This window comes from Thioalkalicoccus limnaeus, from assembly GCF_041197575.1.
Lineage (GTDB): Bacteria > Pseudomonadota > Gammaproteobacteria > Chromatiales > Chromatiaceae > Thioalkalicoccus > Thioalkalicoccus limnaeus.
On sequence record NZ_JBDKXB010000019.1, the window covers coordinates 1 to 57,671 of the forward strand.

The 57,671-nt window shown below is 64.2% G+C and carries 50 protein-coding genes, 2 tRNA genes and 1 pseudogene (1 of these 53 running past the window's edge); 20 read left to right on the top strand and 33 right to left on the bottom strand.

The features are described 5' to 3' along the window. From ABC977_RS12965 to ABC977_RS12975, 3 genes and pseudogenes are all read right to left on the bottom strand, one after another. A pseudogene (locus tag ABC977_RS12965) lies at positions 1-266 on the bottom strand (hypothetical protein); the annotation flags it as partial. Continuing rightward, positions 263-2,440, bottom strand: coding sequence for a type I restriction-modification system subunit M (locus ABC977_RS12970; protein WP_369667690.1), 2,178 nt, complete (start codon positions 2,438-2,440; stop codon positions 263-265). The gene ABC977_RS12970 and the pseudogene ABC977_RS12965, both read right to left, overlap by 4 nt. A gap of 67 nt (positions 2,441-2,507) precedes the next feature. Next, entirely contained in the window at positions 2,508-2,699 is a 192-nt protein-coding gene (locus tag ABC977_RS12975) for a type II toxin-antitoxin system antitoxin (protein WP_369667691.1), read from the bottom strand. Between the two features lie 382 nt (positions 2,700-3,081). On the opposite strand from ABC977_RS12975, the gene ABC977_RS12980 reads away from it, so the two are divergent. After that, a complete protein-coding gene (locus ABC977_RS12980; RefSeq protein WP_369667692.1) occupies positions 3,082-3,318 on the top strand; it encodes a hypothetical protein in 237 nt (78 codons plus the stop codon). Positions 3,319-3,561: 243 nt separating this feature from the next. On the opposite strand, the gene ABC977_RS12985 is transcribed toward ABC977_RS12980, so the two are convergent. The 6 genes from ABC977_RS12985 to ABC977_RS13010 form a co-directional block, all read right to left on the bottom strand. After that, entirely contained in the window at positions 3,562-4,521 is a 960-nt protein-coding gene (locus ABC977_RS12985) for a hydrolase (RefSeq protein WP_369667693.1), read from the bottom strand. A 135-nt stretch (positions 4,522-4,656) separates the two neighbouring features. Continuing rightward, the gene (locus ABC977_RS12990; RefSeq protein ID WP_369667694.1) at positions 4,657-6,387 is read right to left on the bottom strand and encodes a nickel-dependent hydrogenase large subunit; all 1,731 of its coding nucleotides are present in this window, start codon (positions 6,385-6,387) and stop codon (positions 4,657-4,659) included. A 97-nt stretch (positions 6,388-6,484) separates the two neighbouring features. Continuing rightward, positions 6,485-7,747: a (Fe-S)-binding protein gene (locus tag ABC977_RS12995; RefSeq protein WP_369667695.1), complete on the bottom strand. Its 1,263-nt coding sequence runs from the start codon at positions 7,745-7,747 to the stop codon at positions 6,485-6,487. Continuing rightward, positions 7,744-8,406 carry a hypothetical protein gene (locus tag ABC977_RS13000; RefSeq protein ID WP_369667696.1) on the bottom strand — a complete coding sequence of 221 codons (663 nt, stop codon included), beginning with the start codon at positions 8,404-8,406 and terminating at the stop codon, positions 7,744-7,746. The genes ABC977_RS12995 and ABC977_RS13000 overlap by 4 nt, the downstream gene beginning before the upstream one ends. Beyond that, the gene (locus ABC977_RS13005) at positions 8,403-9,500 is read right to left on the bottom strand and encodes a hydrogenase small subunit (protein WP_369667697.1); all 1,098 of its coding nucleotides are present in this window, start codon (positions 9,498-9,500) and stop codon (positions 8,403-8,405) included. The genes ABC977_RS13000 and ABC977_RS13005 overlap by 4 nt, the downstream gene beginning before the upstream one ends. Positions 9,501-9,524: 24 nt before the next feature. Further along, positions 9,525-9,950: a hydrogenase expression/formation C-terminal domain-containing protein gene (locus ABC977_RS13010; protein WP_369667698.1), complete on the bottom strand. Its 426-nt coding sequence runs from the start codon at positions 9,948-9,950 to the stop codon at positions 9,525-9,527. A 335-nt stretch (positions 9,951-10,285) separates the two neighbouring features. Between ABC977_RS13010 and ABC977_RS13015 the strand changes: the two genes are divergently transcribed. Next, entirely contained in the window at positions 10,286-12,016 is a 1,731-nt protein-coding gene (locus ABC977_RS13015) for a choice-of-anchor I family protein (RefSeq protein ID WP_369667699.1), read from the top strand. Positions 12,017-12,180: 164 nt separating this feature from the next. On the opposite strand, the gene ABC977_RS13020 is transcribed toward ABC977_RS13015, so the two are convergent. The 15 genes from ABC977_RS13020 to htpG all read right to left on the bottom strand — a co-directional run bounded on the left by ABC977_RS13020 (position 12,181) and on the right by htpG (position 29,099). Next, entirely contained in the window at positions 12,181-14,097 is a 1,917-nt protein-coding gene (locus tag ABC977_RS13020; protein WP_369667700.1) for a SurA N-terminal domain-containing protein, read from the bottom strand. An 86-nt stretch (positions 14,098-14,183) separates the two neighbouring features. Then, positions 14,184-14,260, bottom strand: a tRNA-Asp gene (locus ABC977_RS13025). Positions 14,261-14,328: 68 nt separating this feature from the next. Continuing rightward, positions 14,329-14,404 (bottom strand) — tRNA-Val (locus ABC977_RS13030). Between the two features lie 15 nt (positions 14,405-14,419). Continuing rightward, positions 14,420-14,695 (bottom strand): HU family DNA-binding protein, encoded by a 276-nt coding sequence (locus ABC977_RS13035; RefSeq protein ID WP_369667738.1) that lies wholly within the window; start codon positions 14,693-14,695, stop codon positions 14,420-14,422. Between the two features lie 408 nt (positions 14,696-15,103). Beyond that, entirely contained in the window at positions 15,104-17,560 is a 2,457-nt protein-coding gene (gene lon, locus ABC977_RS13040) for an endopeptidase La (RefSeq protein WP_369667701.1), read from the bottom strand. Positions 17,561-17,805: 245 nt separating this feature from the next. Next, positions 17,806-19,077 (bottom strand): ATP-dependent Clp protease ATP-binding subunit ClpX, encoded by a 1,272-nt coding sequence (clpX, locus tag ABC977_RS13045; protein WP_369667702.1) that lies wholly within the window; start codon positions 19,075-19,077, stop codon positions 17,806-17,808. A 184-nt stretch (positions 19,078-19,261) separates the two neighbouring features. Beyond that, positions 19,262-19,906 (bottom strand): ATP-dependent Clp endopeptidase proteolytic subunit ClpP, encoded by a 645-nt coding sequence (gene clpP / locus ABC977_RS13050; RefSeq protein WP_369667703.1) that lies wholly within the window; start codon positions 19,904-19,906, stop codon positions 19,262-19,264. 40 nt (positions 19,907-19,946) lie between these two features. Continuing rightward, complete coding sequence (gene tig, locus ABC977_RS13055) at positions 19,947-21,239, bottom strand: trigger factor (protein WP_369667704.1); 1,293 nt, start codon at positions 21,237-21,239, stop codon at positions 19,947-19,949. Between the two features lie 198 nt (positions 21,240-21,437). Next, positions 21,438-22,823 (bottom strand): oxygen-independent coproporphyrinogen III oxidase, encoded by a 1,386-nt coding sequence (gene hemN, locus ABC977_RS13060; protein ID WP_369667705.1) that lies wholly within the window; start codon positions 22,821-22,823, stop codon positions 21,438-21,440. A 220-nt stretch (positions 22,824-23,043) separates the two neighbouring features. Beyond that, positions 23,044-23,970: a 50S ribosomal protein L3 N(5)-glutamine methyltransferase gene (gene prmB, locus ABC977_RS13065; RefSeq protein WP_369667739.1), complete on the bottom strand. Its 927-nt coding sequence runs from the start codon at positions 23,968-23,970 to the stop codon at positions 23,044-23,046. Between the two features lie 287 nt (positions 23,971-24,257). Next, positions 24,258-24,722, bottom strand: coding sequence for an Rrf2 family transcriptional regulator (locus ABC977_RS13070; RefSeq protein WP_369667706.1), 465 nt, complete (start codon positions 24,720-24,722; stop codon positions 24,258-24,260). A gap of 310 nt (positions 24,723-25,032) precedes the next feature. Then, positions 25,033-25,491, bottom strand: coding sequence for a DUF1249 domain-containing protein (locus ABC977_RS13075; RefSeq protein ID WP_369667707.1), 459 nt, complete (start codon positions 25,489-25,491; stop codon positions 25,033-25,035). A 177-nt stretch (positions 25,492-25,668) separates the two neighbouring features. After that, entirely contained in the window at positions 25,669-26,040 is a 372-nt protein-coding gene (trxA, locus tag ABC977_RS13080) for a thioredoxin (RefSeq protein ID WP_369667708.1), read from the bottom strand. Positions 26,041-26,180: 140 nt separating this feature from the next. Beyond that, complete coding sequence (gene adk / locus ABC977_RS13085) at positions 26,181-26,846, bottom strand: adenylate kinase (protein ID WP_369667709.1); 666 nt, start codon at positions 26,844-26,846, stop codon at positions 26,181-26,183. Positions 26,847-27,182: 336 nt separating this feature from the next. Further along, positions 27,183-29,099 carry a molecular chaperone HtpG gene (htpG, locus tag ABC977_RS13090; protein ID WP_369667710.1) on the bottom strand — a complete coding sequence of 639 codons (1,917 nt, stop codon included), beginning with the start codon at positions 29,097-29,099 and terminating at the stop codon, positions 27,183-27,185. 341 nt (positions 29,100-29,440) lie between these two features. On the opposite strand from htpG, the gene ABC977_RS13095 reads away from it, so the two are divergent. The 3 genes from ABC977_RS13095 (at position 29,441) to ABC977_RS13105 (ending at position 34,012) form a co-directional block, all read left to right on the top strand. After that, a complete protein-coding gene (locus ABC977_RS13095) occupies positions 29,441-31,075 on the top strand; it encodes an alpha-D-glucose phosphate-specific phosphoglucomutase (protein WP_369667711.1) in 1,635 nt (544 codons plus the stop codon). Between the two features lie 113 nt (positions 31,076-31,188). Then, complete coding sequence (ftsH, locus tag ABC977_RS13100) at positions 31,189-33,114, top strand: ATP-dependent zinc metalloprotease FtsH (protein WP_369667712.1); 1,926 nt, start codon at positions 31,189-31,191, stop codon at positions 33,112-33,114. A 364-nt stretch (positions 33,115-33,478) separates the two neighbouring features. Further along, positions 33,479-34,012 carry a hypothetical protein gene (locus ABC977_RS13105; protein ID WP_369667713.1) on the top strand — a complete coding sequence of 178 codons (534 nt, stop codon included), beginning with the start codon at positions 33,479-33,481 and terminating at the stop codon, positions 34,010-34,012. Positions 34,013-34,130: 118 nt separating this feature from the next. Here the strand turns inward: ABC977_RS13105 and ABC977_RS13110 are convergent, their stop codons facing one another. Genes ABC977_RS13110 through ABC977_RS13120 form a run of 3 tightly spaced genes read right to left on the bottom strand, consistent with a single transcriptional unit; the run spans position 34,131 to position 39,099 of the window. Then, positions 34,131-35,270 carry a DUF4340 domain-containing protein gene (locus ABC977_RS13110; protein WP_369667714.1) on the bottom strand — a complete coding sequence of 380 codons (1,140 nt, stop codon included), beginning with the start codon at positions 35,268-35,270 and terminating at the stop codon, positions 34,131-34,133. Between the two features lie 3 nt (positions 35,271-35,273). Beyond that, positions 35,274-38,156 carry a Gldg family protein gene (locus tag ABC977_RS13115; protein ID WP_369667715.1) on the bottom strand — a complete coding sequence of 961 codons (2,883 nt, stop codon included), beginning with the start codon at positions 38,154-38,156 and terminating at the stop codon, positions 35,274-35,276. Further along, complete coding sequence (locus ABC977_RS13120) at positions 38,149-39,099, bottom strand: ABC transporter ATP-binding protein (RefSeq protein WP_369667716.1); 951 nt, start codon at positions 39,097-39,099, stop codon at positions 38,149-38,151. Before ABC977_RS13120 ends, ABC977_RS13115 begins: the two co-directional genes overlap by 8 nt. A gap of 346 nt (positions 39,100-39,445) precedes the next feature. On the opposite strand from ABC977_RS13120, the gene ABC977_RS13125 reads away from it, so the two are divergent. From ABC977_RS13125 to ABC977_RS13150, 6 genes are all read left to right on the top strand, one after another. After that, positions 39,446-41,170 (top strand): DUF2868 domain-containing protein, encoded by a 1,725-nt coding sequence (locus ABC977_RS13125; protein ID WP_369667717.1) that lies wholly within the window; start codon positions 39,446-39,448, stop codon positions 41,168-41,170. After that, entirely contained in the window at positions 41,170-42,606 is a 1,437-nt protein-coding gene (locus ABC977_RS13130) for a GTPase/DUF3482 domain-containing protein (protein ID WP_369667718.1), read from the top strand. Before ABC977_RS13125 ends, ABC977_RS13130 begins: the two co-directional genes overlap by 1 nt. A gap of 108 nt (positions 42,607-42,714) precedes the next feature. Next, positions 42,715-42,936: a hypothetical protein gene (locus tag ABC977_RS13135; RefSeq protein ID WP_369667719.1), complete on the top strand. Its 222-nt coding sequence runs from the start codon at positions 42,715-42,717 to the stop codon at positions 42,934-42,936. Between the two features lie 31 nt (positions 42,937-42,967). Beyond that, positions 42,968-43,432 carry a DUF2269 family protein gene (locus ABC977_RS13140; protein ID WP_369667720.1) on the top strand — a complete coding sequence of 155 codons (465 nt, stop codon included), beginning with the start codon at positions 42,968-42,970 and terminating at the stop codon, positions 43,430-43,432. Between the two features lie 19 nt (positions 43,433-43,451). Beyond that, a complete protein-coding gene (locus ABC977_RS13145; RefSeq protein WP_369667721.1) occupies positions 43,452-44,042 on the top strand; it encodes a carboxymuconolactone decarboxylase family protein in 591 nt (196 codons plus the stop codon). A 383-nt stretch (positions 44,043-44,425) separates the two neighbouring features. Further along, the gene (locus ABC977_RS13150) at positions 44,426-44,836 is read left to right on the top strand and encodes a DUF2177 family protein (RefSeq protein ID WP_369667722.1); all 411 of its coding nucleotides are present in this window, start codon (positions 44,426-44,428) and stop codon (positions 44,834-44,836) included. Between the two features lie 109 nt (positions 44,837-44,945). Here ABC977_RS13150 and ABC977_RS13155 read toward each other — a convergent pair whose 3' ends face one another. Beyond that, positions 44,946-45,914: a calcium/sodium antiporter gene (locus ABC977_RS13155; protein ID WP_369667723.1), complete on the bottom strand. Its 969-nt coding sequence runs from the start codon at positions 45,912-45,914 to the stop codon at positions 44,946-44,948. Between the two features lie 327 nt (positions 45,915-46,241). Here ABC977_RS13155 and nifE point away from each other — a divergent pair, with 327 nt between their 5' ends. From nifE to fdxB, 5 genes are all read left to right on the top strand, one after another. After that, positions 46,242-47,642: a nitrogenase iron-molybdenum cofactor biosynthesis protein NifE gene (gene nifE, locus ABC977_RS13160; protein ID WP_369667724.1), complete on the top strand. Its 1,401-nt coding sequence runs from the start codon at positions 46,242-46,244 to the stop codon at positions 47,640-47,642. After that, complete coding sequence (gene nifN / locus ABC977_RS13165) at positions 47,639-49,039, top strand: nitrogenase iron-molybdenum cofactor biosynthesis protein NifN (protein ID WP_369667725.1); 1,401 nt, start codon at positions 47,639-47,641, stop codon at positions 49,037-49,039. Before nifE ends, nifN begins: the two co-directional genes overlap by 4 nt. Positions 49,040-49,319: 280 nt before the next feature. Continuing rightward, positions 49,320-49,805 (top strand): NifB/NifX family molybdenum-iron cluster-binding protein, encoded by a 486-nt coding sequence (locus tag ABC977_RS13170; RefSeq protein WP_369667726.1) that lies wholly within the window; start codon positions 49,320-49,322, stop codon positions 49,803-49,805. Positions 49,806-49,897: 92 nt separating this feature from the next. Continuing rightward, positions 49,898-50,371, top strand: coding sequence for a NifX-associated nitrogen fixation protein (locus tag ABC977_RS13175; protein WP_369667727.1), 474 nt, complete (start codon positions 49,898-49,900; stop codon positions 50,369-50,371). 87 nt (positions 50,372-50,458) lie between these two features. Continuing rightward, the gene (gene fdxB, locus ABC977_RS13180; RefSeq protein WP_369667728.1) at positions 50,459-50,764 is read left to right on the top strand and encodes a ferredoxin III, nif-specific; all 306 of its coding nucleotides are present in this window, start codon (positions 50,459-50,461) and stop codon (positions 50,762-50,764) included. A gap of 27 nt (positions 50,765-50,791) precedes the next feature. Here the strand turns inward: fdxB and ABC977_RS13185 are convergent, their stop codons facing one another. Both ABC977_RS13185 and ABC977_RS13190 read right to left on the bottom strand, forming a co-directional pair. After that, entirely contained in the window at positions 50,792-52,831 is a 2,040-nt protein-coding gene (locus ABC977_RS13185) for an amylo-alpha-1,6-glucosidase (RefSeq protein ID WP_369667729.1), read from the bottom strand. 5 nt (positions 52,832-52,836) lie between these two features. After that, positions 52,837-53,022, bottom strand: coding sequence for a hypothetical protein (locus ABC977_RS13190; RefSeq protein WP_369667730.1), 186 nt, complete (start codon positions 53,020-53,022; stop codon positions 52,837-52,839). On the opposite strand from ABC977_RS13190, the gene ABC977_RS13195 reads away from it, so the two are divergent. Next, entirely contained in the window at positions 53,021-53,557 is a 537-nt protein-coding gene (locus ABC977_RS13195) for an Lcl C-terminal domain-containing protein (protein WP_369667731.1), read from the top strand. The two genes, ABC977_RS13190 and ABC977_RS13195, sit on opposite strands and share 2 nt — an antisense overlap. 95 nt (positions 53,558-53,652) lie before the next feature. Here the strand turns inward: ABC977_RS13195 and ABC977_RS13200 are convergent, their stop codons facing one another. From ABC977_RS13200 to crcB, 3 genes are all read right to left on the bottom strand, one after another. Next, complete coding sequence (locus tag ABC977_RS13200; RefSeq protein WP_369667732.1) at positions 53,653-55,068, bottom strand: OmpP1/FadL family transporter; 1,416 nt, start codon at positions 55,066-55,068, stop codon at positions 53,653-53,655. A 98-nt stretch (positions 55,069-55,166) separates the two neighbouring features. Beyond that, positions 55,167-55,520, bottom strand: coding sequence for a DUF190 domain-containing protein (locus tag ABC977_RS13205; protein WP_369667733.1), 354 nt, complete (start codon positions 55,518-55,520; stop codon positions 55,167-55,169). A gap of 17 nt (positions 55,521-55,537) precedes the next feature. Further along, the gene (crcB, locus tag ABC977_RS13210; protein ID WP_369667734.1) at positions 55,538-55,927 is read right to left on the bottom strand and encodes a fluoride efflux transporter CrcB; all 390 of its coding nucleotides are present in this window, start codon (positions 55,925-55,927) and stop codon (positions 55,538-55,540) included. A gap of 202 nt (positions 55,928-56,129) precedes the next feature. On the opposite strand from crcB, the gene ABC977_RS13215 reads away from it, so the two are divergent. The 3 genes from ABC977_RS13215 to aprA form a co-directional block, all read left to right on the top strand. After that, positions 56,130-56,903: an adenylyl-sulfate reductase gene (locus ABC977_RS13215; protein WP_369667735.1), complete on the top strand. Its 774-nt coding sequence runs from the start codon at positions 56,130-56,132 to the stop codon at positions 56,901-56,903. An 82-nt stretch (positions 56,904-56,985) separates the two neighbouring features. After that, positions 56,986-57,456, top strand: coding sequence for an adenylyl-sulfate reductase subunit beta (gene aprB / locus ABC977_RS13220; protein ID WP_369667736.1), 471 nt, complete (start codon positions 56,986-56,988; stop codon positions 57,454-57,456). Beyond that, on the top strand, positions 57,456-57,671 hold part of the coding region annotated (gene aprA, locus ABC977_RS13225) for an adenylyl-sulfate reductase subunit alpha (protein WP_369667737.1) (this coding region is incomplete at its 3' end). 1,618 nt of the annotated region lie beyond the right edge of the window; 216 of 1,834 annotated nt are visible. The genes aprB and aprA, both read left to right, overlap by 1 nt.

Consider the following 57,671-nt stretch of genomic DNA (forward strand, 5'->3'; position numbering starts at 1 on the left):
GTGAGGAGTACCTGGCCGCGTTTGAGTTGGAAACGCTCGATCTCCGCTTGGGTCGCCGATCCTTCCTTGAAAGGTAGATCCGGGGTGATCCGGTCGTTGTAATACACGTCCGTGTAGTTACAGAGCCGAACCGGCTTTTCATCCTCGGCAATGGTCTTGTCGACGTTGCTGTTGCGAACGTCAGCAAAGAACTTGAGCTTCTCCAACCTCCAACCGAACGGAAGATTTCGGTAGGCATCCTGGACCTTCTCCGGGGCGTCAGTCATGCCACCAACCCCTTCAGCAGCCCAGCGATCTCCCGTTCCAACTGGGTGATGTCTGCCTCGATCTCATCCAGCGGCCGCGGTGGCTTGTAGACGTAGAAATGCCGGTTGATGGGGATCTCGTAGCCGATCTTAGTCTTATCGTAATCGACCCAGGCATCGGGCACATGGGGCAGCACCTCGAGCGCGATATAGGCGTCGATCTCGTCGCGAAAGGCCGCGACCAGCCGGTCGTTGGGCTTGTCGGGGCCGAACTCCATGGGCAGGGGCAGGGCTGCGCCGGGCGGCAAGGGGATGCTCTCGGTGTCTCTCAGTTCGCTGTCGGGCTCCGGCCGACCCTTGCTGTCGTGGCAGATCGCGGCATCGGGGTCACGCTCGCCAAGGGCGGCGAAGATTGCCTTCTTGATCGGAGCGGGGAGCTTCAGGCCGGCGCCCCTGGCGGCGGCCATCAGGTCGGCGTCGAATACGGCGCGGTCCATGTAGCGGCCGTGGCCTTCGAGCGTCGCCAGCACGGTGCGGATGGCCGCTTGCTGTTTGCGACCCTCCTCGATCTCGCGTTCGACCGCCGCCGCGTCCTTGCGCTTTTTGGACGTCGCCAGGTTGGCGAAGGCGGTCTGCTCGTCAAGCTTGGCGATGCGCTCCGGGGTCGCCTCGAAATGCATCCGCAGCGGACGTTCGACCGTCACCTTCAGGAAGCCGAATTCGCGATTCTCGAAGATGCGACAGATGACTCGGGTCTCGGTGTCGCCGTTGATCGACACCTTCGCCGTCTCGCCGTCCTGGTTGTTGCCGTAGACCTGGGTGAGAAAGCGGATCTGCTCCTCGCTGATCTCGTTGCGCTTGTTGTTGAGGCTCTTCTTCATCTTCTGGAAGAAGCGGGTGCCGTCGATGAGCTGCACCTTGCCGCGCCGCTCGGTCGGCTTGCGGTTGGTCACGAGCCAGACATAGGTGAAGATACCGGTGTTGTAGAAGAGCTGGTCGGGCAGCGCGACGATGGCATCGAGCCAGTCGTTCTCGATGATCCAGCGGCGGATGTTGGACGGCCCCGATCCGGCGTCGCCGGAGAACAGCGGCGAGCCGTTGAAGACGATCGCGATCTTGGAGCCGGGCTGGTCCTCGTCCCCCTCGGCGTAGGGGTGCATTTTCGAGATCATATGCTGAAGGAACAGCAGCGAGCCGTCGTTGATGGCCGGCAGTCCGGCGCCAAAGCGACCCGCGAAGCCCAGGGTTTTGTGCTCGCGCTCGACGGTGTCCTTCTGGTCCTTCCACTCGACGCCGAAGGGCGGGTTGGCTAGAAGGTAGTGGAAGCGCCGGCCCTCGAAGCCGTCGCGAGTCTTGCCGTCGCCGAGGGTGTCGGCGAGGACGATGTTGGCGGTGTCCTCGTCCTTGATGAGCATGTCGGAGCAGCAGATCGCCCAAGACTCGTCGTTGTATTCCTGGCCGTGGAGCGCAAGCCGGGCGCGCTCGTTCTGGGAGAGGATCAGCTTCTCCGATTCGGAGAGCATGCCGCCGGTCCCGCAGGCCGGATCGTAGATGGTGCGGTAGATGCCGGGTTTGTAGACGTCCTGCTCGCCGGTGTAGATGAGGTTCGCCATCAGGCGGATCACCTCGCGCGGCGTGAAATGATCCCCGGCCTCCTCGTTGGCCTGTTCGTTGAACCGCATCACCAGATGCTCGAACAGGTAGCCCATCTGGAGGTTGTCGATCCGGTTCGGGTGCAGATCGATTTCGGCCATCGCCTTGACGATGGTGAACAGGCGGTTGCTGGCGTCCAGCTTCTCGATCTGGTCGGCGAACTTGAAGCGCTCGAAGATGCGCCGCGCGGTCGGCGAGAAGCCGTTGATGTAGGAGACGAGATTCGGCGCGATGTTCTCGGCGTCGCCGAGCAACCGGGCGAAGGTGTAGGGGCTTACGTTGTAGAGCGGGTGCTTGCGGCTCGGATCGGCAGCCTTGCCGAGCAGCCTGTCCATGGCCGCCTCGGGCATCTGTTGGGCCTCCAGCTTCTCCCGCTGCTCGAGCACGGCATCCTTCGTCGGCTCCAGGACGCAATCGAGCCGGCGTAAAACGACCATCGGGAGCATGACCAGGCGATATTGCGGCGGCCGGTACGGCCCTCGGAGCCGGTTCGCGATCTCCCAGATCTTTCCTTTCAGCTCTTCGTGCGTCTGCGTGTTCAACGGTGGTTGTCCTTCTTTCTGACTGCAGCGACGGTCGGCGCCATGCTGTTGTTGTGCCGACTTTTGCTCACTTGGTTTCCGCCCCGTCCTTCGACGTTGGCTGTTCGATGGGGATGCTATTGCGCCCGCAGTGGTCCCGGATCAGCACCTCGACCATGTTGGCGATGGAGCGGTGCTCCTGCTGCGCGGCGGTGCGCAGCGCCTCCTTCAGGGCCGGATCGATGCGGAAGGTCAGCGTGGCGGTCTTGGTGCTGGGCATGACGGCCCTCGGCGGCACTCTGCAAATGCACTGTAAGGTACTGCATATTCCCATATAATTCAACGAGTTGTTTTGCCGCAACGAGGACGAGGGGTATCGCACGCGACTTCTCGCCCATCAGCTTTTTTCAACCCACGCCGAACGCGCTGCTGGGGCGCTATTTTCAGGACAAGCACGACGTCTTGAAGGAGATCGCCTTCGCGGAACTAGGCGAGAGCGGGAGCTGCCAATCGACACCAGGAATTGACCCCTGGGGACACCAAGAATTGACCCCCCGTGGTTACATGGGTCTGTGTTTCCCCTCAGTTCGCCGGGGCGGCGCTTCTCGCGTAATCGGTAGCTCTCCCCACGGATGGTGACGACGTGGCTGGTGCGAGTGGCCATGGTCGAGGTACCCGGTGGTTTTCACTGGTCCAGCTATCGCGCCAACGCCCTGGGTGCGCGCGACCCCGTGGTCACGCCGCATCCCTTGTACCGCGACCTCGGCGGTTCTGACGAGACGCGCCTGGCGACCTATCGCCGGTTGTTCGCCGACGAACTCGACATCGAGCTGCTCCAGCGCCTGCGCGACGGCACCAATGGCGGTTTTGTCATCGGTCGCCCTCCGTTTGAGCGGTAAATCGCCGCCATGGTTGGCCGGCGCACTTGGAAGGGGATTTCGAGTAGGGCGTGGCACACTGATAATGCGCGCCGATGGCTGGATTTACGACGGCAACCGCGCTCAGCGTAGCATTTCGGTCAACTGCCTTCGGCTATCCGATCGAGCGCCTGTCGCCATGCCTCGTCCCCAAGCACGCCGGGCCGAAACCGAACCCTTCGAGGTCGTACCCTTCCCGCTCGATGCCCTCTGGGCCGACTGATGTCAGACCTCTGGCGTTGCGAGATGGCGCAGGATCCGTTCCTCGAGCCAGTACTGAGGACGCCAAGGCAGCGGACCGGACAGAAAGCCCACATGACCGCCACCGCGGGTGACTTCCAGCATGACGCCGGGGCCGAGCTCGTGCGCCTTCGGCACCGTATCCGGGAACACGAAGGGGTCGTCGAGGGCGTGAATGATCAGGGTCGGGGTGTGAATGCGGGGCAGAAACTGGCGGCAACTGCACCGCTGGTAATAATCGAACGCACTGGCAAAGCCGTTCAACGGGGCCGTGATCCAGTCATCGAAGCTCTCCAGGTCGTTGATTTGGTCGATGTCCACCGGCACCGGCGCGGGCCGATTCGCGAACTTGGCGCGATAGGCGAGCTTCAGTCGCCGCAGTAGATAGTCGCGATAGATGCGCGACACGCCCCGGTTCAGCCGCAGCATCGCATCGCGCAGCACGAAGGGAACCGAGACCGCGATGGCCGTCTTGACCAGCGGCGTCGGGGTTTCGCCGAGGTATTTCAGCAGGATGTTGCCGCCTAGCGAGACGCCGATGACCGCGAGCACGGGGCCCTCCGGATCGGCTGCGAGCTGGTTCAGGACCTCGGCCAGGTCGTCGCTGGCGCCCGAATGGTAGGCCCGGGCCAAGCGATTCGGCTCGCCGCTACAGCCGCGCAGGTGCATGAAGATCGGTGAGAACCCAGCGTCGATCAGACGGTAGATCAGCGACCCCGCATAGTGGGAGCGCAGATTCCCTTCGAGCCCATGGACGAGCAGGACACGGGGTCCCGGGACCCGGGCACAGGTCAGATCGATGAAATCGCCATCGGCGAGCTCGATCCGCCGTTTCGGGAAGGCGACCGAGATCCGCCGCCGGACCAGCGTCGGCCAGAGGGTTTGCAGGTGCGCCCCCGGCAGCCACCAGGCTGGTTTGAAGTCGCTGACCAACCGTTGACTCATGATGCAAAGGCGAGGCCGGCGACGATCCGCTGGTACACCTTCGGTCGCTGCCCGATCTTTCGCGCCCGGCGATGCCTGACCACCAGGCGCCGACGGCGAATCACCGGATGGCCGTACTCCGCCCTGCCCTGCACCTCAGGTCACCTTGACCTGGATCCGCTCGCCGGTCGCAGGGTCGTTCAGATGCACGGCGCAGGCGATGCAGGGGTCGAACGAATGGATCGTGCGCAGGATCTCGATCGGCCGCTGGACGTCGACGACCTGGGTATTGTGCTGCAAGGCCGCTTCGTAGGCCCCGGGGATCCCCTGCGGATCGCGTGGCCCGGCGTTCCAGGTCGAGGGCACCACGGCCTGGTAATTCGCGATCCGGCCGTTCTTGATCCGGATCCAGTGCCCCAGCGCGCCGCGCGGTGCCTCCATGTAGCCGGCCCCGCGCGCCTCGCGCGGCCAGGTCGACGGCTCCCAGAGCCGGTCATTGAAGGTGCGCGTATCGCCGGCGCGGATGTTTGCGATCAGCTCGTCGTACCAACCCTGCAAGGACTCGGCGATGACCTTGGTTTCGAGCGTCCGCGCGGCGGTACGCCCGAGCGTCGAGAAGAGCGCCGAGACCGGCAAATCGAGGTGCGACAGCGTCATCCCGACCAGTTCCCGGGTCAGCTCGTGACCCGTTGCATAGAGCATCAACACGCGCGCCAAGGGCCCGACCTCGACCGAGTGACCCTTCCAGCGCGGCGACTTCATCCACGAATAGGCCTGTTCGACATCGAGATGTCGATAGGGCGGCTTAACGCCGCCGCGGCCGTCGTAGTTCAACGCGGTCTCGCCGTCATAGGGGTGCAGCCCTCGATCGTTGCCGACGCTGTAGTCGTACCAGGAATGGCTGATGAACTCCTGGATCTCGTCCTCGGCGTGCAGATCGACGTCGTGAATGCTGCTGAGATCCCGGTTCAGGATCACGCCGCGCGGGAACAGGAAGCTCGCCGGATCCGAGCGGCCGATCGCCGGCAGATCGCCGAAACACAGGAAATTGCCGAGCCCTTCCCCGCGCTCGGCCCAGTCTTTGTAGAAGCTCGCGATCGCGAGCGTATCCGGGACATAGACCTGGTCGACGAAGACCCGCAGGTTGGTCAGGATCGTCTGGACCTCGGCCAGGCGCTTGGCATTGAGTGCCGAATCCGAGTTCAGGTCGATCGGCGAGGTGACACCCCCGACGACGAAATTCGGGTGCGGGTTCTTGCCGCCGAAGATTGCGTGCAGCCGCGCCACATCGCGCTGCCAGGCCAGCGCCTCCAGGTAATGGGCAACCGCCATCAGATTCGCTTCGGCCGGGAGTTTGTAGGCCGGATGGCCCCAATAACCATTGGCGAAGATCCCGAGCTGCCCGCCTTCGACGAAGCCCTTGAGCCGCCGCTGAACATCGGCGAAATAACCGGGCGAGGACTTGGGCCAGGAGCTGATCGATTGTGCGAGCGCTGCGGTGGCCGCCGGGTCGGCCTCCAGCGCCGAGACGACATCGACCCAATCCAGGGCATGCAGGTGATAGAAATGCATCACATGATCGTGGATGTATTGGGCGCCGATCATCAGGTTGCGGATCAGTTGCGCGTTCGCCGGGATCTCATAGTTCAGAGCATCCTCGACGGCGCGCACCGACGCGATCCCATGCACCAGCGTGCAGACGCCGCAAATGCGCTGCGCGAAGGCCCAGGCATCGCGCGGATCGCGGCCCTGCAGGATGGTCTCGATGCCGCGCACCATGGTCCCGGACGAGTAAGCCTGGGCGATGGTGTCGCCCGCCATCTCGGCCTCGATGCGCAGGTGGCCCTCGATGCGGGTGATGGGATCGACGACGACGCGTTCAGTCATGGGGATGCCTCTTCATCGCGGGCCCGACCCCGCGCCGGGATCGAACCCTAACCGAATTCAGGTGGGCCGGGGCCGCGCCCACGCGGCCCGCGGGCCGCTATTTGTCGACCAAGTGCTCGGCGAGCATTTCGGTCAGGCCGACCACCGGGATGTCCATGTTGAACTCCTCGAGTCCTTCCTCGAGCTGCGTCCGGCAGGTCGCGCACATGGTCACCATGCGCTCCGGCTCGACCTCTTCGATCTGGGCCTTCTTGCGCTTGAAGGCCGAGCGCTTGAGGTCCTCGGCACGTTCGTTCGAGCTGACCCCGCCGCCGGCACCGCAGCACCACTGGTAGCGGCCATGCTCCTTGAGCTCGACGAAATTCGACGCGACCAGATCCATCAGGTTGCGCTGCTGCTGGATCACGCCGCTCTTGCGCGCCAGGTTGCAGGGATCGTGCAGTGACAGACGGTCGTCTTCCTTGCCCTCGGTGCGGATGCGCCCGGCGGCGCGCAGATCGTCGAGGACCTCGATGATATGGAAGACACGGAACGGATAGGACTGGCCGATCAGATTCGGCCCTTCCCAGCGCACCGCGGTGTAGGCATGGCCGCATTCGGGGCTGATGACGTTCTTCACGCGCAAGGTCTCGGCGGCCTTGACGACGCGCTCGACGAGCAGCGCCGCGATATCCTTCGAGCCGATCTGAATGCCGGCATTGGTCGCCTCGAAGCACTCGGTGCTGAGCGTCCAGCTGACCTCCGCGTGATCGAAGATCTTCGTGATCGCTTCCAGGTACTCCGGGAAGTTGATGATCTCCATCGACGACAGCAGCACCAAGTAATCGACGTCCGGGACATCGATCGGCACGGTCAGGCCGGTGCTGGTCTCGACATGCTTGATCTGAACCTCGAGCGTCTTCCACTGAAGGCCCATCGGGCTGCCGGTCCGCACGGCCCGGATCGAGGCCCCCATCAGCCCTTCGGGGGCGTGGCCCGAGGCGACCATCCCTTCGCGCGCCTTGCGCACCATGTACTGGATGTCGTTGCCGACCGGGCAGACCAGCGAGCAGCGACCACACATGGAGCAGGAGTCGTAGAGCAGTTCCTCCCACTCGGCGAGCATCTCATCGGTGACCCGGCGACTCAGACCGAGCAACCCCTTGAGGCGCCCCCACAGCGTGAACTCGCGCTCCCAGACCAGCCGCAAGGGTTCGAGCTTCAGGATCGGCGTGTACTTGGGATCGCCGGTCTCCAGATAGAAGGGGCAGGCCTGAGCGCAGACACCACAGTGGACGCAGCTCGAGAAGAAGGCCGCGACCGGCGCGTCGATCTCGTCGCGAAAGGCTTGCAGACCTCGTTCGAGGGATAGCTCGGTCATGACGACACCCCCTTGCGACCGAATATGGCGCCGTTGTACCAGCGCGCGATGAAGGCCGTGAACATGTGCGTCAGCTTCGTGAAGGGCAGCACGATCAGGAAGATCTGCGCCGACAGGATGTGCAGCCCGAGCGCGAGCGGGTAGGGATCGATCAGCCGGTGATAGGCCAGGTAGCCGGTAATCAGCGGCAGAAAGGTCACGGTCCAGATCAGATAGTCCTCGAAGGTGCTCAAGTGCCGCTTGACCGGGTGCCGCAGCCGATGGATCAAGGTCGCGACGAGCGCCACCAGCGTGACCGCGGTCACCGCGTCGACGACCGGATTCGGCAGGCCCGGCCAACCGACACCGAGCAGCGATTTGATCAGTTCGATGTGCGGGATGAACAGCAACAGCGCGATCAAGAAGCCGACATGCCAGATCCAGCCGACCAGCACATCGAACGGCGCGCGTTGGAAGGTGCCTGGATCGGCGACCGAGCGTGTGACCATGGTCCGCAGCCCCGGGCCCCACTCCCCGCCGCGGGCCTCGGCATAGTTCGGCTTGCGCCCGAGCACGAAGATCTCGACCAGACGGATCGTGACCCCCAGCGCGAAGATGGCCAGCGCGATGTTGAACATGGGTCCCTTGACCCAGAGCAGGAAATCCACCGAATCGATCATTGCTTCTGCTCCAACTCGTCAACGGTGACCGGCGCGCGGTGAGTCGCCTCGTTCCGCGCGCGCCGCTTGCTCAAGGCCACGGCCGCGCCGCCGATAACGGCCCCGGCCGCACCAGCGGCGAGCACGGCGCCGGCGTCGAAATCGGTCGGCACCGACAAGGCCTTGTAGAAATCGCCGGCATCCCAGAAACGCGACTCGGAGCAGCCGAGACAGGGCGCGCCGGCCTCGACCGGCCAACTGGTGCCGCCGTTCCAGCGCATCGTCGCACAGGCGTTGTAGGTGCTCGGCCCCTTGCATCCGAGGCGATACAGGCACCAGCCGGCCCGCGCCCCCTCGTCGTCGAAGGTCGCGGCGAATAGGCCCTTGTCGTAGAAGGGGCGGCGATAGCAGCGGTCGTGGATCGACTGGCCGAAAAAGGCGCGCGGCCGCAGGTAGGCATCGAGTTCCGGGATCTGCCCGAAGGTCAGATACTGCGCGAGCACGCCAGTCATGACCATCGGCAATGGCGGACAGCCCGGCACATTGATCACGGGTTTGTCGTGAACCAGGTCCATGACGGCCACGGCGCCGGTCGGATTCGGCCGGGCGTGCGGCAGCCCGCCGAAGGCGGCACAGCTTCCGATCGCGATCACGGCGGCGGCCCCCTCGACCGTCTCCTCGAGCATCGTCCAGTTGCTGATGCCGGCGATCGTTGAATAACCGGGGTTCGCATCCGGCCCTGGCAGAGACCCATCGACGATCACCAGGTACTGCCCCCAGTTCGCGCGCATCGCCTCCTCGCGCGCGTGCTCGGCGGCATCGCCGGACGCCGCCTGCAAGGTATGGTGGTAATCGAGCGAGATGAAATCGAAGATCAGGTCCTCGATCGTCGGCGAATAGCTGCGGGTCAGGGCCTCGGTACAGCCGGTGCACTCCTGGAACGACAGCCAGATCACCGACGGGCGTCGCGCCTGTTCGAGCGCAGCGGCGATCGCCGGCACCATCGTCGGCGGCAACGCCATCAGCGACGCGGTGGCCGTGCAGAATTTCAGAAAGCCGCGGCGCGAAACGCCCTGCTCGCGCAGGTGCTCGCCCAGGGTCTTCGCTTCAGCCATGATCCCCCCTACCAGGACAGGAGTTCAGAGTTGCCCGGCACTCGAGGCACCGAGACGTTCGTCCAGCAGCGCGAGCGCTCGTTCGAGATCCTCCGGTTGCGAGCGCAGGATCGCCGGCACCTCGGCGACCTCGATCTGCAAGGCCAGCGGGCGTTCCTCACCATCACGGTGTTCGACGACCCAGACGCCGGGGATCGCGCTCTCCCACACCCGCGTCGGCCCAAGCGCCGTGACCGTGGCGGCGACCTCGCCACGCCCGAGCCACCCGAGCAGACGCTCGAGGTCGCCCGGCGCAAAAGGCTGGCCGCGCAGATCGATCTGCCTCGGCTCGCGTCGTTCGACCAGGCACCTAAGGGCCTCGCGGATCTGGCGCATGACCGCCCAGCCGCCGTCCCAATCGGGAACAGTCCGCCCATCGGCCACGGACGGCTTCGATTCGCTGTCGATCATCGGTGTCGAGGGTTGGCGCGGACGCATATATGAATTCTAGGCGAATTACTAATATAGCCCTTTGACGCAGCGCACCTAAGATGCGCCGAACTCACCAGCGGATGAATCCATCGGCGACGGCCTCGCCCAGCCGTGTCCGGCTTCGGGCAAGGTCTGGAGGACCGACGCGTCGATCTGGGGCAGTGCCCGGCGACAACCACGGACGATGGGCGGATGAGATGGCTCGGCATGGGCTCGCCGATGTCGACCACGTGAGCTCGCGGAGTCATGTCACGGTTCTGTAACGGCTTTGCGTGATGATGATGACCCCGTCATGACCAAAGAAGGAGTCCTGCATGAAGTTCACCCCCATGGCCACCGCCCTGCTCGCCTGCAGCATCGGTGCCAGCGTATCCGCCGCACCTTCGGCCTCACCGTTCGCGATCAGCATCACGCCGCTCGGAACCTACGCTACCGACATTTTCGACAGGTCCGCCGCCGAGATCGTGGCCCACGATCCGAAAACGCAGCGGCTATTCGTGGTCAATGCCGAGAGCGGACAGATCGATGTGCTGAGCATCGTGGCACCACAGGTCCCAACGAAGCTGTTCAGCCTGAACCTCGGAACCGTCTTCGCTAACGGCCAAGGGATCGTCAACAGCGTCGCCGTGCATGCCGGGCTCGTCGCCGCGGCGGTCGAGGCCGTGCCGAGGACGGATCCCGGCCGAGTCGTGTTCTTCGACGCAGCCGGCGAGGAAGGGCTCAGCTTCCTCGCCGACGTCGAGGTCGGGGCACTGCCCGATGCGCTGACCTTCACCCCTGACGGTAAACGCGTGCTGGTCGCGAACGAAGGCGAGCCGAACGACGACTACACCATCGATCCAGAGGGGTCGGTCAGCATCATCGACCTGCCGAAAGACATCGCCAGACTGACCCAGGATCAGGTGCGCACAGCGACCTTCACCAAGTTCAATGATGTGGAACTGGATCCCGCGATCCGGATCTTCGGCCCAGCGGCCCCCGTCGCGGAAGGTGCGGAAGCCACGCGCACGGTAGCGCAGAATCTCGAGCCCGAGTGGATCACCGTGTCCAAGGATGGCAGGACGGCATGGGTGGCGCTACAGGAGAATAACGCGATCGCCGTGTTGGACATCGCGGCGGGCGAGTTCACCGCAATTCACGCGCTGGGTTTCAAGGACCATCTGCTACCCGGCAACGAGTTGGATGTCAGCGACCGTGATAACCAAATCAATATCACGAACTGGCCGGTCTTTGGGATGTATCAGCCCGACACCATCGCCAACTATCAATATCGCGGCCGCAACTATATCGTGACGGCGAACGAGGGTGATGCCCGTGATTGGGATGGCTATAGCGAAGTGTCGCGGTTCCGGGCCTTATCGGGTAGTGTTCCCATCTGCGCGGACTCCGAGCGTTTCAATGCCTTCTTCGCGAACAACGACATGGGCATCACGAACCTCGATCAGCTGCGCGACAACAGCAACATGGGCCGCCTGAATGTCACCATCGAAGACGGCCTCCGGCGCGACGCCGACGGCAAGCCTCTGTGCTACGAAGACATCTACGCGTTCGGCGCACGCTCGTTCTCGATCTGGAACGACGAACTCGAGCTTGTCTGGGACAGCGGCTCGGAGTTCGAGCGCATCACCGCCGAGGTCTACCCGGAATTCTTCAACTCGAACCATCGCGAAAACAGCTTCGAGACCCGCAGCGACGACAAGGGTCCGGAGCCGGAAGGCGTTGTGCTCGCGAAGCTCTGGGGGCGTGACTATGCCTTCATCGGGCTCGAGCGCGTCGGCGGCGTGATGATCTACGACATCACGAACCCCTACGCCCCGCAGTTCGTGCAATATTTCAACAATCGCGACTTCGGTTTCGACCCGACCGACGACAATGAGCGGCCCTTTGCCGGCGATCTCGGCGCCGAAGGCCTGATCGTCATCGAGGCATCCAAGAGCCCAGTCCCCGGTGTTCCGCTGCTCGTGGTCGCGAACGAGGTCAGCGGCACCACGACGCTCTTCCGCATCGACCGCGAACGCCTGGTCGGTGCTTCTCGCCCGAGATAACGGGCGAGGGAGGGGCACGAAAGGGACGCAAGGACAGCGTCCCTCAGGGGGACGCTGATCTATCGAGGGCTGGCGCGAGCAACGCAAGCTCTGCGACCGCCAGTGCGACGCCGAAGGCCGGCATCACGACGACTCAGATGGTATGAGGGTTGGCGGATATCGCCTCAATCCTCGCCGGACGCGAGGGTGAGATTTCGCTCGATCTTCGCACGGACCGCGATGTCGTCGAGCATCTCCTCGAAATAGCTCTGCGCGATCAGGTTCGTGAGGGTCTCGGCCTCGCGATTACGGATCGGATCCGGCAAGTCGTCGAGCGCCTTCTCGACGACGTCGTACACGGCGACCACCGCGACATCGCCGCCGGCTAACGACGCCATGCCAAAGGTTGGCCGGTCTGGCTGCGGCCTTGGCAGATCGAAGGCCAGCGTCCGAACGGCATCGGGTAACGCCGAATCCCGCCGAGTCACGAGCCGCGGTGCCTCGACAGACCAGCCGCCGGCCACGTCATCGAGCCCAACGTCTCCGGCGCGCAGTTGCGCGATCATCGCGGAGGCCGATTCGCGCGCCAGCCGTTCGGCACGCTCGAGGCGCAACGCCTCGACGATCTCTGCACGGACCTCGGGCAATGGACGAACGGACGCATCACGATGGTCGATGACCCGGAGGACGATCGCCTGGAGCACACCGCGCTGAGGCTCGATCAGGTCACTATTGAGACCCCGCCGCAACACCTCGTCGCTGAAGGCAGCGGCCAATACCCTCGGGCTACCCAAAACGCCCTCGGCACCGGTACGCGGAATCCAATCGCTCGTCTGTATCTCGAGACCGAGATCCTGCGCTGCTGGCGCGAGCGTATCGCCGGCCTCGAAGGTCAGGGTCCCCAAGCGCTCACCCCAGTCGTAGAACAAGGATTCGAAGTGCCTCCTGGCCGCCGATTCCGCCAGCTCATCTCGCAGCTCTTCGAACGACGGTGTCTGCGCTGGAGTGATCCGGTCGACCTGGATCAGGTGATAGCCAAAGGATGTCCGTACCGGATCACTGAGGACCCCTTCGTCCAACGAGAAGGCCACAGCCTCGAAATCCGGATCCAGCAAACCCGGCGCCATCTCGCCGAGGTTTCCTCCTTCCACGCGGCTTCCCGGATCGTCGGACAATTCCTGAGCCACGACACCAAAATCCTCGCCGGCGAGGATGCGATCCCGCGCTGCATTGATCGTCTCGAGCGCCTCGACGTCACCCGCTGCATCCGGAACCGAGACCAGGATATGCCGAATCTGGCGTCGTTCTGGCTCGCTCAGACGATGTATCTCCGCCTCGTAAAGTTGGCGCAGGTCTTCTTCCTGAGGAGGCGCTACCGCGGCAACCGTGTCCTCATCGAGCAAAAGATACTCGACCTTGACCATCTCCGGCGTCGCGAACAGGAACTCATTCGCTTGGTAATAGGCCTGAATCTCGGCGTCATCGACCTGCGCATCGTCAAGCAGATCGGCAACGGGGACGCGCACGAACGCCACCTCTCGTTCCTGACCGAGCAACCTCAGGGCTTCCGTCACCTCACGGTCCGTCACGAACTCGCTGGCGAAGACGGCTCGTTCGAGCTGAGTCCCGACCAAACGTTGCCGCAATTGCTCTTCGTATTGCACGGGTATCAACCCGCGGGTGGCCAGGGCACGCTCATAGGTGTCGCGGTCGAAACGCCCGTCCAGATGAAAGGCCGGATTCGTGACGATCGCGAGACGGATCTCCTGATCTGACGCGCGCAACCCGAGCGACTTGGACGTCGTCAACAAAAGGGCCTCGCGAATCATCGACTCGAGCACCTCGGCCCGTAACTGACTATCCGGGAACAGGTCTGGACTGTAAGCCGCACCGAGTTGTTCGCGCAGCATCAGACGCGTCCCATGGTACTGGCGATCGAATTCGCGTCGCGTTATCTCCACGCCATTGACACTGGCGACGACCGGATCGGCCCCTCCACCATAGTAGGAATGAATGCCCCACAGAGCGAAAGGAATGCTGATCAGGATGACGATCGCCCAGGCGATCCAACCGCGCGAGTGCTCTCGAATACTCTGCAGCATAGCGTCAACAGGCTTAATTCAGCGAAAATCGTGGCGACTTAAACAGAAACGGGGCACCTTTTTGAGGATACCCCGTTATCTCGATATGGCGGAGTGGACGGGACTCGAACCCGCGACCCCCGGCGTGACAGGCCGGTATTCTAACCAACTGAACTACCACTCCGAAAACATGTCACGATGCCGTTACATAATAACACGAAAGAGCTGTCTCGACAACGGCAAAAAGGCGCTTGGTGGGTGCTGCAGGGATCGAACCTGCGACCCTCGCCTTGTAAGGGCGATGCTCTCCCAGCTGAGCTAAGCACCCCTTCCAGCGAAACCGCTATTTTACGGCATCCTTGAGGGCTTTTCCAGCCTTGAATGTCGGCGTCTTCGACGCGGCGATTTTGATGGCCTCTCCAGTTTGCGGGTTGCGCCCTGTGCGCGCAGCACGCTCGCGAACCGTGAAGGTCCCGAAACCGATCAGCGATACCGTCTCCCCATTCTTCAAACCTTCGGCGATGGCCTCGGTCAAGCCATCCAAGGCCCGTGCCGCAGCCGATTTGGAGATATCAGCTGCCCCCGCCATCTTCTCGATGAGTTCCGATTTATTCATTATTCCCCCAGTTTGATTCGCTTCGACGACCCGAATCCTATCGCCCGACACAAGCAGACGTATCCGCCAACGTCATCTCCAGACCCTGCCAAGCGACCTGCAAACGCCTCGCGCGGGAGGATGGTCGCCATCCTATACGGCGGAGGCAATCTCGACAATACCTACGCGCGTCACCGACCGCCTCGCGTCAATGCCGGTGATCAGACCGGCACGAATGAAACCATGGTTCGGTCGGCCTGAAACAAAAGGTCCAAAACGACACCGACCGCCTTTCGTACCACTGGCTTGTCGCGACGTCCATTTTCGGCATCACGCTGGCAGTCGCAAGGCTTGCATCGGGGCCGCCAGCCTTGATCAAGAAGGCGAACGTCAATCCCGGCATCGTCCGGCATGGAAATGCCCAGCCATCGCCTAATGATGCCGCCGCACACCGGTGTCCTTCTTCCGCTCTCGCTTCGCAGCGACTGGAGGCGAAACTTTCGGATCCGAGCTTGGCTCGTCACCCGCGGGCGTTACGCTCGCATCGGGCATCGCGGCGAACGCCACATCGAGCACCTCGTCGATCCAGCGAACAACGCGGATATCGAGATTCTGCTTGATATTCCTGGGGATCTCGACAAGATCCCGCTCGTTCTCCCGAGGGATGATCACGACCTCGATCCCACCACGGTGCGCGGCCAGCAGCTTCTCCTTGAGCCCACCGATCGGCAACACTTCACCGCGCAACGTGATCTCGCCCGTCATCGCGACGTTCGACCGGACCGGGACCTTCGTGAGCGCCGAAACCAAGGCCGTACACATCGCGACACCAGCACTGGGTCCATCCTTCGGCGTCGCCCCCTCTGGTACGTGTACGTGAACATCATACTTCTGGTGAAAGTCGGCGTCTATCCCCAACGATTCCGCGCGGCTCCGAACGACCGTCATTGCCGCCTGGATCGATTCCTGCATCACCTCGCCGAGATGCCCGGTAAAAATGAACTTGCCCTTGCCTGGCACCAAGGTAGCCTCGATCCTCAGCAACTCGCCTCCGACCTCGGTCCAGGCGAGCCCAGTCACCTGACCGATCTGATCGTGTTCGTCAGCCCGCCCGAAACGGAAGCGTTGCACACCAAGATACCGCTCCAGCGATTTCGGGGTCACGGTGACGGTCGACGCCCTTTTCTTCAACAAAATTTCTTTGACGACCTTGCGGCAGATCTTGGAAACCTCGCGTTCCAGGTTCCTGACACCGGCCTCGCGGGTGTAATGCCGGATGATATCCCGCAGCGTTGCCTCGCGCAGAATCACCTCGCCTTTCTTCAGCCCATTGTTCTTCATCTGCTTCGGAATCAGGTAGCGCTCCGCGATGGCCACCTTTTCATCCTCGGTGTAACCGGACAACCGGATGACCTCCATCCGATCGAGCAGGGCCGGCGGAATATTCAGCGTATTCGCTGTCGCTACGAACATCGTCTCCGATAGATCGAAATCGACCTCGAGGTAATGGTCATTGAAGGTATGATTCTGCTCTGGGTCGAGCACTTCGAGCAGCGCCGAAGCCGGATCACCCCGAAAATCCATTGCCATCTTATCGATTTCATCCAAAAGGAACAGAGGGTTACGCGTTCCAACCTTGGACAGGTTCTGGATGATCTTACCCGGCAAAGCTCCGATATAGGTGCGGCGGTGACCACGTATCTCCGCCTCGTCCCGCACCCCTCCGAGCGACATGCGCGCGAACTTGCGATTCGTCGCCCGCGCAATCGATTGACCCAACGATGTCTTCCCGACCCCAGGCGGGCCGACGAGACAGAGTATCGGACCTTTGAGCTTACGGACACGCTGCTGAACCGCCAGGTACTCGAGAATCCGCTCCTTCACCTTCTCGAGGCCATAGTGATCGGTCTCGAGGACCCGTTCCGCGACGGCGATGTCGTTACGGATCCGACTCCGAGCCTTCCAGGGTACGTTTACCAGCGTATCCAGGTAATTGCGCACCACCGTCGCCTCAGCGGACATCGGTGACATCAGCTTGAGCTTGTTCAGTTCTGTGACGGCCTTGGCCTTGACCTCCTTCGGCATCCCGGCCGCTTCGATCCGTCGCCCAAGATCCTCGAGCTCATTCGGGGCCTCCTCGAGCTCGCCCAACTCCTTCTGGATGGCCTTCATCTGTTCATTGAGGTAATACTCCCTCTGATTCTTCTCCATCTGGCGTTTGACTCGACCACGAATCCGCTTCTCCATTTGCAGGAGATCGTTCTCGGACTCCATCAAGCCCATCAGGTGTTCGAGTCGAGCCTGCACATCGACGATCTCGAGGACGCGCTGTTTCTCCTCGATCTTCAGAGACATATGCGCGGCCATCGTATCGGCCAGCCGCCCCGGTTCATCGATGCTCGACAAGGACGTCAACACCTCTGGCGGCACCTTCTTGTTGAGTTTGACGTACTGATCGAACAAGGCCACCGCCGAACGCATCAGCACCTCTTGCTCACGCTCTTCGGCATCGATGCGATCATGTAGTGGCTCTACGAGCGCCGAGAACACGTCATCCGTCGACAAGAAATCCGTGATCCGGGCGCGTTGATTCCCCTCGACCAGAACCTTGACGGTGCCATCCGGCAGTTTCAGTAGCTGCAAAATGTTCGCCAAAGTCCCGACTTCATTGAGATCCTTGACCCCCGGATCGTCGACCTCGGCACTCTTTTGCGCGATCAGCAGGATTTGCTTGTCCCCCGCCATCGCGGCATCGAGCGCCTTGATCGATTTTTCGCGGCCGACAAACAGTGGAATGACCATGTGCGGATACACGACGACATCGCGCAATGGCAGTAATGGCACGTCCTGGTTCGTATCGACGCTTGAAATGGGGTTCTTCTTGGCCATGGATTACCTTGCTCGGTCAGTGACGGATTGCCGTCGCGACAGGAGACCGTGTCAATTCAGCACGAGCCGGACAGGTCACCCGAGGCACGGGTGACTCGGAAAACGCGTAGTTTAACGTGAGAGTCGGAGCAAGCCGGGACGACTTCAAGTCGACCGCGAGCTCAGCCCCGACAGCGACAGGGCCGCCCTAGCCAACCGCCAGAGCGCCCTGGGGAGGCGCGTCCGAATTCCGAACGGAAGCCGTATCAGTCTGATGCAGCGCGCTTTTCCACGCCGTCGAAGATGATGAACGGTGGATTCTCTCCGGCGATGACGGATTCATCGACAACGACCTTGCTCACGCTGTCCATCGACGGCAGATCATACATGATGTCGAGCAATACCTGCTCCATGATGGTCCGCAATCCTCGCGCGCCCGTCTTGCGCTCCATCGCCTTCGAAGCGATCGCGCGCATCGCGTTATCCCGCAAATCCAGCTCGCAACCCTCCATCTCGAAGAGCCGAGCATATTGCTTGACCAAGGCATTCTTCGGCTCGGTCAGAATCCGCATCAAGGCCGATTCGTCAAGCTCCTCCAGCGTCGCCATGACGGGCAAACGCCCGACGAACTCCGGGATCAAGCCGTAACGAATCAGGTCTTCGGGTTCGACCTGACTGAGTGTCTCTCCGACCCGCCGCTCATCGCCAGGACCCTGCACCTCGGCCGAAAAGCCGATACCTCCCTTCCGCGAGCGGTTACGAATGATCTTTTCCAGGCCGGCGAAGGCACCCCCGACGATGAACAAGATATTCGAGGTGTCGACCTGCAGAAATTCTTGCTGCGGGTGCTTTCGACCACCCTGGGGTGGTACCGACGCCACCGTGCCCTCGACCAGCTTCAGCAGCGCCTGCTGAACACCCTCACCGGACACATCTCGCGTAATAGACGGGTTATCCGATTTCCGCGAAATCTTGTCGATTTCGTCGATGTACACGATACCGGTCTGTGCCTTCTCGACATCGTAATCGCACTTTTGCAGCAACTTCTGAATGATGTTCTCGACGTCTTCGCCGACATAACCCGCTTCGGTAAGGGTCGTCGCGTCGGCGATCGTGAAGGGCACGTTGAGCAGCCGGGCAAGCGTCTCCGCGAGCAGGGTCTTGCCCGACCCGGTCGGCCCGATCAGCAGGATATTGCTCTTCGAGATCTCGATCTCTTCGCGGGCCTCGGCAACTTCGAGCCGCTTGTAATGATTGTAGACGGCAACGGACAAGACCTTCTTGGCCTGCTCCTGGCCGATCACGTACTGATCGAGGCTGGCCTTGATCTCTTGAGGTTTCGGAAGGCGACTCGCCGCCGCGCCAACGCTCTCTTGCATCTCTTCACGGATGATGTCGTTACAGAGCTCGACACATTCGTCACAGATGAAGACCGATGGACCCGCAATCAGCTTGCGGACCTCGTGTTGACTCTTGCCGCAGAAGGAACAGTACAAAAGTTTACCGTCGTCGCTCTTGCCGTGGTGGCTACCGCTCATCGGGGCTGCATCTCCGGGAAGTCGGGGGTTGGAAAGGGCCCGCTGCCCCCATCGCCGTGAACCTAATCATAACGCTTTGCAACCGGATCGCAAAAGAACCAGGTCACGCCTCTGCAACGCCGCCGCCGATACGACAGCCGATCCGCAGCGCCCAGCGGCGACCTCTGCGCGATCGCCGCAGCGCTCAAGAAGCTGGCACCGGAAGACTGCGCTCCGTCAGCACCTTGTCGATCAGACCGTACTCGACCGCGACGTCACCGCCCATGAAACGGTCGCGTTCGGTATCCTCGGCGATCTTCTCGATCGGCTGTCCCGTATGGTGGGACAAGATCTGGTTCAGACGGTCCCGAATGAACAGGATCTCCCGTGCGTGGATGTCGATATCCGTCGCTTGCCCCTGGAAACCACCCAGCGGCTGATGGATCATCATTCGGGAATGCGGCAAACAGAACCTCTTCCCCTTGGCGCCGCCAGCCAGCAACAGGGCGCCCATGCTCGCCGCCTGCCCAATACACATGGTGCTGACTTCGGGCCGGACAAAGCGCATCGTGTCGTAAATCGCCAGCCCGGCCGTCACGGACCCACCCGGCGAGTTGATATAGAGGTGTATGTCCTTGTCCGGGTTTTCGGACTCCAAGAACAACAGCTGGGCAACGATGAGGTTGGCCATGTGGTCCTCGACGGGCCCGACCACGAAGATCACGCGCTCCTTCAGTAGACGCGAGTAGATGTCATAGGACCGCTCGCCGCGCGCCGTCTGTTCGACGACGATCGGGATCAAACCCAAGCCACGCGGGTTCCAGTCGCTCATGCCAACCTCGTTGCTCATCACTCACACCTCTAGCAAATGCCCTCGATGGACACCTTTCTCAAGTCGCCGCCACCAGCTCCTGAAAGCTCATCGCCTTATCCTCGACACGCGCAGAGGTCAGCAGCCAGTCGACGATCTGCTCTTCCATGACCAGCGACTCGACCGGGGCGAGATGCTTGGGATCGGCGTAGTAATACCGGACCACCTCGTCCGGGCTCTCGTAGCTCGCGGCGATCTCCTCGACCGCCGTGCGGACCCGCGCCGAATCGACTTGAAGATTGTTTTTCTTGACGATCTCGCGCATCAGCAAGCCGAGCGTTACGCGGCGCCGCGCGGATGCCTCGAACAAGTCATCTGGCAACTCGAGGGACTTGCCGAGCTTCATGTCGCGCGTCGTCTGTTCTTTGAGCGCCTTGATCTCGTCACGGACCAGCGCACCGGGTACCGGAATCGGGTTGGCCTCGAGCAACAGATTCCAGACCTGCTCCTTGATGCGGCTGGTCGTTCGCTGCCGCAACTCCCGCTCCATGTTGACCCGGATATCGCGCTCGAACCGCTCGAGATCACCGTCCTCGATACCGAAAACGCGCACGAAGTCCGCATCCACCTCCGGCAGAACCGGTTCACCCACCTCTTTGACATCGACAGCGAACCGCACGGTTCGACCTTGAATCGCCGTGTTCTGATGATCGTCGGGGATCGTCAAATCGACCGTCTTCTGCTCGCCGGCTACCGCTCCGATCAGCGCGTCCTCCAGACCAGGCAACGAGCGTCGGCTGCCCAAGTCGATCAAGACATCCGCGCCCTCGCCGCCGTCGAACGACCCACCGTCGACCTCGCCGCGATAATCGACCGTCAAGCGATCCCCGGACTGCGCCGCGCGCTCGACCGGGCGCCAGGTTCGACGTTGTTCACGCAACCGCTCGACGACCCGGGCGCGGTCGTCATCGGTCAGGTCGACATTGGGGCGCTCGACCGTCTTGCCCGAAAGATCCACCAACTCGAATTGCGGCATGATCTCGAACGTCGCCGTGTAGCCGTACTCGCCAGCGTCGACATCGATCAGTGGCTCGATGGCCGGGAAACCTGCGGGATTGAGGGCCTGCTGCGCGATCGCCTCGGAAAAACTGCCCGGGACCATCTCGGCGATGATCTCGCGACGCACCGGCTCTTGATAGCGCTGCCGAATCAGCTTCAACGGAACCTTGCCAGGCCGAAACCCTGCCAAACGCGTCGTTCGAGCCATATCCTTCAGCCGCTTGTCCAATTCCACCTCGATCTGGTCCGCCGGCAAGGCGACCCTGATGCGCCGTTCTAGCCCGTCACCCGCTTCCACTGACACCTGCATCATCGACTCCGTAGTATGCCGCCTCGCGCTCGAGGGCGGCCCGAAATTGCTTCACGGCAGCGCACGCCGAGCAAATAAAAGATCGCCGAGAGACCCGGTCCGACGGCCTATGGCGACCCACTGACACGCGCTGGCCGGCACTTGAAATAGCATTGAAGTATAGCGAATCCGCCGCTCACATGCACCGCAGCCCGGGCCGCATCAGATCACCTTGGAGAAGCCGACCGGCCCCTCCTTTCCGACCCGGTAGGCATCGAATGCCATGCAGATATTGCGGATCAGCAAACGCCCCCGCGGCAGTACGCGGATCCCACCGCCGTCGACCTCGAGCAGTCCATCCGCAGCCATCGGGCTCAACCGGTCCAAGTCATCGGCGAAATAGTCGGCGAACCGAATCCCCCACCGCTGTTCGACCGCATCGAACGACAACTCGAAGTGGCAGATCAAGCGGGTGATGACATCGCGTCGTATCTCGTCATCGCGCGTCAACGCGACGCCGCGAAACACCGGCAGACCATTCGAATCGAGCGCCGAGTAATAGTCATCGATGGTCCGGGCGTTCTGTGCATAAGTATTGCCGACCATCCCGATTGACGTCATCCCCAGCCCGATCACATCGCAATTGGCGTGAGTCGAGTAGCCCTGGAAGTTGCGATAGAGGGTGCCATCGCGCTGAGCCAGCGCCAACTCGTCATTGGGCCGAGCGAAATGATCCATGCCGATATAGACATAGCCGGACGATGTGAGGCGATCGATGGTGGCTTGCAGGATATCCAGCTTCACCTCGGGCGGCGGCAGATCCTCGGCGTTGATGCGCCGCTGCGGCTTGAAACGCTCCGGAAGATGGGCATAGTTGAAGACCGACAGCCGATCGGGCTCATAGTCGATGATTCGCGCGAGCGTTTGATCGAAGCTCGTAACGCTCTGAAACGGGAGGCCGTAGATCAGGTCGATGCTGATCGAACGGAAGCCTTGTTGACGAGCAGCATCGAGAATGCTCATCGTCTCGGCTTCGGTCTGTACGCGGTTGACCGCCTCTTGGACGCGAGGATCGAAGTCCTGCACGCCGAGACTCATTCGATTGAAACCAATCCCACGAAGCAGCGCGACCGATTCCGGTGTCGCCTCGCGAGGATCGATCTCGATCGAGAACTCACCGACGTCATCGCCCGCCAAGTCGAAATAGCGACGGGTCTGCTCCATCAACTCGACCATCTCCGGCGAACTGAGAAAGGTCGGCGTGCCGCCGCCCCAATGAAGCTGCTCGACGACCCGCGAACGGTCAAACAGGTCGGACTGCAGCGCCAGCTCCCGATACAGCCGATCGAGATACGGACGCACCAGCGACCGATCCTTCGTCGCGATCTTATTGCACGCGCAATAGAAACAAACCGTATCGCAGAACGGAATATGGAAGTAAAGCGACAAGTTTCGACCAGTACCATTGCTTCGCCGACAGGCCTCCCGATAAGCGGCCTCGTCGTAACCCTCATGGAACTCGACGGCGGTGGGATAAGAAGTGTAGCGCGGACCGCTTTGATCGTAGCGACGGATGAGTTCAAGGTCGAACGTGATACTTTGATCCATAACCAGCCCGTTATGAGTGGGTTGTGCCTACCAGCCCGGGGAAATCCGAGACCAGCTAACGGAAAGACGTCTCGAGCGCACCGACCATGATATCCACCGCAGGCAGCCCGATCTGCCACCGGTCGTCGCGGGCCGGCCCGCGACCAAGGGCATGCGCCCCGAGTATATACCCGTCACACATGGATTTTCCGCCGCGATACATGGCTCGCGCGCGCGGAGCTCACGGGCATCCACTCCCAGCGACGAAATCCCGGTTATGACGAATCAACTGGTCCCTCGACAGCACCAATACCCCGTCTCCACCGCGCTCGAAGTCGACCCAGGTGAAGGGTACATCCGGGCAGCGGCGCAGCAATTCTTCACCGCTGTCACCGACCTCGAGGACCAAGGCGCCGTGTTCGGCCAGGTAATCGCCGGCCTGGCCGAGAATCGCGAGCACCAGATCCAGGCCACTGTCACCGCCATCGAGAGCCAAGGCCGGCTCGGCCTGGAACTCATCCGGCAACGCTGCCAAGACCTCGGCCGCGACATAGGGTGGATTCGCGACGATCAGGTCATACTCCGCGTCGGCCAACGCGGCGAACAGGTCCGAATGGACTGCCCGCACCCGGCTCTCGAGGCCGTGGCCGCGAACGTTTGCCGAGGCCACCGCAAGCGCCTTCGGGCAGATGTCGACGAGGTCGACCTGAGCCCAGGGCATGGCGACCGCGATCGCGATACCGATACACCCGCTCCCAGTGCACAAATCCAAGACGCGATGGGTCGCCTCCGGATCCACCCAAGGGGAGAATGCCGACTCGATCAACTCCGCGATCGGCGAACGCGGCACCAATACATCGTCGGTGATCAGGAAATCGAGCCCCGCGAACCGAGCTCGCCCCGTCAGATAGGCACTGGGTCGACGCTCGCGGATACGCCGCTCGATCAGGTCAGCGACACGCGACCGTTCGATCGGCGTCAAGCGAGCCTCGCGATATGCCCCTGGCAAATCCACCGGAAGGTGCAGCGCTGCCAGCACCAACTCGACAGCCTCGTCGATGGCATTGTCGGTACCATGACCGAAGAACAAACCCGACTGAGCAAAGCGGCTGGCCCCCCAGCGGATGAAGTCTTGGATCGTGGAGAGGCCAATCGGCCGGTCTTGCATCGTCGGGATCCCGATAGTGTGCGACAGTGCGACAGGCCCCCTGATCGTCGAGGCTCGCACCTGGACATCGAGCATGGTTCGGCCGAGACGAACCGACATTCCGATCACCAGCGGCCATGAGTCGGGGGCAATCGTTAAGGATATCATGTTTAAGAAGCGCCTGGCCTAGATTGGCATCGGGCGCAGACCATGACGGAAGCGTACACCAGTTACAGGATACAGGGCCGGCCTGCCCCGCGTCACTCGCATGCAATCTGGTTGCCGGGGCAGGAGGAGGCGGCATCACTTCAGGCGGCTCGTTGCTTGCGGTCTTCAATGAGCTCCGACACGCCCAGCTGGGCACGTTCCGGACGCCCACGCTCGACCAGATCAGACAGCGTGATGCCGCTCAAGAAGCGGAAGATCTCATCGCTGAGCTGGTCCCAGAGCGTATGAGTCAGACAGCGTTTGCCATCCCGACAGTTCTCTCGCCCGCCGCAGCGCGTGAACTCGACCCACTCGTCGACCGCGCAGATGATGTCGGCGATGGAGATTTCCTCGGCCGGCTTGGCCAGATAATAGCCGCCCCCTGGACCACGGACCCCACGTACCAGTTGCTTGCCGCGCAGCGCCGCGAACAACTGTTCGAGATACGACAACGAGATGCCCTGATTGACCGAGATGTCGGCCAGGGTGACCGGGCCTTTGCCGGTATTCAGGGCCAGATCGAGCATTGCCGTCACCGCGTACCTGCCTTTCGTGGAAAGTCTCATCGTCTTGTGCCTTCGTCAGTAGGAGAACAGACACGACACACAGTCTATGTGCCGATGACGCCTAGCCATACCCTAGCGCCACGCTCAGGTATGTGGTGTCGACCAACCAGAACACAAGTGTTGTTTCTACGCGGCGATTTCACATCGTGGGGGCATCGACTCGCTACCAGCCAACAGCTCGAAACGGCGCCCTCGAGGACGCCATGAGCCGGGCCAGCAAGGATGCTCGGCGCAGTCTTCCGCTGACCGGCGAGCGCGGGACCGACCAACAAAGGGCCACGCCAGTCGGGTGGTGACGCGACCTGATCCTTTACCGAACCGCGAGGTCGACGGACACCTCACCCAGCATCGAGGGCTCGCGGTCGGGAACGGCGGTGCGGGAGGATCGATCGGCCGGGAAGACGTAACGCTGCTGTCGACAGTACCGGAGCCATTTGGCCAGGAACAGATTGGCGCGCCATTTGTCCTGCAAAGCCGAGCAACGCCCGGCGCTCAGGATGGCTCGGGCCCCTGAATGCAGACTGAGCACCTCGACTTGCTGCGCATCGTGATAGACGCGCAGATAGGCATCCGGCTCTGGCTGCACATCGACATGCCGGGCCGGGAAATAATGAGTCAAACGGAGCAGCGTCGTATAAGGCGCCTGGTCGAGCACGTCGAGATGCAGATGGAGGCCGTCGGTCGCGCTCGCGACACGCGAACCCGTCAACCCCTTCAGATCCGGCAGGATACGCAGCAAAACCTCGTAGTTTTCTTCGCACAGACCCATCAAGGCCCCGACCGTCGGAGGCTGATCGACGAGACCCGCCCAGGAACGAGGGAAGCACGGGAACGGCATTAGCGGAGATACCGGTCGTCGACGCTGAACATTGGCGGCGGCGCAACGAATCCGCCGCCAATCGCGGCAAGCATATGCCGACATGGGACCGACGCGGCGCTCACATCGTCAACCTTGCTCGGCCCGTTGTGCATCGAGCTGACGACGCACGTCCGCCATGTCAAGCGCCGACGCCTTCTCGATCAGGTCCCGGAACGCTGCCTCGGGCAAGGCACCGGCCTGCGAGAAAATGATGATCTGCTCCCGAAAGATCATCAGGGTCGGGATCGAACGGATCCGGAAACGCCCAGCCAACCACTGTTCGTCTTCCGTGTTCACCTTTCCGAAGACGATGTCATCGTGATCCTCGGAGACCCGGTCGTAGACCGGCGCAAAGCCTCGACAGGGCGCACACCAAGGCGCCCAGAAATCGACGACCACAAAAGGGTTGTCGTTGATGACCTGCTCGAAATTCTCCCTGTTCAGCTCTACTACCGCCATTCGATATCACTCCACAAAATCCCGTGCACGAGTCCCATGCGGGACATCAGAGGCTGGCTCGACCGCGAACCACGCGCACGGACAAGGGGTCACGACGCGACCCGGCTTCCACACGGACAAACGCCCGAACGATGCAGTCGCTAGCCCTGCATGGATTCCAGACCACGAACGATCTGGTCGCGGATCGTTTCGACCGTTCCCACACCATCGACCTTCAGGTATTTCGGGGCCTTCGCCCCCCCCTGTTCAGCCCAGGACGAATAGTATCGGATCAGGGGCTCCGTCTGGTCGTGGTACACGACCAACCGTGCACGAACTGTCTCCTCCTTGTCGTCATCACGCTGGACCAGGGGTTCGCCAGTCGCATCATCCCGCCCTTCGACCCGCGGTGGATTGAACAGAACATGGTAGGTACGACCCGAGGCCGGATGGACCCGTCGCCCGGACATACGCTTGATGATCTCGTCATCGGGCACATCGATCTCGACGACGGCATCGACGTCGATCCCGGCTTCTTTCATCCCTTCCGCTTGCACCAAGGTCCGCGGAAAGCCGTCGAACAGGTAGCCGCTCTGGCAATCCGGCTCGGCGACGCGCGCCTTGACCATGGCGAGAATGATCTCATCGGAAACGAGACCACCGGACTCCATGATCGCTTTGGCTGCCTGCCCCAACTCGGTGCCCGCCTTGACGTGGGCCCGCAGCATATCGCCGGTGGAGATCTGCGGAATTCCAAAACGCTCCTTGACGAAAATGGCCTGCGTGCCCTTTCCGGCACCCGGCCCACCGAGCAGGATGACGCGCATCGTTATTTCTCCCCGTTGTATTCGAAATCGCCTCGAGACAATCGCTCTCGGCGCAATGATTTCAAGGCCCCAGATCCAAAGCGCTTCGCGCCTCGTCGAAACCTCCGCGACTTGGACGATCAAAGACGGCGACACCTCGAATGCCGGCAGCGATCGCCCCGCCCTGCCGGATCCCCCCGAGGTCGCGATCGGCCCAGTCTGCCACAAGCCGCCGAGTGGCTCCATGGGCGGACCTTCAGTTCAACTCTGAGCCGCCGGGCGCCGCCCAAAGGAACGGCGCGCCGGGCGACACGGCCTCTTGTCCGGTTCGTACCGTCGCGCGCCGGCCCGACGGGACTAACGCCCCGACATCAACATCCCTAGCATGAGCCGGTTCAGCCGTTCGACAAAGGCAGCCGGATCATCCAAATGCCCGCCCTCGGCCAGTTGCGCCTGATCGAACAGGATCAGCGCCAGATCGCCAAAACGGCCCTCGTCCGTCTCCCCTTCGAGGCGTTTGACCAACAGGTGGTTCAGATTGACCTCGAGCGTCGGCCGACTCGCCGGCGCCGCTTGCCCCATCCCTTTCAGGACGCGCGCCAGGTTGGCGCTCATATCGTACTCGCCGACGACGAGACAGGCCGGCGAGTCGACCAGACGGGTGCTGGCACGGACGTCCTCAACTCGCTCGCCCAGTTGGGTCTTGAGGCGCTCCAACAGCTTGCCATGCTCGGCGGCGGCCTGCTCGGTCTGTTTCTGCTCCTCCTGATCCTCCAGAGGGCCCAAATCGAGCTTGCCCTTCGAGACGGATTGCAGGTGCTTGCCCTTGTAGTCGCTCAGATGGCTGACGAGCCACTCGTCGACACGGTCGGACAACAGCAGCACCTCGACGCCCTTCTTTCGAAAGACCTCGAGATGCGGGCTGTGGCGCGCGGCCGCCGGTGTGTCGGCCGTGATGTAATAGATCTTGTCCTGTCCGTCCTTCATGCGGCCGATGTAATCATCGAGCGATGCGATCTGAGCGCTACCCTCGCCGTGCGTCGTCGAAAAACGCAGCAATCCGGCGATTCGCTCGCGATTGCCATAATCCTCGGCGGGCCCCTCCTTCAGGACCTTGCCGAATTCGGCCCAAAAGGTCGCGTACTTCTCCGGCTCGTCCTTGGCCAAGGTTTCCAACAGTCCGAGCACCCGCTTGGTGTTAGCTTGACGGATCGTGTCGATCTTGCGGTTGTGTTGCAGCAGCTCGCGCGAGACGTTCAGCGGTAGATCGTCCGAATCGACGACGCCTTTGATGAAACGCAGATAGTGCGGCAACAGCTTGTCGGCCTCGTCCATGACGAAGACACGCCTGACATAGAGCTTGACGCCATGCTTCTGATCCCGGTCCCAGAGATCCCAGGGCGCGCGGCTCGGCACGAACAGCAGCGTCGTATATTCATTGGTACCCTCGACCCGGTTGTGCACCCAGGCCAGCGGGTCCTCGAAATCGTGGGAAACGTGCTTGTAGAACTCGCCGTACTCTTGCTCCGTGATCTCGGACTTGCTGCGCATCCACAACGCGGTGCCGCGGTTGACCTGTTCCCACTCTTCCGCCGCCTCGGCCTTCGCCTCCTCGTCGCCATGCTGCTCCTTGACCATCTCGATCGGAAGCGCGATGTGGTCGGAAAACTTCCCGATGATCGAGCGCAGCCTCCAGGTGTCGAGAAAGTCCTTCTCGTCATCCTTGATGTGCAGGATCACGTCGGTACCACGACCGGGCTTGGCCAGGGTCTCGATCGAATACTGGCCGCGACCATCGGACTCCCAACGCACGCCGTGTTCCGCGGTCAGTCCCGCGCGACGCGAGAGGATGGTCACCCGATCGGCCACGACGAACGCCGAGTAGAACCCGACACCGAACTGCCCGATCAATTGACTGTCCTTCGCCTGATCTCCGCTCAGCTGCTCGAGGAAACGGCGAGTGCCGGAGCTGGCGATGCTGCCGATCAGGTCGATCACCTCCTGTCGGCTCATGCCGATCCCGTTGTCCGATACCGTCAGGGTGCCCGCATCGCGATCGACCGTGACGCGGATCCGCAGCTGCGGATCCTGCTCGAAGAGTCCATCGTCGGTCAGTGCCTCGAAACGCAGTTTCTCGGCGGCATCCGACGCATTCGAGATCAGTTCCCGCAGGAAGATCTCCTTGTTCGAGTAGAGCGAACGGATCACGAGATCGAGCACCTGGCTGACCTCGGCCCGAAAGTCGAACATCTCTCTGTGCGCGCCTGTTGCCATGTTCATAAATTCCTGATTCAACGTTCTTTGCTGTACAGCCGCGCCCGATGGCGTTCAACTCGGAAGCGGCGACGCGCGGGACCAGCAGGCCGCATCGATCACCCGGTGACATGCCATCATACGCGGGCAAGCGCGATATTTTTCAACTGTTTGTCGCAACCCGCAAGCCCCGACGCGGGCGCCGCGGCCGGCCCGGTCGCGCACGAACCCGACATTCGGCGATAGAATAAGGCGTTGCGATCGGCCCCGAAGGCGATCCGGCCAGGTCGTCGTGGCGCGCCTGGCCGGCCGGCGCCCTGCGTGTGTCGAGGCGTCGTCACTCAATCACAAGGGTTTACTGAATGGATCCGAGAATCGTCCGCACTCAGCCCATCCCCGGACAGAAGCCCGGCACGTCCGGCCTGCGCAAGAAGGTGCGCACCTTCGAACAGACAGGTTATCTCGAGAACTTCGTCCAGTCGGTGTTCGATACCCAGCCGGAACTCAGCGGCGGCGCACTCGTGATCGGCGGTGACGGCCGTTACTACAATCGAGATGCGATCCAGACCATCGTACGGATGGCGGCGGCCAATGGCGTGCGCCAGGTGCTGATCGGCCGCGGCGGTATTCTGTCGACACCAGCCGCGTCGTGCCTGATCCGCAAGTACGGAACACAGGGCGGCCTGGTGCTGTCGGCCAGTCACAACCCCGGCGGTCCAAACGGCGATTTCGGGATCAAGTTCAACGTTTCCAACGGCGGCCCGGCACCGGAAAACGTCACCGAGGCCATCTACGCGCGCACGCTGACGATCGAGCGCTATCTCACGCTCGAGGCACCGCCGATCGATCTCGAGCAACTCGGGACCCAGAGGTTGGGACCGCTGCAGATCGAGATCCTCGACCCGGTAGCCGACTATGCCGATCTGATGGAATCGCTGTTCGACTTCGACGCCATCCGTTACCTGTTCGATTCCGGGCTGTTTCGCATGCGTTTCGATGCAATGCACGCGGTGACCGGCCCCTACGCGATCGAGATCCTGGAACGGCGGCTCGGTGCCGAACCCGGCACGGTCATCAACGGCGAACCGAAGGAAGATTTCGGCGGCGGCCATCCGGACCCGAACCTGACTCACGCCCCGGAGCTGGTCGCGATGACCCGGGGCGCCGACGCGCTCGATTTTGCCGCCGCCTCCGACGGTGACGGCGACCGCAACATGATCCTCGGCAAGGGCTTCTTCGTCACCCCGAGCGACAGCCTCGCCGTGCTCGCCGCGAACGCCCACCATACCCCCGGATACCGCAACGGCATCGTCGGCCTCGCCCGCTCGATGCCGACGAGCCGGGCCGCGGACCGGGTCGCCGAGCAGCTCGGCGTCGAATGCTACGAAACGCCGACCGGCTGGAAGTTCTTCGGCAACCTGCTCGATGACGGCCGGATCACACTGTGCGGTGAGGAGAGTTTCGGCACTGGATCGAGCCATGTCCGCGAGAAGGACGGTCTCTGGGCCGTGCTCTTCTGGCTGAACCTCCTCGCGGTCCACCAGCAATCGGTCGAGCACATCGTCCGCAACCATTGGCAGCGCTTCGGGCGGAACTACTACGCGCGGCACGATTACGAAGGGGTGGACGCCGAGGCCGCCGAACGTCTGATCGATGACTTGCGCGGGCGTCTCCCCGGCCTCGCGGGCACGACCCTGGGTGGCCGCGAGGTCGCCTTCGCCGACGATTTCGCCTACACGGATCCGGTCGATGGCAGCACCAGCGCTCACCAGGGGCTTCGCATCGGTTTCGCCGACGAGGCTCGCATCGTCTACCGCCTGTCGGGAACGGGGACCGAGGGCGCCACGTTGCGTGTCTACATCGAATCCTTCGAAGGCGACCCGGCCCGGCACGACCTCGAGACGGAAACGGCGCTCGCCCCGCTCGTCGCGATCGCCCGGGAGTTCGCGCAGATCGAGGCCCGTCTCGGACGCGTCGCGCCCGATGTCGTCACCTGATCGGGGCCGACTTTGTTTCACGACCCGGCGCCCTGACCTAGGGGCAAAGGACTCGGGTGCCGAGCAGCACCGTCAACCGTCCGACCTTTGATCACTTTCGAGGCTCCAGGAGCATGAAAAACAAGTCTTTGAGCATCATCCTCTGGGCCGCGGTCGGCCTCTGGATGCTGATGATCTTCAACAGCATGAGCGGCAGCCCGCCGCCGGCCGAGGATCGCAGCCTGACCTACAGCGCCTTCTTGGCGGAGTTGTCGGACGGCTCGATCCGCGAGGTGACGATTCAGGACCAGCGCATCACAGGTGTGCGAGCCGACGGCTCGCGTTTCGAGACCTTCAACCCGAACGATCCGGCCTTGGTCGGGGATCTGCTGAACCGCGGCGTCACGATTCGCGCCGAGGCGCCCGAGCGACCGAGTCTGCTGATCCAGGTACTGGCCGCCTGGCTGCCCTTCCTGCTGCTGATCGGCGTCTGGATCTGGATCATGCGGCGCGGCGCCATGGGTGGCGGAGGCAGCGGCGGCTTGTTCAATTTCGGCAAGAGCCGCGCTCGTCAGCATGCCGAGGGCGAGGTCAAAATCACCTTCCAGGACGTAGCCGGCGTCGAGGAGGCCAAGCAAGAGGTCACGGAATTGGTCGAATTCCTGCGTAATCCGCAGAAGTTCAGCAGCCTCGGCGGGCGCATCCCGCGCGGGGTGATGATGGTCGGCCCGCCCGGCACCGGCAAGACGATGCTGGCCAAGGCGATCGCCGGCGAGGCCCGCGTGCCCTTCTTCAGCATCTCGGGATCGGATTTCGTCGAGATGTTCGTCGGTGTCGGTGCCTCGCGCGTCCGGGACCTGTTCGAGCAGGCCAAAAAGAGTTCGCCCTGCATCATCTTCATCGACGAGATCGACGCGGTCGGCCGGCGCCGGGGCGCTGGTCTCGGCGGTGGCCACGACGAACGGGAACAGACCCTGAACCAGTTGTTGGTCGAGATGGACGGCTTCGCCGGCAACGAGGGCATCATCGTGATCGCCGCGACCAACCGGGCCGACGTCCTCGACCCGGCGCTGCTGCGCCCCGGCCGTTTCGATCGGCAGGTCGTCGTCGGTCTGCCGGATCTGGCCGGTCGCGAGGCCATCCTGAAGGTCCACATGCGCAAGGTACCGATCGCCGACGACGTCGATCCGCGCACGATCGCACGCGGCACGCCCGGCTTCTCGGGGGCCGATCTGGCGAACCTGGTCAACGAGGCCGCCCTGTTCGCAGCGCGCGCCGGCTTGACCAAGGTCAACATGGAGACCTTCGAGAAGGCCAAGGACAAGATCATGATGGGCGCCGAACGGCGCAGCGTCGTGATGTCGGACGAAGAAAAGCGACTGACCGCTTACCACGAGGCCGGGCACGCGATCGTCGGACGCTTGGTTCCGGAACACGACCCGGTCCACAAGGTCAGCATCATCCCGCGCGGGCGCGCCCTCGGCGTGACCCTGTTCCTGCCGGAACGAGATCGCTACAGCCGATCCAAGCGGCAACTCGAGAGCATGATCTCGAGCCTGTTCGGCGGCCGGGTTGCCGAGGAGATGATCTTCGGCCCGCAATACGTGACCACCGGTGCCTCGAACGACATCGAGCGCGCGACCGAGATATCCCGAAACATGGTCACACGCTTCGGCCTGTCCGAACGCCTCGGTCCGCTCGCTTACGCCGAGGACGAGGGCGAGGTCTTTCTCGGGCATGCGGTGACGCAACAGAGCAAGATCTCGGCCCAGACGGCGCGCGAGATCGACCAGGAGATCCGCGCGATCATCGATCGCAACTACCAGCGGACCCGGCAGATCCTAGAGGAAAACGTCGACAAGCTCCACGCGATGGCGCAGGGCTTGCTGCAGTTCGAGACGATCTCGCGTGAGCAGATCGACGACATCATGGCTGGGCGACCCATGCGACCACCGGAAGGCCACGAGGACGAGCCCAAGCCAGACGCCGGACAAGAAGGACCCGAGCAGCCCGACCGACCACATGGGCCGGTCGTCGGCGGACCGGTCGGCGAACACTGACCCGGCGACGCAGCATTCGCCTGTCCTGGTGCGACCGGTCACCGGCCGGTCGCACCCTCCCGAGCCGCACGTCTTGCGGCCTCGACCCGCCCACACATCTGACGACGGCGATCAGGCCGCCGACCGCGCTTGGCCGGCCTCGCACACGGACAGCGCAAGGCAACGGACGCGCCCTTGCTATTTGCTTTTTTACGACAATGTGACGTTTTTCTTGCAATCCGGTACCGGGCCTCTATACTTGATCCTACGAGACAGAGACCGGACGGCCTTCACTGCGTCGTCCAAACGGTCTTCTGAACCCCAAGCGACACGAGAGAGGCGTTGTTTTCGCGCCTCCATAATACCTAGCCACGAGGATCTCAAGATGCAAAAATACAGCCGGTTCGTCGTTGCCATCGGCGCCACCGCGGCCCTGATCGCCGCACCCGCCGCGTTCGCCTTCCAGCAACAAGGCGACAAAGAGATCGAATTCACCGGTGGTTTCGCGCACACCTCCGGTAGCAACGTCGGGACCCTGAATGCCGACGTGTCCTTCGGCTACTATGTCGCGCCGCAGATCGACGTCGGTATCCGTCAGACCCTGAGCTACAACTTCGTCGACGTCGGCCCGGACACCTGGACGGCCAGCACCATCCCGTTCGTCAACTACAACTTCGTGACCGCGAACCCGAGCTTCCGGCCCTTCATCGGGGCCTTCGCCGGCATCGCGTACAACCGCGACGACTCGACCGGCACGATCGGGCCCGCCGTCGGCTTCAAGCATTACCTGAGCGACAACACCGCCGTCGTGGCCCGTTACCGCTACGAGTGGTATTTCGATGATCTGTCGTTCGGGGACGTGACCGACACGGCCGACGGCAACCACATCGTCACGGTCGGCATGAGCTACACCTGGTAAGGATCCGGGCCTCGGCCCGTTAACGGCCGAATGCTGCCTTCCCAGCGGCATTCGGTCTCCCGCCGACAGATCGACGACCCGCTCGGGTCCTCCTTCAGCAGCGCCGCTCGGCGCCGACTCATCGATCCTCGTTCACCCCGCTCGTTGGCTCGTCCAGCCCGCTCGCTGGTTCGGCATCCGGCTCCTCGTCCCCGACCAGGTCATCGACCGCGGCGACCAGCCGCAGCAGATCCTCGCGCGCGACCTCGAAGAGGCGCTCGGCCGTGAAGGCCGACAGCTCGAAAAGATACGGACGATCCGAGACCTCGAGCAGGTACCGCTCGGGTGCGCTCACGACATCGAAGGCCTCCGCCCCGGCTTCATCTGCCGACGCCCCGCCATTGGGCTCGGCGATCCGCGCAAGACGATAGGTCGGGGTCTCGCCACTCGCGAGACCGAGGCGCCATACGAGGACCGCGCCCTCCTCCGCGCCATCCTTTGGCACCGCCTCGGCCGCGACGACGCGGCTGAACGGAATCCGCGCCAATTGGCCGACCAGCTCGGCAACCCTCGCCTGATCGAGGGCTCCATCGGGCTCAGCGCCGACCAGCCGCCACGCCGGGCCGTCCGGGTCCCGTTCGAGCTCGAAGCCAGGCCAGGCGATCGACTGGATGTCGCGCTCGTCGCGATGGAGCAGGGTCCGGTCGACCCAGTCGTCGGGCCGAGCCTGGATGTCGGCCGGGCCGAGGCCGACCTCGTGGACCGCCAGGTCCCCGGCGGCGCGCACATACTGTCGCCTAAAGCCGGCGCTGTCGCCAAGATACAGAACCGCGAGCTCCTGCCCATCGCCGGACAGCAGCGTCACACGGCCCTCGAAGGCCGTTTCGGCGACCCGAAAACGCGCCTGAGCCACAAGCGACGTGGCGACCGGCTGGCGCGCGCGCAGCTCGGCGAGCCGGTCGAGGAGCCCCTCGACCATGGCCGGCGCCGCCGGGACATCCGCGAGTGCCGGCAGCCGCCAGGGCGACCCGTCTGAAGGCTCGCGCACCAGCTCCAGCGGCTCGGCGTCGACGCGCTCGATCCGGATCCGCTCGACCAGCGCGCGATCGAACTCGAGCAAGGCGCCATCGCGGGCGACTGCCAAATCGCGCTGGCCGCTCGCCAACCAGACCGCGGCCGCGAGCTGCACGAGTAGCGCTACGACCAGGATCGCGATCCACGGAAGACGCCGCGATGGTCCCGGCCGCACGTTCTCGCTCATCGCCATGGTGTCCGACATGGTTCAAGCCCTCCCGCCCTTCAGGACCAGATCGTGGTAACGCCGCCGCCGCGCCCGGGCCAGCCGATAGAGCAGATAGACCAGGCCGAGCCCGGCGAGGGCGAGCAGATAGTTCAGATATTCCCAGAAACGCTGCGCATCGGACTCGAGCGGTACCAGCAGCCGCGTGTAGTGGCCGCGGCCGCGCAGCGTCAGCAGACCGCGGTCCTCGAGCGACCACTCGGCGGCGTTCTGGATCAGCTCGACCGGCCGCGTATAGAGGGTCTGGGTCGCCTGGCTGGCGAGGGTCATCGCCGTATCGGTCAGGAAGCTCGCCGAACCGATCAGGATCACGCGCGCCGACGGCGGCGAGACCTCGACGAGGCCGGTTGCGATCGGTGCCGGCTCGAGCCCTTCGTCATCGGGATCCAGTCCGTCGTCGAGCCGCGCCAGACGCGGCAATGGACGCCCGGCGAACAGCGACGGGAAGCGCCCCTCGATGACGACACCGAGCAACTGACGGCCCGTGTCCAGGCCGGACGGGAAGCCGAGCGGGCCATAGGTCTCGAAGTCCGGCTGGATCCCTGCGCTGTCGCTGGTCCAGGATCGCTCCGAGCTCTTGATCAGCGGACGCACCAGCCGCTCCTGGTTGCGCGCCTCGTCGAGCCGGATCGGCGAGGCCCAGTTCAGCGTCAACTGGCCCAGCCCGGCCGCGACACCGTCCTGATCCAGACCATCGTCGCGGATGTCCGGGAAATAGGGGTAGGCCAGGGTCTGGATCTCCTCGACCAGGAACCCGCCGAGGTCGCGCTGCACCGGGATCGGGAACGGCGTGTTCTGCGGGTCCAGCACCAGCGTCGGTTCGAGCTCGATGCCCAGGTGCTCGAGCCAGGCCTCGAGCCCGGTCTCCTGACGGCGCGCGGCGATCGCGGCCCCGCCCAGATCGATGTGGAAGGGCGACGCCGCGAGGACCAGGGTCCCGCCCTGCATCAGGAACTGATCGATCGCGAAGACCTGCTCCTCGGTCAGGTCCTCCGGCTGCACGACCAGCAGCAGATCGGCGTCCTCCGGCACCAGGCCCTGGCCGAGATCGGTCGGACGCAGCCGGAAGGTCTCGCCGAGGCGCTCGCGCAGCGTCGCGAACTCGGTCCCGCCGCCGAACCCCATCCCCGGAAAGCCACCGGCCTCCGGTGGCGTGTAGAGGGCGACCGTCCGCAGGTAACCCGGCGTCAACCGGCGCAGGCTGGCCTCGATCGCCCGCTTCAGGCCCTCGCGCGAGGTCTCCTCGGGCCAGGGCACCGGGAGACCCTGATCGCCGGACTCGAGCGCCAGGCTGAACCAGAAGGGGCGCGGATCGAACAGGCTCAGCACCACCGGCCCGAAGCCGTAGCGCTCGGCGATCTCGTCACCGAGGGCACCGCCACCGGCCGCCGGGTCCTCGAACCGGTACTCGAAACGCCCCGCCCCCTCCTCGGCCAGTTCCGCAAGCACCGCGGCCAGATCCTCGACCAGCTCCGGGAGCGGTTCGGGCAGCTCCTCGGACGGCGACACGAAGGCGCGCAGTCGGGCCGGCTGCGGCAATCCGGCGAACAGGTCACCGCCACCGCGGTAGCCGTACAGGACCTTCTTGATCGCTCGGGTCAGGTCGTATTCGGGATTGCGCAGCCGCACATCGAGCGCGCCGGCCCCGCGGCCCTTGACCTCGATCAGATCGCGGAACCCGAGTCGCTCGAACTGATCGCCGTACTGCACCAGCACATCGAAATAGGAGTTCACGACCCCGGCCCGATGGCGGTCGACGGTCTCGAAGGCCACCGGGCGGATCCCGTAGCGCTCGCCCGCCTCGCGCTCCAGATCCGGGTGCTGCAAGGGATCGACGATCTCGACCTTGACGCGCCCGCCGCCGGCGATCTGGTATTCGCGCAGCAAATCGCGCAATGGTGGCACCAGCGGGGCCAACAGCGGATGCGTGTGCGAGCTGAAGTAGCCGCGGATCAGCAGCGGCTCCTCGAGTTGCGCCAGATAGTCCCGCGTCGTCTGCGACAGCGAATAGACCCGGCCCTCGGTGAGATCGACGCGCGCGCCGGAGACCTGATGCAACCACAGGTTGCCGGCCAGCAGGTTCGCGATCGCGAGCACCGTGATCAGACGCCAGCGCCGGTGCCGGTCGGCGCGGACGCTGTCGGCGGCCCAGCGCAACCGTTCGAGACTGAAGACGGTCAAGGCCAGGAACACACCGACCAGGCTCGCATAATAGTAAAGATCCCGCAGATCCAGCACCCCACGGCCGATCGAGTCGAATCGGGCGCCGGTCCCCAGCAATTGCAGGAGCTCGCCGACCCGATGACCGAACAGGCTCGTGATCGCCGGCGAACCGATCAGGAAGAGCGCACCGGCGAGCAGGGCCGTGCCGATCAGGCTGACGATCGGATTGTCGGTGCGCGACGAGACGAAGAGTCCGATCGCGATATAGGCCGCCGCCAGAAGCAGGGTCGCGACGTAGGCACCGAGCACCGGCCCCCAGTCCAGCGGCCCGAGCCAGGACACCGTGATCGGCAACGGCAGCGTCAGCAGTACGGCCACCGTCACCAGCGTCAGCGCGGCGACGAACTTGCCGAGCACCAGCCGCCACGGCGAGACCGGCAACGTCAGCAGCGTCTCCAGCGTCCCGGCGCGCCGCTCCTCGCTCCACAGACGCATCGTCAAGGCCGCGACGAGGAAGATCAGCAACACCGGCATCCAGTCGAACAGCGGCCGGGCATCAGCGATGTTGCGCGCGAAGAAGGCCTCGATCCAGAAGAACACGAACAGGGCCACCAACAGGAAGGCGCCGATGAACAGATAGGCGACCGGCGAGCCGAAATAGCCGGTCAGCTCCTTGCGGGCGAGCGACAGGACCTCAGACATGCTCGACCTCCTCACGCGCGTTGACCTCGCGGAACAGGCTGTCGAGATCCCGCCGTTCGGACCACAGGCCGTACAGCGACCAGCCGGCCTCGGCGATCCTTCGCGCGACGCGCGGCGCGGCGGCATCGGGATCGGCCGTCGTCAGCGCATAGCGACGCGGTCCAGGGCCCGAGTCCTCGCCGAGCGGCGTGCAGGCGGTCACGCCGGTCGCGGCGGCCAGCCCCACCAGACGCGCCGCGACCTCGTCCGGTGGACGGTCGAGCATGACCAGCAGCCGGTCGCCGGCGCGCAGCTCGGCCAACGGCTGATCGAGCACCAGGCGGCCGGCGCGTAGGATCAGGACCCGATCGCAGACCGCCTCGACCTCGGACAGGATGTGCGTCGAGATGATCAGCGTCGCGTTCCCGGCGAGGTCCTCGAGCAAGGCCCGCATCTGATGGATCTGCGACGGATCAAGCCCATTGGTCGGTTCATCCAGAATCAGGATCGCCGGCGCGTGCAACAGCGCCTGGGCCACGCCGACCCGCTGCCGGTAGCCGCGCGACAGGGTCGCGATCGGCTCCCTCGCCTTGGCCTCGAGCGCGGTGCGCGCGATCGCGTCGCGGATCGCCGCGGCACGCTGGGCTGGCGGGACGCCCTGCAACGCGGCGCGGTGATCCAGATAGTCGATGACCGCCATCTCCGGATAGAGCGGGCAGTTCTCGGGCAGATACCCGATCCGGCGCTGGACCTCGCGACGCCGGGTCGCGAGGTCCAGTCCGTCGACCCGGATCTCGCCGTCGCTCGGCTCCAGAAAGCCGGTCAGCATCTTCATGATGGTGGTCTTGCCAGCACCGTTGTGGCCCAGCAGTCCGACGATCTCACCGTGGCCGATCTCGAACGAGACGCGATCGACCGCCGTCAGGTCGCCGTAGGTGCGGGTCAGGTTCTCGACCTCGATCATTGGGACCTCGCCATGGGTTGCGACACGAAAAAACAGCGCTAATGACCGAGTTTTTGCCGACGGGTTCCCTCGCGCGACGAGATGACTCTGGAGAAGCCACTGGTGACGCGCTCGACAGGCCAAGCCGTGATGCGATTCACACATACCCCGGCGGCGCCTTTCGGGTATACTCGAAAAGTTTCGTGCTGGCGATTGCCTTCGTAAAGAACAGCCGCCGACTGTCCCGGCCGCTTGATCCAAGCCAGGTTCCCGGTATACCTTGCGTCGTTTTCGGGCACTGGCTTGATCCAAGTGCGTTGGTCACGGCGCCAGGTGTCCGGCTCGTTCCTGCCGACTTCAAGAACCCATGGATCCTAGTTCCCCCTCGAAAACCGGTGCGTCGACCCGTTCGCGATTCGGTCCGGCCGATGGCCGTTGGTCGGTCGCCGATCTGATCGATTTCGATGACTATGTCGATCAAGACGAACGCACGGTGCGGGAGAACCCCGCGATCCGCCGCAGCCTGGCCGAGCGCGACCGGGCCTTGTACCTCGGCGGCATCCAGGAGGCGACCGCGGGCGTCGCCGAACATTCGCCCAAGCATCGCAGCCTGACCCTTCGGCTCTGGCTGTCGGCGCGGCGCACGATGGATGACGAGGAGACGCGGGCGCGGCAGCCTGGGCAGCTCTTCGCGCGCGGGCAGCGACTGGTTACGATCGGCCTCGGTGTCGCGGGCGTGCTGATCGGCATGGCCGTCGCGGCGGCCTTGCTGAACTACGATGGCCACCGTCCGGTGAATGTCGCCTGGTTCGTCGCCTTGCTGGTCGTCTTTCAGCTGGCCCTGGCCGCTTTGACCGCAACCCTGTGGATGTCGCGCCGGTCCACGCCGGTTCGCGGGTTGGTCCGCGATTTCTCGCTGCTCTCCCATGTGATGCAGCCGCTGCTGACCCGCGCGATGCACTGGACCCAGCGTGGACGCGCCGGCGGCGCGGCGCGCGAGGCGGGCGAACAGACACTGATCAAACAGGGCCAGCTCCAGTCCCACTACGCGCTGTACGGATCGGCCTCGTATCTGCCGCTGTTGATCCCGGCGCAGGTCTTCGGCGTCGCCTTCAATATCGGCGCGGTCCTGGCCACGGTCGCGCTCGTCTGGTTTACCGACCTGGCCTTCGGTTGGGGTTCGGCACTGGATATCCGATCCGAGACGGTCCACGAGATCGCACGGCTGATCGCGCTGCCCTGGAGCCCCTTCTTCGGCGAGGGTGTCGGCTATCCGAGCCTGGCGCAGGTCGCCGGGTCGCGCATCCAGCTCAAGGACCCTCTGTTCATCTTCCAGGCCGAACACCTGCGTTCGTGGCGCTGGTTCCTGGTGCTGTCGCTCGTGACCTACGGCCTGCTGCCGCGTCTTTTGCTGCTCGCGGCCACGATGCTCGCCCAACGGCGCGCGCTGGCCCGCTTGCCCTTCTCGCATGCCCGGACCCAGGGGCTCTATGCGCGGATGATCACGCCCAATCTCGAGGCCGCGACGACCGGCAGCGGGATCGGCCCGGCGATGCCGATCCCGGCCGCGCCCGTCTCGCCGGTCCCCGAATCACCGACGGCCGCGACGGCGACGCCAACGACGAGCGCTTCGGGCATCCCGGCCGACGCTTGCGTGCTGCTGGTGCACATCGATGTCGATGAACTGCTCGACACGGGCGACCGCCCGCGATTGGAGCGGCTGCTGCGCCAGCACACGGGTTGGCGGGTCGCCCGTTCCGGCACCTTCGGCGGCAGCAGCCAGATGACCAAGCGCGCGACGGACCTGATCGGGTCGGCCAAATGGCAATCGCCACCACCACGGATCGTGCTGATCCAGGACGGCACGCAACCACCGATCACCGAGAGTCTGAGTTTCCTTAGAACCTTACGAGGCACGGTTGGACCCCAGGGCCAGATCGTCTTGCTGCTGGTCGGCGATGCGACCGAAGAAGACCGGCTACCACCCTTGAGCGATTTCGATTTCGCCGACTGGCAGCGCAAGATCGACCAAATGGGCGACCCATACCTGCGTCTCGAGATGCTGGCCCCAACTGAGAACGGAGTAGGCTAATGGCCCCCGCGATTCCAACCCTCGCCATCATGGGCCATCCCAATGCTGGCAAATCGTCCGTGGTCGCGACCCTGACGGAAAACGACCGTATCCAGATCGACAAGCGGGCCGGGACCACGACCACGCTCGACCGCTATCCGGTGGTGATCGATGGCGTCAAGGTGATCGAGTTCATCGATACGCCCGGCTTCCAGAACCCGAACTATATCCTGGAATGGTTCCAGAACCATTTGGACGAAGCGGACCTGGCGCGCGCCTTCGTCGATGTTCACGCCGCAAACCCGCTCTATGTCCATGACTGCGCATTGATGCGGCCGGTGGCCGAAGGGGCCGGGATCATCCTGGTCGTCGACGGTTCCAAACGGATCAAGGAGAAGGACCGCTGCGAGATCGAGCTGTTGCGCCTGACCGGCCGGCCGCGCATGGCGATCCTCAACAACACGACGAACGTGACCGAGCACATGGAAGCCTGGCAGGATGCCTTGAACAAGGCGTTCAATTCGGTGCGCGAGTTCAATGCCCATCGGGCTACCTACGACGAACGCATCCGGCTTCTGCAGGCGTTGAAGACGATCGACCAACGCTGGGAAGAGCGCATCGATGAGACCATCCACGCCTTCGAGCGGGATTGGGACCGGCGCATCGACCAGACGGTCACGACCATCGTCGACATGCTCAAGGAGGCGCTGACACTGAAGGTCTCGGAGGTCGTCGAGGCGTTCGACCGGTCGTCGGTCGCCGAGCGAGAGGCCGTCGAAAAGAAGCTGACTGCGTCGTTCGAGGACGGGTTGCGCAAGCTGGAGGTCAGGGCCCAGGATCAGATCCGCGAACACTTCCGGCACAATGTCTGGAATCTGTCGCCGGATTCGGTCCTGGCCAAGGATCTTTTCTCACAGGAGGTCGGCCAGGCCCTGGGCCTGTCCCGCAAACAGCTCGCGATCGTCGGCATGGCGGCCGGCGCCTTCGCCGGGGCCGGGCTCGATCTGACGTCGGCCGGCGCAACCCTCGGGGCTGGCACCATCTTCGGTGCGCTCGGCGGCGGCGCGCTCGGGTTCTTCGGGCGGGATGCGCTGGCCAAGGTCGATATCAAGAAGGCCATCGGCGTCGAGCGCGTGACCATGGGCCCGGTGACCAACCAGCAGTTCCCGTTCGTGCTGCTCGACCGGGTGATCCTCTACTGCGCGCGTGCGATGAACTGGGCGCACGGCCGTCAAGCCGCCGATGAGGACGCACCGAACCGGGTGCCGGACAAGTCGCTGAACAAGGCCTTTACTGCCGAATTGGCCTCGGAACAGCACAAGGCCCTGGCCAAGTTCTTCGTTGCGGCGCGCAAGGGCAAGGACCTCGCCAAGCACGAGGAGGCCTGTCGTCAGATCATCAGGGGCGTCCTGCGCGGCTTGTCGCGAAGCGAGATCGATAGTCGGGCCAATCTCTGACGAGCCCTGGCCCGAAGCGCTGGAACAGGGCCGCCGGGCGCAGCGAGACCGCACCCGGCCACGGCGCCCGTTTGACAGACGTCCAATTTGCAAGAAACGGAGGTAAAGATGTCGCTCAACACGATAACCATGATTGCCGGGTTCTTCGTCGGTTCGCTGCTGGTTCTGATACCCGCCTTTTTTTCGTTCCGTACCCGGAGCTTCGGAAAGGATTCCATGGGTCTGATACTGATCGGGCTCGTGATGCTCGGCCTGTCGACCTGGAGCCTGGTAAAGCCGGATCGGGACACCGGATACATTCCATACGAGGCCCCGACCGAGGCCCAGTGATCGGCTGAGCACCGGCCCGGCTCCTGGCTAGATGTACCTCTTCTTCAAGACGATACACATCCTCGGCGCCGCATTGCTGATTGGCAATGCGATCATCACCGCCTTCTGGAAGATCTACGCCGATCGGACCCGCGGCCCGGCGATCGTCGCCTTCGCGCAGCGGCTCGTCACCGTCACCGACTGGGTCTTCACCGGCAGCGGGATCTTTTTGCTCGTCGTCGGCGGCTACGGGATGCTGTGGGTCAGCGGCGTCGACCCCTTCTCGCTCGGATGGCTCTTCTGGGGCCAGGCCGCCTTCTACTTCTCCGGCGTCATCTGGATCCTGTTTCTGGTCCCGACCCAGATCGCTCAGGCCCGCCAGGCCCGCTCATTCGCCGACGGCGCACCCGTGCCGACATCCTATCTGCGGCTCGGCCACCGTTGGCTGGCCTGGGGCGCCGTCTCGACGCTGCCGTTGATCCTGGCTTTCTATATGATGGTCGCCAAACCCGCCTGATCGACCGAGCTTCCGCACCATGAATCGCTTCTCGCCACCTCGCATCGAGACCGACCCCAAGCATCGCTTCCCCTGGTATGTCCGGCTGTTCCTGATCAACCAGCGCCGCCGCTATGGGCGGGAGTTGGAGCCGGCGCGTCTATGGGGCCGCACACCGAAGGTCTTCGCGGCCCTGTCCCTGCTCTACGCCGCGATGGATCGTCGCGGTTCGCCGATCGAGCCGGCCTTGCGTTCGCTGATCACGGTGCGCGTCTCGCAGATCAATTGGTGCGCCTTCTGCATCGACATCAACGGCGCGAACTGCCTCAAGCGCGGCGTGACCGAGGAGCAACTGGCCGCGCTGCCCGACCACCAGACCTCGCCGCTGTTCGATGAGCGTATCAAGGCCGCGTTGGCCTACGCCGAGGCCATGACCCACTCCGACCTCGGGGTCGATGACGCGGTCTTCGCGCGGGTCAAGGAGCACTTCGACGACGACGCGATCGTCGAGCTGACCGCGCTGGTCGCCTACCAGAACATGTCGAGCAAGTTCAACGCGGCGCTCGGCGTGCCAGCGCAAGGCTTCTGCCGGATGCCCGAGCCGAACCCGGCACCGCGCAGCGACGAATAGGCCAGCGCTGAAAGAGTCAGCGCTGGCCGTGCGACGCAGGCGCCCCACCGATACTGCCCCCCACGCGGCTGTCGGTTGAATCACAGATTGGGTGTAGGTGCAGCTCCTCGGCGTAGGTGCGGCTTCAGCCGCAACGCAATTCGGCAAGACGGCCTGGGCCGTGGCCTGCGTGCGGCTGAAGCCGCACCTACAACGAGAAATGCGGCTGAAGCCGCACCTGCAACGAGAATCGCGGCTGGAGCCGCACCTGCAACGGGCCCTGGTCGCGAGGCACCGAGGACGGCGCAGGCCGGCGCTTGCAACGCGATCCGGTGATCCCCAAGCACGGGATTTGACACCGCGGGCGGTCGCCGGCCGTCCGCCACTCGCCCGAGGGACCCGGTATGCCGTCGCTCTTCTACGCCAAACTCTATCTGCTGACCGTTCCGGTCTTCTTCGTCATCGACCTGCTGTGGCTCGGCGTCATCGCCAAGAACTTCTACCGCGAACAGCTCGCGCACCTGTTGAGCCCGACCGTCCATTGGCCGGCGGCCTTCAGCTTCTACCTGATCTACATCGCCGGGATCCTGTACTTCGCCGTCGCCCCAGCGTTGGCCGAGGACTCGCTCGCGCGGGCGCTGGTCAACGGCGCCCTATTCGGGTTCTTCACCTATCTGACCTACGAGCTCACGAACATGGCGACGCTGCCGAACTGGCCGCTCAAGGTCGTCATCGTCGACACCCTGTGGGGCGTGACCCTCTGTGCCAGTGTCGCGATGGCGAGCTTCCTGATCGGCCGTTGGCTGGCCGGATAGGCCCGTCGAATCACCGGCTAGAGCACTCGCGCTTGGCGTTTCGCCGGTCATCTAAGGCCCCTACCTCGATCTGAACCTGCACCGCGGAGACGGATCGATAGCCCGAACTTCAAGGTATCAGGGTCGTGATCAGATAACCCGTGTAGCCGACGAAGCAGACCACCAGCGCCGAGCCCTCGTAGCGATTGATCCGTCCCGGGCCGCGCAGGCCATAGCCGATCACGAACAACGAGAGCGTCAAGAGCCCCATCACGAGCAGGTCGCGCGACAGGACCTCGGGTGGCACCGCAAAGGGCTGGATGAGGCCCGCGATCCCGACCACGGCCAGCGTATTGAACAGGTTCGACCCGATGACATTGCCGAGCGCCAGGTCGTGCTCGCCCTTGCGCGCGGCGATGATCGCCGAGGCCAGCTCCGGCAACGAGGTGCCGATGGCGACGACGGTCAAGCCGATGATCAGATCCTCGACCCCGAGCGACTGCGCAATGTCGACCGCCCCCCAGACCAGCAACCGCGAGCTCGCGACCAGCAGGATCAGACCCAGGATCAACCACATCAGCGCGCGCGTCAGCGGCATCGACTGGGATACCATCGCCGAGGTGACATCGTCCGCCAGACTGTCGGCGCGCGATCGCCGCGCCTGACGGATCGTCCAGACCACCAGCCCGCCGAACAGGATCAGCAGCACCCAGGCATCGACGCGGTCCAGATGACGGTCCCACAAGAGCGCCAGGGTCAGGATCGTCGCCGCCACGAGGAGCGGCAGTTCCCTGCGCAGAACCGACGAGTGCACGAGGATCGGGCTGATCAGCGCCGTCAACCCAAGGATCAGCGCGATGTTCGTAATATTCGACCCATAGGCATTGCCGAGCGCCAGGCCTGGATTGCCGTTCCAAGCGGCCAGCGCCGACACGATCATCTCGGGGGCCGAGGTCCCGAAACCGACGATCAACATCCCGATCAGCAGGGGCGGCATGCCGAGGTGCCGCGCCGCGGCCGCCGAACCCTCGACGAACCGATCGGCACTCCAAAGCATCAGGACCAGGCCCGACGCAACAGCGAGGGAAGGCAACAGCATAAAGGGATCACATAGATGGATAACGACGGCCGACACCGTCGAGGGCCCGTCTCGCGACGAGGCGCGAAGACCGGGAGTCGCCGCGGACGAGCGCCGATCGGTTCATCGAGGACGGCCGCCGTCCGCCACGTCGACATGGGGCAAGGCCGATCGAGAATCAATCCGCCCCAAGCGCCCTCGACTCGCCCCCTGTCCGAAACCCGCCAAGCATCGGGGATTGTCATTTTTCTGACAGCGCCACCCGCCGCGCACCCGAGGATTGACCGGGCGTCATCTATGGCATAAAAACTGCTTACATTGGTTCCGAGAAGGATCCCTGGAGCCATCATGAAAGCCAAAGAGATCGCCGCGCTGCTCGATGAACCGGCCTGCGCGCACAATGCGAACAAAGAGAAATCCGGCTGTGCCCGCCTCAAGCCCGGCGCGACCGCCGGCGGTTGCTCGTTCGATGGCGCCCAGATCGCACTGCTGCCGATCGCCGATGTCGCCCACATCGTCCACGGCTCGATCGCCTGCGCCGGCAGCTCCTGGGACAACCGCGGCACCCGTTCGTCGGGCCCGACGCTGTACCGCCTGGGGTTGACCACGGACCTGACCGAGCAGGACGTGATCATGGGGCGCAGCGAGAAGCGGCTTTTCCATGCGATCAAGCAGGCGATCGACAGCTACCAGCCGGCGGCGGTGTTCGTCTACAACACCTGCGTGCCGGCGCTGACCGGCGACGACATCGGCGCCGTCTGCCGCGCCGCCGAGGAGCGCTGGGGCACGCCGGTGGTCGCCGTCGACGCCGCCGGCTTCTACGGAACCAAGAACCTCGGCAACCGCATCGCCGGCGAGACCATGGTCCAGCAGGTCTGCGGTCAACGCGAGCCGGACCCGCTGCCGCCTGGGATCGAACGCGACGACTTCCGCATCCACGATGTCAACCTGATCGGCGAGTTCAATATCGCCGGCGAGTTCTGGCACGTGTTGCCGCTGCTCGATGAGCTCGGGTTGCGCGTCCTCTGCACCCTGTCCGGCGACGCGCGCTTCCGCGAGGTGCAGACGATGCATCGCGCCGAGGTCAACATGATGGTGTGCTCCAAGGCGATGATCAATGTCGCGCGCAAGCTGCACGAAGCCTATGGGACGCCCTGGTTCGAAGGCAGCTTCTATGGCGCCGCCGACGTCTCGCGGGCCTTGCGCGATTTCGCGCGGCTGATCGCGGACCCGGACCTCAGCGACCGGACCGAGCGACTGATCGCGCGCGAGGAGGCCGGGCTCGAGGCGCGGCTCGCACCCTGGCGCGACCGCCTGCGCGGCAAACGGGCTTTGCTCTACACCGGCGGTGTCAAATCCTGGTCGGTGATCGCGGCCCTGCAGGACCTCGGCATGGAGGTCGTGGCGACCGGCACCCGCAAGTCGACCGAGGAAGACAAGGCGCGGATTCGCGAGCTGATGGGCGAGGACGCGCTGATGATCGAAGACGGCAATCCGCGCGGGTTGCTCGATCTGGTCCGTGATCGCGGCGCCGACGTGCTGATCGCCGGTGGCCGCAACATGTACACGGCCATCAAGGCCCGGGTGCCCTTTCTCGACATCAACCAGGAACGCGAATTCGGCTACGCCGGGTACGCGGGATTGGTCGAACTCGCCCGCCAACTGTGCCTGACGATCGAAAGCCCCGTCTGGGACGCGGCGCGCCGACCGGCACCCTGGCACGGATCCGCGACGGAGGCCCGGTCATGACGCCGCGAAAACCACCGCTGATCGTCAAACGCAACAAGGCCCTGTCGGTCGGCCCGCTGAAGGCCAGCCAGACCGTCGGCGCCGCGCTCGCCTTCCTCGGGCTGCGCCGGACGATCCCGATGCTGCACGGCTCGCAGGGCTGCACGGCCTTCGCCAAGGTCTACTTCGTCCGGCATTTCCGCGAACCCATCCCGCTGCAAACGACGGCGATGGATCAGGTCAGTTCGGTGATGGGCGCCGATGACAATGTCATCGAAGGTCTGCGGACCTTGTGCGCCAAGTCCCGGCCGGATCTGATCGGTCTGCCGACGACGGGCCTGGCCGAGACCCAAGGTGCCGACATCGGCCGCCTGGTCAAGACCTTTCGCCAACGCCACCCCGAATACGCATCGATCGCGGTGGTACCGGTCGCGACGCCGGATTACACGGGCTCGCTGGAAAGCGGGTTCGCACTCGCGACCGACGCCATCATCGAGACCCTGGTCCCGCCGGCCGCGCAAGCCGGCACCCGGCCAGGGAGGCGACCGCGGCAGGTCAATGTGCTCGCCGGTCCCCATCTGACACCCGGTGACCTCGAGGCGCTCAAGGAGCTGATCGAATCCTTCGGTCTGACGCCGCTGGTGTTGCCGGATCTGTCCGACTCGCTCGATGGACATCTGACTGCCGAGGATTACAGCCCGCTGACGATCGGCGGAACCCCGGTCGGCGAGGTCGCCCAGGCCGGCGACGCCCGCGCGACACTGGTCATAGGCGCCGCGATGAACCAGCCCGCGGACCGGCTCGCGGCCTTGACCGGGGTGCCCGATCACCGCTTTGCGCACCTGATGGGCCTCGCCGCCGTCGACGCCTTGGTGGGCACACTCGCCGAACTCGCGGAGCGGCCGGTCCCGGAGCGGCTCGAGCGACAGCGCGCCCAGCTCCAGGATGCGATGCTCGACTGCCATTTCATGCTCGGTTTGACCCGCATCGCGCTGGCCGGCGATCCCGATCTGCTGGTCGGCTTCAGCGAGCTGCTCGACTCGGTCGGTGCCGAGACGGTCGCCGCTGTCGCACCGACCTCGGCTCCGTCGCTCGAGCGGGTGATCTGCGACCAGGTCAAGATCGGCGACCTCGAGGACCTCGAGCGCCTCGCGCGCGAACGCGACGCGGCGCTCTTGATCAGCAACTCGCATGCGGTCGACAGCGCCCAGCGTCTGGGGATACCGCTGCTGCGCGCCGGTTTCCCGCAATATGACCTGGTCGGCGGCTACCAGCGGACCTGGATCGGCTATCGCGGAACGCGCGCGACCCTGTTCGATCTGGCCAACCTGATGCTGAGTCATGAACAGGGCGCGGTCCGTCCCTATCGCTCGCGGCTCAAACAATGGCCCGAATCCGAGCGCGAGGTGGCGGCCTAGCCGATGGCCGCGCCATCCCGCGACACCGCTCCCCGCGAAGGTTCTCGGATGGCCTTGGCGCGACCGTCGGCGAGAAGGATTTCGCCGTCGAGCCTACAGGGAGGTATTCACGGCGTGTCGCGGCAAGGCCATGCGAGGACCGAGCAGCCCCCGATGTCGGGTTACGCTGCGCTAACCCGACCGACGAGCGCTGGTGTGCGAGGGGGCTATTCGCGAGGTGTCGCGACAGGGCCATACGGGTCTCGGAACCATCGAAGGATAAGCCCACGGAGCACGTGACATGGCATTGGAACGACGACTCAAGGTGCTGTCCGGTGGCGCGGTGCTCGAGGCACCGTTGCCGGGGATGAAGGTCGCCTTCGCGAGCAGCGACATGCGGCTCGTCGATCAGCACTTCGGTGCCGCAACGGCCTTCGCGATCTACGCCCTGGACGCCGACCGCTGCGGGCTGGTCGAGGTCGCCCAGTTCGAGGCCCCGGCGATGGACGGCAACGAAGACAAGCTCGCGGCGCGGATCGCCGCGCTCGAAGGCTGCGCGATCGTCTACTGTCAGGCCGTCGGTGCGTCTGCGATCGGCCAGCTCCTGGCCCGCGGCATCCAGCCGATCAAGGTCGGCGCCGCGGCCTCGGTCTCCGGCCTCCTCGATGAATTGCGGCTCGAGTTGCGCCGCGGCCCCGAGAGCTGGCTGGCCCGGGCGCTGGCCCGACATCGGCCGAAGACCGAACGGCGCTTCGACGCGATGGAGGCCGACGGCTGGCACGAATGAGCCTCTCCGAGCCCCGGGCTCAACAGGTTCGACAGGCCCCTTTATTTGATCGTCTCGATCGAGACATTGACAACCGACAGAGGCAATTGACGATGCAAGAGCAAGAGTTGGCCATCTCCGACAACGACCCGGTCCTGGGTTCGCAGTTCGCGATCGAGCTGGTGCGCCAGATGCGCGCGATCGACCCCTACGGGACCTATGACGATTGGCCGGCGCACAAGATTCTCGACCCCTTCGTCTTGACCAAGGAGCGCCTGCGCGAACTGCCCCTCGTCGGCGATCCCGACGAGATCGTCGTCGCCCGGGTGCAAGCCTTCTACAACGCGATCGCGGCGCTGGTCGAGGCCGAGTGCGGACTGCGCGCGACCACCTTCTTCAGCTTGAGCCACGAGGGCTTCGGCCGCGCGCTGATGACGGTCGGCAAGCTGGTCGTCATGGACCGCGCGCTGCGCGACGTGCACCGCTTCGGTTTCCCAAGCGCGTCGAAGATGAAGGATGAGGCCGACAAGCTCTTGTCGGTCGCGCTCGAGATCATCGGCGAGCACCCGCGCGTCGCCGGCATGTGACCGACCCCGGCGCCCCGATTCCCACGCGGCGGCGCCGCGCTGAACCATCCATCGCCTTCACGAGCCTCGAACCAGGTAGTGCAGAACATGAGCCATATCACCGGCATCACCCGTGGCGGAGCCCAATGGGTCCCCGCCTTCGTCGTCAGCCTCGACTGGAATCGGTGCATCGGCTGCGGCCGCTGTTACAAGGTCTGTCCCAGGGACGTCTTCGAACTGGTCGATCGCGAGGATCTGGAGCTCGACGACCTCGATGATGACGACGGTTTCTCCGATGACACCAGCATGGTCATGAGCGTCAAGGACCTGCTCGACTGCATCGGCTGTCAGGCCTGCTCACGTGTCTGTCCGAAGGGCTGCTTGTCGCACGCACCGCACGCGTTGGCGGCCTGACGGCCTCGCCCCGCGCGACCGACGCCGTCACCGAGAATCGCGCGCGGCCAACCGTGCGGTTTCGAGCTCGAGCCAAGCCGCCAGCGTGCAGGCCACCGACCAAGCCTGCGCCGGGGCACCCTTTGGGCGGTGCGGCGGATCGCCATCGAAGATCTCGCTGATCGTACCCAGCCCGGCATCGCCGAGATGGTCGGCGAACGGTTCGAGCCGGTCTTGAGCGGACGCGGCATCGCCGGTCACGCGGTACTCGGCCAACGCGAAATGACCGAGCAGCCAGGCCCAAGCGGTACCCTGATGGTAAGCACCGTCGCGCTGCCGGACATCGCCCTGGTAGGTCCCGACATAGGCCGGATCGGCCGGGCTCAATGAGCGCAGGCCATAGGAACAGGCCAGGTGTGTCGCGCACTCGGCGACCACGGCGGCCTGCTCGGTCGGCGCCAACGGCGAGTGCCGCAGGCTCACGGCCAGCACTTGATTGGGGCGGATGCTCGGATCATCGCCGGCCGGGCCATCGAGCAGATCGTACAGACCGAGGCCCGGACCGCGCCGATAGCGGGCAAAGCCGAGCGCGGCCCGGTCGGCCAGGTCCAGATAGGCGGTCGCGGATTCACCGAGCTCGGCCGCGAGCTCGGCCAGCGACCGCAGCGCGTTGTACCAGAGGGCGTTGACCTCGACCGGCTTGCCGCGCCGCGGGGTCACGACCCAGTCCCCGACCTTCGCGTCCATCCAGGTCAAGGCCAGGTCGGCGTCTCCGGCTTGGATCAGGCCATCGCGCGGATCCATCGCGATCCCATGCCGGGTGCCATCGCGGTAATGCGCGATGATCGCCTCGAGCACCGGAAACACCCGACGCAACGCGGCCCGATCGCCCGTCGCAGCCAGATAGGCACGCCAGGCCTCGATGTACCAGAGCGCGGCATCGACCGTGTTGTAAGCCGGCCGCTCGCCATGGCCCGGGAAATGGTTCGGCAGCAGCCCCCCGTCGACGAGACCGGCGTAGGTCTCGAGGATCTGTCGCGCGAGTGTCTCGCGGCCGGTCGCCAGCGCCAACCCGGGCAGCGCGATCATGGTGTCGCGCCCCCAATCGCCGAACCAGGGATAGCCGGCGATCACCGAATGACCCTGCGCGTTGCCACCGATCGGCCGTTCGATCAGGAAGCTGTCGGCCGCCAAGATCAATTGTGCAACCCAGTCCGGCGCCGCGCGCAACGGCGCGTGGACCGACTGGGCGCCGACCAGGAGGGCACAATCGCGCCGCAGGACGGCCTCGAGCCCGGTCTCGAGGTCGAGGTTCGGTTGCCCTTCGAGGCTCGCGACCAAGCCGCACCAGCGGCCGGGTTCGAGCCGCAGATCACAGCGCCCGACCCGCAGGTGATGGTCGGTATCCTCGAGGCCCCGGTCGCGTTCAGCAGGCAGATCCAGGCGTTCGATCCAGATCCCTTCCGCCGCGACGGTCCCACCGACGGCGATCAGTTGCAAGCTGGTCCCACCCTGGAGTCCAACCGCCAGGCGATCATCGGCCACCCGGACCTCCGGATCCATCCAGCGCAGGCGGGAGACCTGATGGTGATCGCGATCGGCGACCAGCAGCGCGACCCGCAGGATCGGCGGCGCGCGATCGGCAGCCCGATGCAGGCGCCAGGCGATCACCGTAGTGTGTTCGCCATGCGGCATCCACACGCACTGTTCGAGCAACCAGTTGCCGACGGCGTACCGCCAGACCGGCAGGCGCCCGACCAGCCGGAATTGCTCGATCTGGACATGTCCGGTCGGCTCGCGATGGCCACCGGCCCAGCCATTCGTGAACAGGGGCACCACCCGACTGCCGTCGATCAGGGTCGCATCGGCCTTCGCCAGCACCAGGCGGCGCCCGAGCGGGGGATCGATCGGCGCCACCAACAGACCGTGGTAGCGGCGCGTCAGAGCGCCGCCGACGGTCCCGGACGCATAGGCGCCGCGCCCGTTCGCCAGCCACCATTCGCCGCGCTCCGCACTCGCCGCCTCCCCGCAATGGGCGCGGCCATGGCGAATCCATTCGGGCAGCCCGGACGGTGGATCGCCGACCACCGCGATCAGGCCTCGATGCCGCCGGACACGCCCGCTACGGGATCGCCGGCGACGCCCGCCGCCAGCGCAACCGGCCGCATGGCCGGTTCGCGACGGATGCGTCCCCGACGACACGCCGCGGCCATGGTTGAAATCGGTATCCCGGGGCGTATCTGCGCTGGAAAGACTGCTGCGATCTGGAGGTGGTCCATGTCGACTCCGTTCTGTTGGTTCCGCTTCACGGCCTTTGCGCTGCTCGGCTGGCTGCTGACTGCGAACGCAACGGCCGCGGGACAGGTTTGCGACGATGAGGCTCGAACCGAGTCCCCGCCGAGTCGTTTCATCGTTCTCGAGCAACACAGCGTCGAGGACACGACGACCGGTCTCCAGTGGAAGCGTTGCAGCGAAGGCCAGGACTGGTCCGGGGGAACCTGCACTGGCGCGGCGCTGCGTCTGAATTGGCACCAGGCCCTGGCACACGCGGAAGGTTCGAGTTTCGCCGGCCACCGGGACTGGCGCCTCCCGACGCGCGAGGAGCTCGCCTCGATCGTCGAGCCGGCGTGCGTCGAGCCGGCGATCGACCTGGCCGTGTTTCCGGGCACCCCGAGCTATGCCTACTGGTCGGCAACGCCATTCGAATACTTCGTTCGTCTTGCCTGGGGCGTCTATTTCAACTCGGGGCGGACCGGCTACAGCCCGCGGGACTTCGGCTATTTCCACGTCCGTCTGGTTCGAGACACCGACTGAAACACGCACCGGCCTTTCGCTGACCCGATCGCCCGGCCCGGACCGGGCGCGGCCATCAGGCTCCGCGACGGGTCGCCGGGCCCGCCGCACGTCGCTCAGAAGGAGCGGCTCCAACTGATCTCGATGTCCTTTTGCTCCATGAAGACCGAGCCGGTCTGGCTACCGGTGATGTTCTGGTTCTGCCCGCGGATCTCCTCCTTCGGCATGTAGGCGAACGACAGGCTGAATTCGTCGCGCGCCGTCGGCCGATAGCTCGCGCCGAGCGTGTAGTGCCAACGGACGGTGGCCGGGGCCAAGACATTGAACAGGGCCTGCCCGCTCGGTGCGAACTCGCTCGCGTGGCTGACGCCGGCCCGCAGGGTCACGGCCGGATCGACATCCCAACTGGCACCGAACTTGACGATATCCATGTCCTTCCAGCCGAAACCGAGGCCATTGGCGCCCCCGAGACAGAAATTCGCCTTGGGGCCAGGACCGAAGCAGGGCTGGATGTCGAGATTATTGGAATTCGCGATGGCGCGGATGTCGCTGTAGAAGATCCGCTGATAGTCGAAACCGACGACCAGGGTCGGTAGAGCCTTGTACGCCAGCCCCAGGTTCAGCATCGCCGGCACATCGAAGCGACCCTCGTCTGCGAACAACCCCTTGTAGTCGTCGAACGCGGTCATCCAGATCTGGCTCCGATACGAGGCCCCGAGCGTCAACTCCTCGGTCAGGTTGCCGATCCAGCCGAGATGGAGGCCGACGCCGTAGGACCAATCATCGCCGTTGTTCGAGACCCGGTCCGGATACAGCGACGCGCCGCGGAAGGGTTCGAGGCCCTCCGCCCGGAAACGCTGGACGGCGAAGACTGGCGCGATGCCAACCGCGTGGCTGGCATTGAGCCTGTAGGTGACAGGGACCTGGATGAACAACTGCTCCAGATTGACACCGGTCGGGCGCGTCGCCGTAAAGACCCCATTCGGATTCGCATTGTTCGGCGCGGTCCCGGTCGGGTCGAAACCGATCGGATTCCCGGCCATGTCGACGGTCGTGTTGGGCGGCAGCGCGAAGTTCTCCCACACGGCCCGCTCGGCGTACTTGGTGTTCATGCCGCCATTGCCGACGAGACTGAAGCCCACTGTCATGCGATCGTCGACCACATGGTTGTAGCCGATGTTCGGAATCAGGAACCAGTCCAGACGGCTTTCGTACCGCCCCGGCGTGACGAAGGGCCCAGTCGGCCGACCGTCCGGTGTCCGCCCGAAATCGTCGTTCGCCTGGTAACCGCGGTCGGACGGGCTGAAGAAAGCGATGCCGACGTCAAGACTCTGGCCCACCAGGGCAAGCCCGGCCGGGTTGACCGCCGAGACCAGGGTATCCTGCGGGAAGGCGACCGCCACCCCGGCCATCGCCTTCGACTTGGCCCCCCAGCCGTGCGCGAAATAACCGTTGGTCGCGATCGCCGAAGCCGGTAGCAACGCGGCAACGACGCTCGCGACCAACAGGTTTCGCTTGATAGGTGACGACATGCCCCGCTTCTCCTGTGGTGAGATGTTTGACCGATTCGTGACAGATCAGCACAGGGAAGGATGGTGTCTGTACCACCGTCCGTTGTCAAACCATTCAATCATTGAGATTTTTTGTGACCGACCGACTCGGCGGCCGGCGCCCCGGTGAACCCGAAGGTCACCGGTACCCGCAGATAGAACAGGCTGAGGCCTTGCGCCTCGATGTGCGCCAGAAACCGGTCGGCCTCGTCATCGGTGACGACGAAACCCACCTCGACCGGCAACTCGCCGGCCAATTCGAAGAAACGGTCTTCGTGCAACCGGCCATGACGCCCGAAGCCGGCCATGGCCCGAAAGGCCGAACCACCATGCAAGCCAAAGCTCCGAGCCTCCTCGAGCAGCCATTCGTGCACCAGCTTGCGTCGATGACGGCGATTCTCCGCCGTGTAGAATTTCAGAAACGAACCCTGCATCGCGCCCTCCCCAGCATTCAACCTCGCGTCATCAAGAAATGGCCCAGCGCCAGCCCAAGGGCCGTCATCGACAACGAGCCGATCAGATGCGCCGCGATCGTGCCCAGAGCCCACAGGTAGTCACCGCGCGTGTAGAGCCCGACCACCTCGGCCGAGAAGGTCGAAAAGGTCGTAAGGCCTCCGAGAAACCCGGTGATGATCAGCAGACGCACCTCCGGGGCCAGCCCCGGATGCCGCGCAAACCAGGCGATCGCCACCCCGACCAGCAAACCGCCCAACAGATTGGCCGCCAGGGTGCCGAGCGGCAACGACGGCAGCACCGGATTCAGGTGGCTGCCGAGCACCCAGCGGAGCAGGGCTCCGAGCCCCGCGCCGATGAAGACGAAGATAGCCGCGTAGCTGGACAAGTTCGGGGCCTCGAGGAGTCGCTGACGAATGGGCCGTCCGTCTCAGGCGCTGGACCTGCTCGTAGCGCGCCGCTCCGACCCGGTCGCGTTTCGCCAATTAACCCACTCTATGAGCGTTAAAATTATATTGATCATTTCAGATATGTTCCGGAACTACAATGGGTCTTTCCACGAAGCTGCGCATAACGGAGACCAGTAACAGATGTTGACCAGCAACCCCTTCTCCGAGCTTTCGTCGTTGATACCGCCCGCCGGTATGCAGACCTATGTGGTCGTGATGTTCCTATTGGTCGTGGGCGCGACGATTCTCGATGTGATACACAAGAAGAGCGCGAAGTATTTCTTCGAGAAGATGAAGACGGCCAAGGAACGCAGAGCGCAACCGCTCAGCTCGGCAACGGTCGTCTCGGTCTCGGTGAAGACGGTCGTGCACGACATCCTGACCTCCGCCGAATTCGACAACCCACAGCGCCGCAAGGCCCATCTGCTGACGATGTACGGCTTCATCCTGTTCGTCGTAACGACGGTCATCATGATCTTCAGCTATCCGACCCCCGAGACGCCGACGCCGGCGCTGGTGGCGCTGCTGTGGCACGTCGGCGCGCTGATGGTATGCGTCGGTGGCTACTGGTTCTGGTTCAAGATGCGCGTCGACGTCGCCGCCGAAGGCCACAAATGGTATCGCCTGATACCCGCCGATCTGTTCATCCTGTCGCTGCTCGCGACGACGACCCTCGCGCTGATCTGGTCCCTGTTCGGGGGCACGTTCCTGTTCGCGCTGTTCATTTTCGCCAGCACCGTCCTGTTCGGTAGCGTGTTCTGGTCGAAGTTCGCGCACATGTTCTTCAAGCCCGCGGCCGCCTTCCAGAAGCGCTTCGCGGAGGCCGACGGTTCGCGCGACAACCTGCCGGAACCCGCCGACAAGCCCGCGCAATTCGGTCTCGGCATCAAACGCGACCTGCCGCGCCATTATTGATCGCGGATCGCGAGGATGAGCCGATTCACTGGCTGATGGTCCGAACGGACCACCGATCAGCCCTCACACGGGAGACAATACAGTGCCAACCTTCGTCTATATGACCCGCTGCGATGGCTGCGGGCATTGTGTCGACATCTGTCCGTCGGACATCATGCACATCGACCCGACCTACCGGCGTGCGTTGAATATCGAGCCGAACATGTGCTGGGAGTGTTACTCCTGCGTCAAGGCCTGTCCGCAGCACGCGATCGACTGCCGCGGCTACGCCGATTTCGCGCCGCTCGGCCATAGCGTCCGCGCGCTGCGCGAGGAAGAGAAGGGCACGATCGCCTGGAAGATCAAATTCCGCGACGGCCGCGTCAAGGACTTCCTGTCACCGATCACGACCCAGCCCTGGGGCGAGAAGATCCCGCGGCTCGCCGAGCTCGAGGTCCCAGACAAGGCCGCCCTCGACTCCCCGCTGTTGTGCCATGAGCCGGAGGCCCTGAAGATCGAGAGCGGCCTGCCGACGATCAGCAAAGACAAGTTCAAGCAGGGAGTCTATTACTGATGGCCAAGTTCAACACCGTTTTCGAAGAATGCGACATCCTCGTCGTCGGCGGCGGCATGGGCGGCACGGGTGCCGCCTACGAAGCCCGTTACTGGGGCCGTGACCTGAAGATCGTCGTCGCCGAGAAGGCCAACATCGACCGCAGCGGCGCGGTCGCCCAGGGCCTCTACGCGATCAACTGCTACATGGGCACCCACTGGGGCGAGAACCAGCCC

Bases quoted from the DNA above. Each gene is read 5' to 3' on its own strand.
- ABC977_RS13200 (WP_369667732.1), bottom strand. From the start codon at position 55,068: ATGTCGTCACCTATCAAGCGAAACCTGTTGGTCGCGAGCGTCGTTGCC.
- ABC977_RS13095 (WP_369667711.1), top strand. From the start codon at position 29,441: ATGGATCCGAGAATCGTCCGCACTCAGCCCATCCCCGGACAGAAGCCC.
- ABC977_RS13175 (WP_369667727.1), top strand. From the start codon at position 49,898: ATGCAAGAGCAAGAGTTGGCCATCTCCGACAACGACCCGGTCCTGGGT.
- ABC977_RS13020 (WP_369667700.1), bottom strand. From the start codon at position 14,097: ATGCTGCAGAGTATTCGAGAGCACTCGCGCGGTTGGATCGCCTGGGCG.
- ABC977_RS13130 (WP_369667718.1), top strand. From the start codon at position 41,170: ATGGCCCCCGCGATTCCAACCCTCGCCATCATGGGCCATCCCAATGCT.
- clpP (WP_369667703.1), bottom strand. From the start codon at position 19,906: ATGAGCAACGAGGTTGGCATGAGCGACTGGAACCCGCGTGGCTTGGGT.
- ABC977_RS13135 (WP_369667719.1), top strand. From the start codon at position 42,715: ATGTCGCTCAACACGATAACCATGATTGCCGGGTTCTTCGTCGGTTCG.
- ABC977_RS13120 (WP_369667716.1), bottom strand. From the start codon at position 39,099: ATGATCGAGGTCGAGAACCTGACCCGCACCTACGGCGACCTGACGGCG.
- ABC977_RS13215 (WP_369667735.1), top strand. From the start codon at position 56,130: ATGTTGACCAGCAACCCCTTCTCCGAGCTTTCGTCGTTGATACCGCCC.
- ABC977_RS13110 (WP_369667714.1), bottom strand. From the start codon at position 35,270: ATGTCGGACACCATGGCGATGAGCGAGAACGTGCGGCCGGGACCATCG.
- nifN (WP_369667725.1), top strand. From the start codon at position 47,639: ATGACGCCGCGAAAACCACCGCTGATCGTCAAACGCAACAAGGCCCTG.
- ABC977_RS13125 (WP_369667717.1), top strand. From the start codon at position 39,446: ATGGATCCTAGTTCCCCCTCGAAAACCGGTGCGTCGACCCGTTCGCGA.
- fdxB (WP_369667728.1), top strand. From the start codon at position 50,459: ATGAGCCATATCACCGGCATCACCCGTGGCGGAGCCCAATGGGTCCCC.
- ABC977_RS13145 (WP_369667721.1), top strand. From the start codon at position 43,452: ATGAATCGCTTCTCGCCACCTCGCATCGAGACCGACCCCAAGCATCGC.
- ABC977_RS12995 (WP_369667695.1), bottom strand. From the start codon at position 7,747: ATGACCGAGCTATCCCTCGAACGAGGTCTGCAAGCCTTTCGCGACGAG.
- ABC977_RS13070 (WP_369667706.1), bottom strand. From the start codon at position 24,722: ATGAGACTTTCCACGAAAGGCAGGTACGCGGTGACGGCAATGCTCGAT.
- ftsH (WP_369667712.1), top strand. From the start codon at position 31,189: ATGAAAAACAAGTCTTTGAGCATCATCCTCTGGGCCGCGGTCGGCCTC.
- trxA (WP_369667708.1), bottom strand. From the start codon at position 26,040: ATGGCGGTAGTAGAGCTGAACAGGGAGAATTTCGAGCAGGTCATCAAC.
- ABC977_RS13205 (WP_369667733.1), bottom strand. From the start codon at position 55,520: ATGCAGGGTTCGTTTCTGAAATTCTACACGGCGGAGAATCGCCGTCAT.
- clpX (WP_369667702.1), bottom strand. From the start codon at position 19,077: ATGAGCGGTAGCCACCACGGCAAGAGCGACGACGGTAAACTTTTGTAC.
- ABC977_RS12985 (WP_369667693.1), bottom strand. From the start codon at position 4,521: ATGAGTCAACGGTTGGTCAGCGACTTCAAACCAGCCTGGTGGCTGCCG.
- ABC977_RS13190 (WP_369667730.1), bottom strand. From the start codon at position 53,022: ATGGACCACCTCCAGATCGCAGCAGTCTTTCCAGCGCAGATACGCCCC.
- ABC977_RS13150 (WP_369667722.1), top strand. From the start codon at position 44,426: ATGCCGTCGCTCTTCTACGCCAAACTCTATCTGCTGACCGTTCCGGTC.
- ABC977_RS13005 (WP_369667697.1), bottom strand. From the start codon at position 9,500: ATGGCTGAAGCGAAGACCCTGGGCGAGCACCTGCGCGAGCAGGGCGTT.
- adk (WP_369667709.1), bottom strand. From the start codon at position 26,846: ATGCGCGTCATCCTGCTCGGTGGGCCGGGTGCCGGAAAGGGCACGCAG.
- ABC977_RS13015 (WP_369667699.1), top strand. From the start codon at position 10,286: ATGAAGTTCACCCCCATGGCCACCGCCCTGCTCGCCTGCAGCATCGGT.
- ABC977_RS13115 (WP_369667715.1), bottom strand. From the start codon at position 38,156: ATGTCTGAGGTCCTGTCGCTCGCCCGCAAGGAGCTGACCGGCTATTTC.
- ABC977_RS13105 (WP_369667713.1), top strand. From the start codon at position 33,479: ATGCAAAAATACAGCCGGTTCGTCGTTGCCATCGGCGCCACCGCGGCC.
- tig (WP_369667704.1), bottom strand. From the start codon at position 21,239: ATGATGCAGGTGTCAGTGGAAGCGGGTGACGGGCTAGAACGGCGCATC.
- htpG (WP_369667710.1), bottom strand. From the start codon at position 29,099: ATGGCAACAGGCGCGCACAGAGAGATGTTCGACTTTCGGGCCGAGGTC.
- ABC977_RS13140 (WP_369667720.1), top strand. From the start codon at position 42,968: ATGTACCTCTTCTTCAAGACGATACACATCCTCGGCGCCGCATTGCTG.
- ABC977_RS12980 (WP_369667692.1), top strand. From the start codon at position 3,082: ATGGTCGAGGTACCCGGTGGTTTTCACTGGTCCAGCTATCGCGCCAAC.
- ABC977_RS13010 (WP_369667698.1), bottom strand. From the start codon at position 9,950: ATGATCGACAGCGAATCGAAGCCGTCCGTGGCCGATGGGCGGACTGTT.
- ABC977_RS13000 (WP_369667696.1), bottom strand. From the start codon at position 8,406: ATGATCGATTCGGTGGATTTCCTGCTCTGGGTCAAGGGACCCATGTTC.
- nifE (WP_369667724.1), top strand. From the start codon at position 46,242: ATGAAAGCCAAAGAGATCGCCGCGCTGCTCGATGAACCGGCCTGCGCG.
- ABC977_RS13075 (WP_369667707.1), bottom strand. From the start codon at position 25,491: ATGGGTCTGTGCGAAGAAAACTACGAGGTTTTGCTGCGTATCCTGCCG.
- hemN (WP_369667705.1), bottom strand. From the start codon at position 22,823: ATGGATCAAAGTATCACGTTCGACCTTGAACTCATCCGTCGCTACGAT.
- ABC977_RS12975 (WP_369667691.1), bottom strand. From the start codon at position 2,699: ATGCCCAGCACCAAGACCGCCACGCTGACCTTCCGCATCGATCCGGCC.
- ABC977_RS13195 (WP_369667731.1), top strand. From the start codon at position 53,021: ATGTCGACTCCGTTCTGTTGGTTCCGCTTCACGGCCTTTGCGCTGCTC.
- ABC977_RS13155 (WP_369667723.1), bottom strand. From the start codon at position 45,914: ATGCTGTTGCCTTCCCTCGCTGTTGCGTCGGGCCTGGTCCTGATGCTT.
- prmB (WP_369667739.1), bottom strand. From the start codon at position 23,970: ATGCAAGACCGGCCGATTGGCCTCTCCACGATCCAAGACTTCATCCGC.
- lon (WP_369667701.1), bottom strand. From the start codon at position 17,560: ATGGCCAAGAAGAACCCCATTTCAAGCGTCGATACGAACCAGGACGTG.
- ABC977_RS13170 (WP_369667726.1), top strand. From the start codon at position 49,320: ATGGCATTGGAACGACGACTCAAGGTGCTGTCCGGTGGCGCGGTGCTC.
- ABC977_RS12990 (WP_369667694.1), bottom strand. From the start codon at position 6,387: ATGACTGAACGCGTCGTCGTCGATCCCATCACCCGCATCGAGGGCCAC.